Raw genomic sequence first — 53,701 nt, forward strand, 5'->3', positions numbered from 1 at the left:
CAGTTTTCCTTCGGCTGGACCACCTGGAATGACACCGGACACGTAGACCCCTTTAAAGTCGACATCGACTTTTTTATCCGCCAATTCGTAAGCCTCGACCGTCGCATTATGCTGTGCTTCTTCCATGTATAGCTTCTGACGTGTTTCATACTGTGCGTCGGACTCACCGTCGTATAGATAATCACTGACGCTCGATGTTTCTGAAAACGGCAGGAAGAGGCTTTCTACAAGAAAATAAGGGGTTGCCCGACGTTGGGCGATCGTCAGCATCATCAAATCTCCCGGCTCCTTATCGCCTCCAGATACGTCGATCAGATCTTCAGTCGACGTCGCATCGCCCGGATAAGAGATGAAATAAGGCAATGGTACGAAAAATACGATCAAGGCAGCGATGATCGCTGCTAAGGCGGGTTTCCAAGCTTTCATCATAGTTCTCCTTTCGTATATTTCTGGCGTAACGCTTCTTCGACAGAAGGCGGTACGAGATCGACGACCGAAGCCCCGTATTTGGCAGCTTCCTTGACGATGGAAGAGCTTAAGAAGGAGTACTGATTATTCGTCATCATGAACAATGTCTCGATTTGATCGTTCATCTTCTTATTGATGGATGCGACCTGCATTTCATACTCAAAGTCCGAGACTGCCCGTAGTCCGCGGACGATCGCAGTTGCACCGACTTCCGCTGCGTAATCGACGAGCAAACCGTTAAAGGAATCGACCTTGATGTGAGGTAGATGCGACGTCACATCGGCAATCAACTCCATTCGTTCCTGGACCGAAAATAAGGGTTGCTTCGAAGAATTATTCAATACGGCGACGATGATTTCATCAAAAATCGGAACAGCACGTTCGATGATGTCTAAATGTCCGTTCGTGATTGGATCAAAGCTGCCTGGGCATATGGCGATTCGTTTCATACGTGGTCTTCCTCCACTTCCGTGAATTCGTATAACGTGATTGAGATGACAGCGGAATACCGAAGTCGACGCACGACTTCAAGCCGTCCGATCCGGTCCGGTAATTCAACAGCAGAATCATGTTCACAGACGATGACACCATTGTCCGTTAGCATGTCGTGCTGTTCTATGTACGTGACATGTTCTGTCAACCGTTCTTTCGCATAGGGAGGGTCTAAATAAATCAATTTAAACGGTTCCCCAGATGCTAGTTCAGCTAAAGCGACGGCGACATCTTTTTTTAAAATACGTGCCTGTTCTGTATAGCGCGTCATCCGCAAATTCTCCTGAATCGTTTGGACGGCTTTATAGTGTTGGTCAACGAAAACCGCTTCCTCACACCCTCTTGACAGCGACTCGATGCCAAGACCGCCGCTCCCCGCGAATAAATCCAGGGCTCGTCCTCCATTGAAGTAGGGACCGATCACGTTGAATAATGATTCCTTGACCTTATCCGTCGTCGGTCGTGTCTGGTCCCCCGGTACTGCCTTTAGCCGTGTTCCTTTTCGTTCCCCTGAAATGACTCGCATTTCCTTCATTCCTTTCAACAAAGAAGCGACGAGGATGTCCTCATCGCTCCTTGGATTATGCTTCTTCTGGCAATTTCCCTTTTTTGTTCGCGAACGTTTCTGTAATGAACGGTCGTTCCGAACGCTTGATCGATTCGACGAACGGGAGAGTCGAAATGACTTCCATCACCTGTTCATGCTGATCCAAATCGACATACAGATGAACGTACCGCTCACGTTTAGACGTAAAGTAGACGTTCCCGTATCGGCGTAACTGCCGGGATGCCTTCATCGCATTGACATAGACGATGAGCCCCACTCGTTCCTTGATCACGCCAGTACCCCCTTCATCTTCGTTATCCGCTACAACTGCAGCTGCCACCGGTCGAACAGCCTCCGGCACATCCTTGATCGAAGAATGGATTCCCCGTCGGCACCTTGATTTGCGGTGACACTTCCCCGGCGAGTTTCAGACTGATTTGTCCGAGTAACGTCTCGAGTTGTTTTTCTGCTTTCTTGAACTGTGCGACTTCCTCTTGTAAATCAAGTCGCCGCTTGACTTCGTGGACCTTTTTCGTGATCGTCTGATAGTCAGGGTGATAGCGTCCGAATCGTTGTACGAGTTCGTAATCCTCCTTGACTTGATGAAAATCGCGAATGACGGCTTGTGCCTCTGCTGACTCTTGCTGTGCTTGTTTCGCACATCTATATGCTTGCCCCGTTTCACTTTGAGCGAGAGATCGAATGAGGTCTTCCGCTGCGTTGATGAGGTCAATTGTCTTATCGGTATATATCACAACGAATCTCCTCCTTAACTTTACCATCTTATCATAACATTTCTCTCCCTCCTAGCCCGTTGAATTGTGTATAATTTGTTCAGAAGGAAGGAATGAACTTTATGCAACTGCTCTCTTTTAATATGTTCCGGACGATTGGAATCAAGACGGAACACGCCAAATCGGATTATCATTTTGATTCCCTGAAAAAAATCGAACAGGCGGACGTTGTCCTGTTCCCGGAATATTGGCAAATCCACTCCATCATCTATGGAATGAAGAAGCCGATTTTCCCATCTGCTGCTACGTTTCACTTGGGTCACGATAAAATCGAGATGACGCGGATTTTCCAGACCGTCATTCCGGACAATATTCCCCGGACCGGTATTTACGGAAAGAATGAGTTCACGATCGAACGTGTCTTGCGTGAATTTTCGTTTCCGTTCGTCGCGAAGACGGTCCGGAGTTCAATGGGACAAGGTGTCCATCTGATCAAAAATGAAGCGGATTGGAAAAAGTACACGGATACACACGAGACGTTCTACATTCAAGAATACATTCCGAATGAGAAGGACTTACGTGTCGTCGTCGTCGGTGATCAAGTCCTTGCTGCGTACTGGCGCGTCGGTGGTGCTCAGTTCTTAAATAATGTCGCGCAAGGTGGTGTCCTTGATTTTGATGATGTGCCACAAGAGGCAATCAACTTCGTGCTCGCTCTTGCGAAACAGCTCGATATCGATCACGCCGGTTTTGATCTCATCATCCGTGACGGACAGTGGTACGTTCTTGAGTTCAACGTCTTCTTCGGTGGAGAAGGACTCAATCATCTTGGTATTCACGCACCGGATACGATTCTTGAATATGTCGAACGAAAATATGGAAGTTCATGAATTCTTCAAAATGACTTCACATCTTTTACGTCATCGTTTCATTCATTATGGTATGATAGTTTGGAAAGACTAGTATCTACTAGCAAACTGGGGTATAGGGGGATTCAAACATGAAGTTTGAACAATATGGTATCGAAGGCAAGGAACTGAAGTTCGGTCTTCTTGAAACAATCATGGACCATCATCGGTTCGTTCGCGAAGGACAATGGGATTATGAACGCGCGATGTATGACATGAAATACGAAAAACAATCGACAGGTGAAGTATTCTACCTGCGTGTTCCTGTCTATGCGATCCAAGGTGAGATCGAAGACCGCCATGCTGTCGTCCGGATGATGACACCACTTCTCGGGAAGCACTACTACCCACATGGTGTTGAATACGATGAGACGTTCCCACCGGAAATCGTCAAAGATTGCGAACGTCGTTTAGCGGCACTACTTGAAACACTCGAAAAATAAGCGTATGTCGTAGAGGTCCATCACGGATCTCTATTTTTTTATGACCAGTTTAACGAAAAAGCCGGCAATCTCGTTTTCTTAACGAAATCACCGGCTATCGATCCGATTGTTATCGTGCAACGAATTGCACGTACGAGACGACATCATTTCCTAGTTGAAGACCGAGTTGCTGACGGACATGATGATAGAGGGTATGAAGTGATGTCGCCGGGGCATCCACCTTTACGCTGAAGGCGATCTCCTCACGGTCCATTCGTTTGATCCGAGAGTGGTTGACACCATAATCCTCGATCGCACAAGCTAGCAACTCTTCGATGGCTTGAACGGAGATGATGACATCTCCTTGCAAGTACTCTTCATAAGTCATCTCATCTCACTCCTTTGCTAATTGTTTGACCGAAGACATGATTTCCTCTAAGTCAACCGGTTCATCCGGCGTCTTCGCCATGGAAGAAATCGCCCGTACTTTATTGTCGCGGTCCAAAATGAACATTTGTGTCCCGTGTGTGACTAGACCACTCTCTGCTTTCGAATAATAGAAGTTCAACTGACGCGTCAGACGATCGATGACGACTTGATCGCCCGTCAACACTTTCCACCCTTCCGGATTCGCTTCGAAGTTCGAAGCATACTGCTTCAAGACTTTCGGCGTGTCCACTTTCGGGTCGACTGTGACAGCGACAAGTTCTACGTCACTTCCATATAAATCTTCACTCCGGAGTTTCTTCTCTAGCTTCCGGTAATCGTTGAGCGTTAACGGACAAATATCAGGACAGTTCGAGTAGAAGAATGTCAGGACCTTCACCTTACCATCCTCAGAATCGAACGTTTTGCCGTCAACGGCATTCGTCAATTCAAATTGTGTCGGTTCTGCGATGACAGGTAACTTTTCTTTCATGAAGAAATAATAATACCCGCCGGCTGCCGCAACTAAGATGAGGACAACGGCAGCGACCGTCAAGTAACTATTCTTTTTCAAGTTGGCTCCCCCTTAATGATTCCAGATTGCCCGGAATACGTTCGTCGTCTCGCCTGGATCATAGACGACATATAACAGACAATACACGATGACACCCGTGATGGCTGTCAAAAACCAGATGATTGACGCAACCGGTCCGATTTTACGGTGACGTGCAAAGTTCTTCTTGTACGCGTGATAGAGCGCCATCAATCCGAGTACCCCACCTGACGTCGCGAGTAGGATATGGAAAATCAGAAACCCGGTATAATACGGCTTGACCGATCCCGGACCACCAAACGCTGTATTCCCGAGTAAAATCGTCCGCAAAGCGTACATGATGAAAAACAGCAAAGCAAGTGCAGCAGCAATCGTCATCACGGTCTGATGGGCCTTCATGTTGCGACGGGTTTGAGCGATCAGGAACCAGCCGATTGCTACGAAAATCGCGCTGATGACAATCAGCGACACACAAATCAACGGCAAATAACTCATGTTCTAACTTCCTCCAATTTAATCCGCTTTTGGTGTGAAGGACATACCTTCATCCACGGCAGTACTTTTCGAGCGACGTACCCATGTAAAGAAGGTCAATCCGAAGAACAGACCGTACACGAGCTCTTGACCAAGCTTCATGAGGACACCACCAAAGCGTTGATCCTCGAGAAGATCATCTGTCGTACCAAGTAATCGTTCCAAATTCAATCCGCTTAAGTCATTGTTCGGTAAACAGTAGGCAAGAACTTTTGCGAACGTCGCCGGATCCTGATACGCCTGGTACTGAAAACTTTGACTGAAAATCATGAATGCACAGGCCGGTGTCAATAACACACCGTTCGCTACGATATAGACCATCTTCTTCAAGTCAGACAAACTGTCGTCCTCGTTGACGGGTGCAATGATCGGATACCACATCGTCATGCTCAGGAAAATCAAGGTTCCGTGGAACAGACGGTGTACGGTATAGTTCGTCAAGACATAATCAAAAATGAATGGCATATGATAAAACGTAAACAAGGCATTAAAGACGACAAGTGCGATCAACGGCTTGATGAAGAAGCGCAGAATCTTTCCAAGATACGGTGTATCGAACAGACGCTTATAGAGCCACTCTGGTATCGCGATCAACAAGAGCGGTGGTGCGACCATGTAAACGAACACCATCTGCAACATATGTGCAGAGAATGTGATATGCGCTAATACATCTAACGGACTGCCGAAACCGATATAAAAAACGAAAAGTGCCGCGAGCATCGAAAATTTTTGACCAAGCGTCGTTTCCGACTCATCCGGACGACGTAGTTTTTCCGTTACGACAGCATACAGGATATAAAGTCCAATGAGTATCAACGCATAATATGGACTCCATAGGACGGTCCACTCGAATTGTGAAAGTGCTCCCCTTAAATTGCCTAACATATTTCTTCACCCCGTTCCTTTCTCTTACAAACTAAGATTACCGTTCCCCTATTTCATTGTAAAGGTTTCTCATAAAACGATTCCAAAATAAAAGACCATCCTGCTAAACGTTAGCAGAATGGTCACATTTCTTACCAGATCAATAGACGAAGTGTCGCAACGATCGTCAAGGCGACGAACACACCGAGACCCATCATGACTTTGATCCATGTGTTCCCTTTATTGTTCATATGCATGAACATATAAAGTTGAAGGTAAACTTGAACGATGGCCATGATGATCAGGAAACCACCAGCTGCCCAGTGCGGCATGAGCTCTGCCATGACAGCACCGAACGCGATGAGCGTCAAGACGATCATGAGCGCGAAACTGATGAGTTGCAGTTGTGTCTCGCGACTACGTTCCGCTTTCATCTCTAGTTCGATTTGATTACGCGTAAGTTGTGGTTCGTGTTTTTCCATCTTATTTCACCATCCCCATGAGGTAGACGACTGAGAAGATAAAGACCCAGACGACGTCAATGAAGTGCCAGTAAAGACTTGAAACATAGTACTTCGGCGCGTTCACGACCGTGATGCCACGGTTCCAGTTCCGGATGAGAAGCGTCGAGATCCAGAGAAGACCGAATAAGACGTGCGCACCGTGGAATCCAACGAGTGTATAGAAGGCAGAACCAAATGCACTCGATGTGAATGTGTGACCGATGTGGTAATAGTGGTTGAACTCATAAATCTCACCACTCAAGAAGCCAAGACCGAGAAGCAATGTGATGATGAGCCAAAGCTTCATCTTTTTCACATCGTTACGTTTCATTGCCATCATTGCAAGAACGCTTGTCAATGAACTCGTCAAGAGAAGCATCGTCATGATGAAGACGAGACCCATCTCGAAGATGTCGTAACTGCGTAACCCGTCTTTTGCACCAGAGTTATGAAGTCCGATGTATGTCCCGAAGAGGGAGGCGAACAGCGTCGTCTCTCCTCCAAGGAAGAACCAAAAGGCTACATACTTATTCTTACCCTCAAGTGTTGCTTTTTCAACATGATCCGGAATACCCGTGATCGGGTTGTTTGGTACTGAATGATGACCCATCTTACTTCGCCTCCTTTTCTGCTTCAAGGCGTAGATCTTCTTCAACGACTGATTTCGGGATGTAATATCCTTCATCGTCGATCCAAGAACGGAAGAACATCGCGATGAATGTCATCGCAAGACCGATCAAGGCAATGATCAGACCAACAGTTCCGTAGTCCAGACGAAGAATGAATCCAAGACCTGCAAGGAACAGACCGACTGACATGACGAATGGCAAGATCGAGTTGTTCGGCATGTGGATATCGCCGACTTCTTCTGAAACAGAGACTGTTTTGTTACCTGCCATTTTTTCGAGCCAGTACGTATCCAACCCTTTGACGAGTGGAATTTGTGCGAAGTTGTATTCTGGAGTCGGCACGGGAAGTGTCCACTCAAGCGTACGACCGTCGCCCCACACGTCGCGTTTTACATATTCTTTCGACATCAATGCCGCAACGATCGAGATGACAAGGATAATCGTCGACACACCCATGAAGGCTGCACCGATTGAAGACAGTAAGTTCATTGTTTCCCAGCCTTGGTTTGGCAAGTACGTGAAGACACGACGTGGCATACCTGTAAGACCGAGAATATGTTGCGGGAAGAACGTCAAGTGGAAGCCGATGAAGAACAACCAGAATTGAATTTTTCCCCAGAATTCGTTGAGTTGTTTCCCGAACATGAGTGGGAACCAGTAGTACAGACCTGCGAAGAGACCGAAGACGACCCCACCGACGATAACGTAGTGGAAGTGGGCTACGACGAAGTAACTGTCATGGTACTGATAATCGGCAGGTGCTACCGAAAGCATGACCCCTGTCATACCACCAACAAGGAATGATGGAATGAAGGCGACCGAGTAAAGCATCGCGACCGGGAACGTCAACTTCCCGCCCCATAGTGTAAAGAGCCAGTTGAAGATTTTGACCCCTGTCGGTACAGCGATTGCCATCGTCGCTACTGCGAAGATTGCGTTTGCCACTGGTCCAAGACCAACTGTGAACATGTGGTGGACCCATACCATGAATCCGAGGAAACCGATCAACATCGTCGCAAAGACCATCGTCGTGTAACCGAAGAGACGCTTACGAGCAAATGTAGGAATGATTTCAGAGAAAATACCGAATGCCGGTAAAATCAAGATATATACTTCCGGGTGACCAAAGATCCAGAAGAGGTGTTCCCAGATGACGATGTTCCCGCCCGCTGCCGGGTCAAAGAAGTGTGCTCCGAAGAGTCGTTCGAACGTCAAGAGGAACAATCCAACCGTAAGCGGTGGGAATGCGAACACGATCAAGGCAGACGCAACGAATGCTGTCCATGTGAAGAGCGGCATCCGCATCAGTTTCATACCTGGTGCGCGCATGTTCAAAATCGTAACGAGGAAGTTGATCCCCCCCATAAGTGTACCGAAACCAGAAATCTGTAACCCGAGTGAATAGAAGTCAACACCGAGTGACTCTGGTACTGTCGAGAGTGGTGCGTACGCTGTCCATCCTGCGTTTGGTGCAGCCCCGAAGAACCATGAAAGGTTCAGCAGAACACCACCGAAGAAGAATAACCAGAAACCGAGTGCATTCAAGAATGGGAACGCAACGTCACGTGCCCCGATTTGAAGTGGTACTGCGGCGTTCATGTATCCGATCAACATCGGCATCGCTGCCAAGAAGATCATCGTCGTACCGTGCATCGTGATCAATTGGTTAAAGAGTTCACCGCTGACGAAATCGTTCATCGGTTTAATCAACTGAAAACGAATCATTAAGGCTTCTACGCCACCAACCAGAAGGAAGAACAATCCAGAGATGATGTAGAGAATCCCGATTTTCTTATGGTCGACTGTCGTTAGCCAGTCCATGATGCCGCTTTTTTTCTGCGGCATACCCATAGTATGTGTCCCCACTATGATTCCCCCTTAAAAAATTATTGGAGCTTTTTGTCCAATAGATAATCTGCCAATTCGCTCAATTCTTCATCGCTGATCTGATCTTCAGAGAATCCAGGCATTTTTGTACCTTGTTTCTCTTTCTGAGGATTGCGAATCCATTTTTCGAGGTTTTCTTTATCATGATCCAGGTAACCCGCAATCCGTTGACGATCACCGAAGTTCGTCAAGCTAGGAGCGACTTTCCCGCCACCATGACAGCTGAGACAGTTCTGGGCATAGACTTGCTCACCAGTCGTCCAGTTCTTTTCGTTCTTTTTGTCGAGTTGCTTCGTTTCTGCTTCTTTAGCAGACTTCATGTCTTTCAACCACTGATCGTAGTCATCTTGTTCCATCGCAATGACTTTAAAGTCCATCAATGCGTGAGAAGGACCACACAACTCGGCACATTTACCGTAGTAAGTACCTGCTTCTTTTGCTTGTAACCACATTTCGTTATCGAGTCCTGGGTTCGTATCCGTCTTCCCTGAAAGTGCCGGTACCCAGAACGAGTGAATGACATCTTTAGACGTCAAGTTGACAGCAACGCGTTTACCGACCGGGATGACAAGTTCTTGTCCTGTCGAAACACCTTTGTCCGGGTATTCGAATTCCCACCAGTAGAGGTTTGCTGTAACGTTGATTTGTTCGTTTTTCTTCGCTTCTTTTGCATCGGCGAGTTCAACCGTTGTTTTGATCGTCGGAATTGCAAGAACGATCAAAAGAAGGATTGGAATGACTGTCCAGATGATTTCAAGCGTATGGTTCCCTTCGACTTGCTTCGGAACCGTGTTATCACCTGATTTACGACGGAATTTCATAAGTACGTAAATATAAATGACGGCTACGATCGCAAGGACGAACAACATGACCCACAAGCTGAGCTTGATGATCTCAAGTTGCATTTCAGCGCCTTCTCCGCGAGGCTGTAGCGCAGACAATTCCGGAATTCCACAACCTGATAACATAAGTGCCATCAAGCCGATTGGAAGAAGCCGGAAGAGCATTTTTACTGATTTTTTCACAACCATCCCCACTTTCTTTGTCCCCAATTTTGTCTTTCGTAATGGTGTACGTGAATTATGTCAAATCGTTTAGAGAGAAACGAGTACGACCGTCACGATCCAAGCCGTGAAATAAAACAGTGAGAAGAAGAACATCTTCGACGCCCATTTAATCTCGGCTTGTTCATCTTGGATCTTCAGACCTTTCAGTCCCATATAGAGCCAATATCCACCAAGCAACGCCATGACGATCATGTAGATGATGCCATAGTGCGCTAAGAGGAGTGATGATGGAATGAGTACTGCAATCCACCATACAATTTGTCGTTTCGTGATCGCAAAGCCGTTGACGACAGGTAACATCGGGATACCGGCTGCCCGGTACTCCTCTGTCCGGCGCATTGCGAGCGCAAGGAAATGTGGTGGTTGCCACACGAACATGATGAGGAATAAGATCCACGCATCGATGTGAAGCGTCGGAGTGACTGCCGCAAATCCAATGATTGGTGGCACAGCTCCTGATATACCACCTACGACTGTATTGATCGTGTGTGTCCGTTTCAACCACATCGTGTAGATCACGACATACACGAACGAACCGATCAATCCGAACACTGCCGCCACATGGTTAACGATTAACAACAGAACCGTCCCGACCGCAAGAATTCCGAGTCCGAGTGCGAGAATCCGCTGTCCATCCATTTTCCCAGTAACGCTTGGTCTTCCCATCGTCCGTTCCATCTTGTAATCGATGTCCCGGTCAATGTAGTTATTGAGGTAACAACTTCCGGCAATGACTAACCCACTCCCGAGAAGCGTCCACAGTAACATCCATTTGGTTTGCCATAAGTACAACAAGACATCATCCGTCATGTATGATGCCGCTACGACATAACCTGCGAAGACCGTAATCAGATTGGCACGGACGATCCCCATTTTTGCTAGGGTAATATAGTCCTTGAATGTCGGCTGATCGGTTTGCTCGATCGCCATATCCAGTGCCTCTCCAGTAACTTTCGCCATGCTGTTCCCTCCTTTTCACCATCTGCTTCCGCTCAGCACGCAGGCTTCACGTAATTTCTTCACAGAAATAACACAGACATGCCACGAAACGTCCTTTTCTCTATAAAAGATACCACATATCGAGGACCGTGACGTATGAAAATACTTTCGACATAATGAACAAAATGTGAAATCTATGTGATTTTCATCACAGTTCACCATATTTACCTAATACTAGAATAGCGTTGTTCTAAAAGATTGCAAGCGTTTCGGGACTTTTTGTGCGATACTAGTGCTATGGAAATCCATGTATTTCGTATTTTTTTAGAAAGGTGGTGTCCAAATCTTGAATCGAAAGCTTTCGATGTTTTCAGCCTTCGTCACGTTCACGATGATGATCGTTCTGCTGATGGGCGGAACAGTCACAAAAACGGATTCGGGGGATGGCTGTGGAACGGATTGGCCACTCTGTCACGGGGAACTCATTCCGACGAACCCAAGTGTCGAAACGATGATTGAATATAGTCACCGCGCAGTGACTGGAGTCGTCGGACTCTTGATCATCGCCTTATGTCTCTGGACACTCGTAGCCTTCAAGGACCGACTGGACACGAAGATTTTCGCATTTCTCGCTTTCATCTTCATGTTGATTCAATCGATCGTTGGTGCTGGAGCTGTCGTATGGCAACAATCGGATCTTGTCATGGCGCTACATTTCGGTATCTCCTTGATTTCCTTTGCCGCCCTACTGATTTTAACGATATTGATCATGGAGCGTCCCGGTCAAGAGTTCAGGGAATCGGTCCCAGCATTCTTACGGAAGCTCTTATACGGTCTGCTTGTCTACACACTGATCGTCGTTTATACAGGCGCTTATGTCCGACATGTCGGTGCTACATATGCCTGTGTCGGCTGGCCCGTTTGCTCCCAACCGACGCTGACGTTCGAAGCATGGGTGCAAATGATTCACCGGATCATGGCAGGACTCTTATTCTTGTTCACCTTGTTCGTTCATTTCACTGCCATTCGATTAAAACACCGGACGACAAAAATCGGCATGGCATTCGCGACGTTCTTCATCTCGTGTCAAGTCGCAACAGGTGCTTGGATCGTCCTTGGAGGGCATGCAACGTACGTACCGCTCCTCCACGCCTTCTTGATCACGTGTTATTTCGGCGTCTTGTCTTACCTGACGTATCACGCCTTCCGAACACGTAAAGCCAATAGCCGTCTCCAGTAAGATACAAAAAGGATGCTCCTCAGGCGAGGAACATCCTTTTTCATTTGAATCGCGCAATGGCACGCTTTCGGGCTTCATCATGTGCGACGATCGGTTCCGGATAACGATAGTCTTTCCGTTGCTCCTTTGTCGGTTCATGAATATACTGCTTCGACAAATCCTTGATTTCCGTGACATACGTTCGGATGAAATCGCCATCCTTATCGAACTTCTTCGATTGGGTCGTCGGATTGAAGACACGAAAATATGGAACGGCATCCGTTCCGACCGATGCTGCCCATTGCCAACCCCCTATATTGGACGCTGCTTCATAATCAACGAGTTTCTGCTGGAAATATCGTTCGCCTTTTTGCCAATCGATCAACAGGTCTTTCGTCAGGAACGACGCGACGATCATCCGCAGACGATTATGCATCCATCCCGTCTGATTCAATTGACGCATCGCCGCGTCGACGATCGGATAGCCGGTCTGGCCATCGCACCACGCCTTAAACCCAGACTCGTCTTCCTCCCACTTGATCTCACGGTATTGTGTATTGACCGCCTGGCGCTTTGACTCCGGGAAGTGCATTAAAATCATATAATAAAATTCACGCCAGATGAGTTCCGCAATGAATGTCTGCTTCCCTTTTGACTCGTTCGCCTCCTGAACGTCCGCATAAACGGTCCGAATTCCGATTTCACCAGTGCGTAAGTAGCGCGAGAGTAAACTCGTACCGTCAACAGCAGGAAGATCACGATTCTCTTCATAGGCCCCAAGGGACTGTTCGACGAACTTCTTCAAACGCTGTTTCGCTTGCTTTTCTCCCGGGTGGAAAGTAGCTTCGGATCGGGCTTTCTTGAAATAGTTTGTGATGAAGCTATTATCATGTTGACGTTTATGATAATGATCCCGCAGCGTTTGCCACTTCACATCATAGGGAGCGGGAATTTCCTTTTTCATGAACGCATTCTTATATGGCGTAAACACCTTATAGAATTTCCCGTCCTGCTTTTTAACGTCATGCGGGTGAAGCAAATGGCGATCCAATAAACGTTCGGTCTGACGATCTCCTCGCTTCTTGATGATTCCCTCATCCCGTGCCTTGAATGGTTCGACATACTCCGCATTGAACAGTAGAATGTCCGCATCATCAATTGCTTCTAAGAATGCCTGTTCATCACCTTCGATGAAGCGGATCGGCATGTCTTTTTCTTTACACGTATCAGAAAAGACTTCAAGTGCCTGAAAGAAATATTGTTGTCGTGCTTCGTATTCCCCGATGTAGTCGGGATTGAGCCAAAAGACGAATTCCACCGACGCCTTCGGATTTTCTTGTACTAATTCAACGGCACGTGCCAGCATGTGGTTGTCTTCTAGTCGAAAATCACTTCGAACCCAACAGATAATGTTCACTTTTCTCAACTCCTGCTTCATATTGAATGAAAAACAGGCAGCCCGCCGAGCGTGCGCCTGTTTTTCGTTGTCTTATACGAATTCAATCAGTAAGTCTTGGCTGGCGATGGCTTCGCCTTCCTTGACATGGACCGCTTTAATCTCACCATCTTCCGGTGCTTGGATCGTCGTTTCCATTTTCATCGCTTCCGTGACGAGAAGTTGTTCCCCTTTACGGACGCGCGTTCCTGTCTCGACGAGTACCTTCAGGACGCTACCCGGCATCGATGCACCGATTTGTTTCGCATTACTGCGGTCGGCTTTCGGACGACTCGACGAGCTCTCCTTGATGCTGATATCCTTCACTTCGACTTCACGCGGAACACCGTTCATCTCGTAATAAATCGTCCGCATCCCATGGTCGTCCGGCTGACCGATTTGAATCAACTTAAGATAAAGTGTTTTGCCTCGTTCGATTTCGACTTCAATCGTTTCACCAAGACGCATGCCATGGAAGAACGTATTCGTATCGAGGACAGAAACATCCCCGTATCGACCGACATATGAACTGTAATCCATGAAGACTTTCGGATAGAGCGCATAAGCCAAGGCATCGAATTCCGTGACCGGACGCTCGAGTTTTTCGAACAACTCATGTTTGATGGCATCAAAGTTCAGCGGTTCCATCATTTTACCCGGCCGTTCCGTCAGCGGCGCAACACCTTTCAAAATAGCACGCTGGATGTCTTGCGGGAAACCGCCCGGTGGTGTTCCGAGTTCCCCTTTCATCAGTTCAACGACAGAATCCGGGAAATCAAGTCCGCGTGCCCGGTGCAGGACATCTTCTTCCGTCAGATGATGTTGAACCATGAAGAGCGCCATATCGCCGACTACTTTCGATGACGGTGTGACTTTGACGATGTCACCAAATAACATGTTGACGCGCGCATACATGTCTTTGACTTCTGACCAGCGATCCGCAAGTCCAACCGCTTTAGCCTGTTGTTGCAAGTTCGAATATTGACCACCCGGCATCTCATGGTCGTAAACCGTCGGATTCGGCGCAATCATGTCAAGTTCGAATGCTTGATACAGATGACGTACGTCCTGCCAGTAATCCGAAATCTGTTCAAACTTCTGTGCTGATACGAGCGGTTGACGTGGATGACCACTTAGGGCATGAATCAAGCTACCACCCGCTGGCTGACTCGTCAGTCCCGACATACTTGATGCCGCGACGTCTACAACGTCAACTCCCGCATCAATTGCACGTGCATACGTATAGATACCGTTGCCACTTGCATCGTGCGTATGGAGATGGATCGGAAGCGATACCGCATCTTTGAGCGCTGATACAAGTGCATAGGCCGCTTCCGGTTTCAAGAGACCTGCCATATCCTTGATCGCAATGATATGGGCACCGCTTTCTTCGAGTTGTTTTGCTAAATTGACGTAATACGGCAAATGATATTTCGGACGGTTCGCATCGAACAAGTCGCCTGTATAACAGACGGCAGCTTCCGCGATTTTCCCCGTCGGTAAGACTGCATCGATTGCTAGTTGGATCGACTCTGGATTATTCAGACTGTCGAAAATCCGGAAGACGTCGACTCCTGCTTGGGCTGCTTCCTTGACGAACGAATGAATGACATTGTCCGGGTAGTTCTTATAACCAACGGCATTCGCGCCACGCAGCAACATCTGAATCAGGACGTTCGGCATCTTTTCCCGCAACTTCATCAGACGAACCCAAGGATCCTCAGACAAGAAACGGTACGCAACGTCAAACGTCGCCCCTCCCCATGCTTCGACCGAGAACAGTTCAGGTAGCAGTTTTGCTTCCGCCTCAGCGATGGCAACAAGATCCTTCGTCCGCATTCGTGTCGCAAGTAACGACTGATGAGCGTCACGGAATGTCGTATCCGTCAACAGAACGTTATTTTGTGCTGCCAACCATTTCGCGACGGCTTCCGGACCTTCCGCATCGAGAATCGCTTTTGCTCCCGGTGTATAATCTGCCGGAAGATTTTTTGGGATTCGAACGTCACGCGCAAGCGGCTTATCCAATTTTCCGATTCCCGGGAATCCATTGACGGAAACCTCTCCGATGTACGTCAACAGTTTTGTTCCCCGGTCTTGGCGTTTCGGGAAGATGAATAATTCCTGTGTATCATCAATGAATGATGTGTTGTAATCGCCGCTAACGAACGCATGGTGCTTCAAGACGTTGCTTAAGAACGGGATATTCGTCTTGATTCCGCGAATCCGGAATTCACTTAAGTTTCGGCGCATTTTCGCGACCGCTTGATCATATGTCAAACCATGTGTCGAGATTTTAACAAGTAACGAATCATAATACGGTGAAATTTCTGCTCCGACATAGGCATTCCCACCATCAAGACGTACACCAAAACCGCCTGGTGAACGATAGGCTTTAATTTTCCCTGTATCCGGCAAGAAGCCGTTCTCCGGATCTTCTGACGTAATCCGGCTTTGAATCGCAAAACCTAGCATCTTGATCTCTTCTTGCTGTGGAATGCCGACGAGATCACTATGTAACGATTCGCCTTCAGCGACACGAATTTGTGTCTGAACGATATCGACGCCCGTAATCATCTCCGTGATCGTATGCTCGACTTGGACACGCGGATTGACTTCGATGAAATAAAACGATTCATCTTGCGTGACGAGGAACTCGACCGTCCCCGCGTTCTCATATCCGACATGTTTCATCAGCGTGACGGCCGCGTCACAAATCTTTTGGCGTCCCTCATCCGAAAGTGTCACACATGGAGCGACTTCGACGACCTTCTGATGGCGGCGTTGCACGGAACAGTCCCGTTCAAACAAATGAATGATGTTTCCGTGTGCATCTCCAATGATTTGGACTTCAATATGTTTAGGACGTTCAATCAGTTTTTCGACATAAATCTCATCCGATCCGAATGCTTTCAAGGCTTCTGACTTCGCCCGTTCAATCATCTCTGGAAGTTCTTCTTCTGTTCGGACGACACGCATCCCGCGTCCACCACCACCAAGTGATGCTTTGACCATGAGTGGATAGCCTGCTTCTTTAGCAAAAGCATAGGCTTCTTCGATTGACGAGATTGGACCATCCGTACCTGGAATGACAGGAAGACCGGCTTCGATCGCTGTCGTCCGCGCCCGTACTTTATCCCCGAATTTGTACAAATGCTCTTCTTGCGGTCCGATGAAGATGATGCCTTCTTCGCGGCAACGTTTCGCCAGCTCAATGTTCTCGGACAGGAACCCATACCCCGGGTGAATCGCATCACATTCGGCTTTTTTCGCTGTTGCGATGATATCTTCAATGTCGAGATAGGCTTCGATCGGTTTTTTCCCTTCTCCGATTCGGTACGCTTCATCCGCCTTGTAGCGATGAAGGGATCCCATGTCCTCTCGTGAATAAATGGCAACGGTACGAATACCGAGTTCTGTCGCTGCACGGAAAACGCGAATCGCGATTTCCCCGCGGTTTGCTACGAGAATCTTCTGGATTTTAGTCAACTGATGCTCCCCCTTTAGTTAATGAACTCGTGGCACTCATCGAACGTGCTGTCTGCACTTCCTTATGATATGCCACCCGATATTTGTTTTGCATGGAAATGTTCGCCATTACACCAAGCATCGTACTCATGACGAGTAACGATGACCCACCGTAACTGATGAATGGCAAAGTGACACCTGTCCCGGGAAACAGACCGGACATTGCCGCAATATTGATACATGTCTGGATGAAGATGATGCCTGAAATACCGAGAGCAAGCATGCTTGAGTAAATCGACACACAGCGATTCGCGATGACTGCCCCTTGAATCATCAAGTAGAATAAAAGACCTAAGACGACTAATACACCAATGAATCCAAGTTCTTCCGAGATGATTGACATGATGTAGTCGGTTTCAGGTTCTGGTAAATAACCGTACTTCTGAAAACTATTCCCGAGTCCTACTCCGAATAATCCCCCGTGTGCAATCGATATGACGGAGTTGATGAGCTGATATCCCTTCCCTTCCGCATCAAGAAACGGATTTAAACTGGCCTGAATCCGTTGCATCTGATTATCGGAAAAATTGTTCCATGCGTACAAGAAGATGAGTGGTACGGTGACGACACATAACATGATGTAACCACTCGGTAATCCAACTGCGAATAGAATCATCGCCGTGATGAGTAAGAGAATGAACAACCCGCCGTCATCCGGTTGCATCCGAATGATGATTGCGTAAGGTGCAAGTAATACGACCATCGGAATCAAAATCCAGTCCGAGAAACTAAGTAAAATCCGTCTCCCTGGAGACGTCGCCGGAATTTGACGGTGGATGAAATGATGAACGATGCCAATCACACCGTCCATTTTCCCTTTATGCTTTTGATCAAAATAGCTGGCAAGACCGACGACAAGCACGAATTTGCATAGCTCAATCGGTTGAATCAAAAAGATTCCGAAGTTCAGCCAAGCCCGGGCTCCGTTCAAGGGAGCGGAAAAAAGCGTCGCCATCAACATCAACCAGGTAACGGCATAAAGCAATAAACGCATGACGGGTCCTCGAAACACTTCATGATTCACTTGTGAGACGAATAAAAACAAGAAGATGGCCATCGCATCGAACATCAGTTGTTTTTCGAAGAAGGACGTATTCGCGTAATCGCCGCCGTTCCAAACACTCGCACTGTAGACCATGACTGTACTGATCGCCATCAGGATGAGCATCGTAAAGAACAATCTATAGTCAAAAAACGCTCGTTTCTCTTTAAACTTCGCTAGCATATGTACACGTCCTTTTTTCATTTTCTATAAAAAAATACCCAAACGCCGCATTTCACGTTTGAGTAGAAAATCAGCACGTCTCCGCATCATGTAAATCAGATAATTGCTGTTCAAGTGATTCGAGTAATCGTTTGCCTTCTCCCGAATCAATCAGTTCCAGACGTACCGCGAAATCAATCTGACGGGACAATCCGAACATTTGTGTATCCAATACTTCCTCGTACAGAGGACATTGTGGCATCGTTAAATTCGCAAGCTGGACCTCGATCAACCGGCGGATTTTTTGTGCATCCGCTTCTAGTAGCTCAAGAGCGCGCTGGCGATGAACTGTCTCGATTTCAGTTGACAATCCAATCCCTCCTCATCAAATGACGCGTTCCTGTTATAGCTAAACTTTACCTTACTTTCGCCAACAATTCAACGTTTCGGTATAATGGATTTGTTGGACTCACACATTTAGGGGGTAAAGAAAAATGATTTTTCCGATTAACGGTAAAGTACGGCACCAGTTGACGATCGATCCGACCGTCTGGATTTTTGATGAACGAAAGGTCGCTGTCGAGAAAATCGGGCAACCGGCAGATACGAGTGAACAAGAAGCATACTACGCAAAAATGGGGGCTGCGTGGGATAAAGGGATCATGGAAGGAAGTCGAACGGATCATAATCGTCCGATGACGCGTGCTGAAAAAGAAGCCGCACTACAAGGTTCTTTTGCGATGTCGCTTGCTCCATTCATCCGAAATGCCGAACTCTTACCGGATGCAACCGCCATTCGGTTTGAAGGGGAAGAAATCGTAGAAGTGCCGCTTGAACAACTAAATGACATCTATCTACAATTCTCAAAAGACGGCAAAGTATTAACAGATGGACCGGTCTACCTGTTGCACGGACAACAGGTCATTAAATCCGTTCACACGGTCACCGTCCTATAAGGAAATGAAATCAAAAAACGTGGTGCGCCTGAATGGACGCACCACGTTTTTTGGGTTAGAGCAAATCGGCTGCAAGCCGTGCCAGATTGGACCGCTCTCCTTTGACGAGCTTGACGTGTCCCGTCATCTTCTCGTTTTTAAGTCGTTCTACCGCATAGGAAAGACCGTTAGAGTATTCATCCAGGTACGGATGGTCAATCTGTTGCGGGTCTCCGACTAACACGATTTTCGAGTTTTCGCCGACTCGGGTCAAAATCGTCTTGACTTCATGTTTCGTCAAATTCTGCGCTTCATCGATGATGATGAATTGCCCCGGCATGCTCCGGCCACGGATATACGTCAACGCTTCCAGTTGAATCGTCTTCATACCAGCAAGGATATTCCCCAGTTCATCTCCCGACCCGGTATTGAACAGGTGTTCGAGATTGTCATAGATCGGTTGCATCCACGGGCGAAGTTTTTCTTCCATCTCTCCCGGTAAATAGCCGATGTCATTTCCCATCGGTACGACCGGCCGCGCCACGACGAGTTTTTTGTAACGGTGCTCGTCTTCCACTTGTAATAGTCCTGCTGCGAGTGCGAGTAACGTTTTCCCGGTACCTGCCTTCCCGACGAGTGTGACAAGCGGTACATCGTCCCGAAGCAATAACTCAAAAGCCATCCGTTGTTGCACGTTTCGCGGAATGACACCCCAGACTTGATCAACATCAATCGAGAGTGCCCGGATGATCGGTAGTTCTTGATCGACGACGGCGATGGCGGAAGCCTTTGACATGTTACTTTTTAAGATGACGAATTCATTCGGTTGTACCTTTTCTGGCAATACGTCAACAGAAAGTCGTTTATCCTGATAAAAAGCGTCGATGTATTCCTGATCGACGGAGACTTCAATGAATCCTGTATAGAGACCCGTCAAATCCGCAATATGGTCGGTCATATAATCTTCAGCGACCAATCCATAGGCATCCGCTTTGACCCGTACTAAAATGTCTTTTGAGACAAGAATGACGTCCCGAGGTGTCGCTTCTGCCTGTTGTTCGCGATGAATCGACCAGGCGAGTTCAATGATTTTATTATCATTCGATTCATGCGTGAACGGTGAACCCTCATGGATGGAATCGCCGATATCAACACGTAGAATACCACCATTCCCAAGCGGAACGCCTGCATGGAGTTGACCCGTCTCGCGCAATTGGTCTAAAATCCGGGCTGTTTCTCGTGCGTTTCGCCCCACTTCGTCCATATTGCGTTTTTTTCCATCCAGCTCCTCCAGTACGATCGCCGGAATGACGACATCGTGTTCTTGGAACTGAAACAGAGATAGTGGATCATGTAGCATGACATTAGTATCGAGTACGTATATTTTTTTCATTCCATCGTTCGCCCCTTTAGAGTCGAGTTTGTGATGAATGTGATCCTTTTAAGATGTGATGGACGGATTGATCCAACCGATCAGCCGCTTTTTCATCGTATGTCTTTTCGATGCGCGGCTGTTGTGTGATGGCTGCTCCGTAAAACAGGATATCGCGTACTTCTTCGACACGTCCTTCATAAAAGGACAATGGAATGGGTAGTTGCTGTTGCGGTGTAAAACTTTCGACATCCGTACAGGTTAAACTGTACGTTGATTGATCTGCAAAGAAAATCAAGGTGAAGACAGGATGTTCTTTTAATGTTGTGACCAGGTGCGAATCAGCTTCAATTGCAAAGCGGATGGTGTGCGTGTCGACCGCATGGACCCAACTGATTGCATGGGTAATCGGCCAATGTTTGGATTGATCGTGCGTAATCAGAAAAACGAGTGGTAGCTGTGATAACGCGTCCACCTGTTGCGGACTGAGCTGCTGCTCAACTTTATTTGCCATGACATCACCCCCTCTATGACTTAGTGATGATATTTCGAGATATACTTCTCGATTCCCTTTTTTACATCTGAATAATCTTCTAATATGATATACTAAGAAAAAAAGGGAGGACCTGACATGCGAGTGAAATGTACGATTTGCGATAAGCGTGAAACGATTGATGATTGGTCCTTCACGGCGAAGCGGTTACGCAATAAACCAGTCCGTGTATACTTGTGCGACGAGTGTCGATTGCGCGTAGAAGAACGGACTCTTAAACGCCATGCGTCTGGGCAATTTCATCTCTACCCAACTTGGGAAACGAAACGAAAACACTGGTAAGTAAAAGGTCTGCGGGAATCTTCCCTGGCAGACCTTTTGGTGTTCATCGTTCGATTCGAATCAATCGATCATCATTTGCGGATGGGTTCCCTCTCCCATCCGTATTATTCGTAATATAGTAAATCGACGTTCCATCAATCCAAACATCACGGATTCTTCCTTCGTTTTCAACGATGGTCTTGACCTGTTTCGTTTTTAAATCAATCGCTTGTAATCGCTGACCGACGAGTGTCGCAAAGTACAATGTACCGTCTGCTTCCGCGATCCCACTCGGTGCAACGGATTGCTCCCCTACTTCATACCAGGGTGTCACGAGACCTTCCGCCTGTTCCTTCCCTTCAATCGTCGGCCATCCATAATTCTTTTGCTCGATTCGATTGATTTCATCGTGTCCACTTTGTCCATGTTCGCTCGCATACAGTTGATCATCGACGAAGACGAGTCCCTGTGGATTTCGGTGACCCATACTGTAGACATATCCTTTTTGATTGCCACTGAACGGTTTTCCTTCAGGAGTAATGCGTAATATTTTCCCTGCAAGCGAATCGATATCCTGCGCATTTTCAGGGTTTGCTGCGTCTCCTGCTGTCACGTAGAGCGCACCTTCAGGTCCCCATTCCAGGCGTCCCCCATTATGAATCGTCGCTCCCGGAATGTCATCGAGCAAGACACGCTCCTCGACCCACTCATCGCCCTCTTCCTTCACCGCAATGACACGGTTTGTCGCCTGTCCTTCTTTTGCATACGTATGATAGATGTATGCCGTCTGATTATCTTTGAATTCCGGATCAAGCACCATCCCTAGCAATCCGCCTTCTCCTTCAGCAAGAACCGCTTCCTTCAACCGTAAAGGCATGCGTTCATAGTCATCTTCTGTTCCTTTGACGATCTTCCCTTCGCGTTCCGTGATATAGAACGTCTCTTCTTCTCGAATGATGTTCCACGGTGCCTGAAGCTCTTTGAAAAGAACTTCTGATTGAACAGAAGCGTTCTGTTTCGCTTCGTCATTCGACGATTGCTCATTTTTTGTATCCGTTGGCGGTTCCTCAGAACTTTGACTGCATCCTGCCAATCCCCCCGCTAACAGCAGGGGTATGATCCATCGTTTTTTCATGTGTTTTCCCCCTTTTAGTATTCCTGTTCCCCTTACTCTTTAAATCATGCATCCGAATTGGCTAAAAAAAAAGAACGAACCTCCGAAGAGATTCGTTCTTTTGATTCATGACATGCTTCCTTCAAGAAGCTGTCCGTTCACGTTCACGCTTGACCATCCACATCCGGAAGCGATAAATACCAAGTACGACGACCATCGCGAGGAGTACTTCAGGAATCGGCCATGTCCAGAAGACAAGCGTCAATGCTGCCGAGAAGACGGCGAGCAAGAGATAGACGATTAGTGATTTCCACCATGCCAGTTCCTTAGCAAATCCTAACTTAAAGACGACAAGCGTCAAAATAACGACAGTAATCATTAAGGCGTTGAATCCCGCTCCGATGTTATTCGGATCGCTTCCGATACCGAGAAGCTTCGCGATGAACGGAATATCGTATTTCGAGAAATCAGAAGCAACGGCAGCTTGTGCAGTCATTGCCAGTCCCCCTATTCGTTCAAGACTTAATCTTTACCTAGACGACGACGTTTTTCTTGCTTTTCACGTTCGTTCTTGTTCAAGACCTGTTTACGGAGACGAACCGATTGTGGTGTGATTTCACAGTACTCATCTTCGTTCAAGAATGTCAACGACTCTTCAAGTGAGAAGACACGTGGACGTTTAAGAACGTTCGTTGAATCTTTTGCAGATGCACGCATGTTCGTTAATTGTTTTGCTTTAACGACGTTGACAGCGAGATCGACATCACGGTTACATTCGCCGATGATCATACCTTCGTATACTTCGATACCAGGCTCGATGAAGATCGTTCCGCGGTCTTCAAGAGCTGAGATCGCGTAAGCAGTTGCTTTACCTGTTTCGATCGAGACCATGACCCCACTGCGACGACCACCGATATCCGCTTGGATGAACGGACGATATTCTTCGAATGTGTGGTTCATGATTCCGTATCCGCGTGTAGCAGAAAGGAATTCGTTACGGTAACCGATCAAACCACGTGAAGGAACGATGAATTCCATTTTTGTTTGACCGTTGTCCATTGTTTGCATGTTCGTCAATTCACCTTTACGGAGACCGATCGATTCCATGACAGAACCTGTGTACTCTTCCGGTGTATCGATGACGACACGTTCGAAAGGCTCGACTTTGACGCCGTCTTCTTCTTTGATGATAACTTGCGGTTTTGATACTTGGATTTCGTATCCTTCGCGGCGCATGTTCTCGATCAAGATCCCGAGGTGAAGTTCCCCACGACCAGAAACGATCCAGCGGTCCGGTGAGTCCGTGTTTTCGATACGGAGTGAAACGTCTGTCTCGAGTTCTTTTTCAAGACGCTCTTCGATTTTACGTGAAGTAACAAGATCCCCTTCACGACCAGCGAATGGCGAGTTGTTGACGATGAATGTCATTTGAAGCGTTGGCTCATCGATACGTAATAATGGGAGTGGATCAACGTGTGAAGTCGGGCAAACCGTCTCCCCGACGTTGATGTCTTCCATACCAGCGATCGCGATCAAGTCTCCAGCTTTTGCTGTTTCAATCTCAACACGTTTTAGACCGAAGTAACCGAACAACTTCGTAACGCGGAAGTTTTTCGTTGAACCGTCAAGTTTTGACAGTGAAACGCTATCGCCGACTTTGATTTCGCCACGGAAGACACGACCGACACCGATCCGTCCGAGGTAGTTATCATAGTCAAGCATCGTCACTTGGAACTGAAGCGGCTCCGATGTATTGTCGACAGGTGCTGGTGTGTGTTCAAGAATCAAATCAAGAACGTTCGTGATCGTATCTTCTTGTTTATCCAATTCAGGTTCGAATGAACTTGAGCCGTTGACTGCCGATGCATAAACGACTGGGAATTCGAGTTGATCTTCGTCAGCTCCAAGGTCAATCAAGAGATCAACGACTTCGTCGACGACTTCAAGAGGACGGACCATCGGTTTGTCAATTTTGTTAACGACGACGATTGGTTGGAGTCCTTGCTCGAGTGCTTTTTTCAAAACAAAACGTGTTTGTGGCATACAGCCTTCACGTGCATCGACGACGAGGATGACGCCATCCACCATACGCATGATCCGCTCAACTTCTCCACCGAAATCGGCGTGTCCTGGCGTATCCACGATGTTGATGCGTGTGTTCTTGTAGTCAATGGCAGTGTTTTTCGCAAGAATCGTAATTCCACGTTCCCGCTCGATGTCATTTGAGTCCATTGCGCGTTCTTCGACTTGTTCGTTCGTACGGAACGTACCAGACTGTTTCAAAAGCTCATCGACTAAAGTTGTTTTACCATGGTCAACGTGGGCGATGATCGCAACGTTGCGTAAATCATTTCGTACTAATGTTGTCATAGGTGTGTACCTCTTTCTATTCATTTAAATAAATCTTATCATACTTTCGGTCAACTTTATGAGTATAGCACAGGTAGAGTCCAAATTGGCAATGACTAAGATTCAACATCCGTCCGAAAGCCTTTTCATTATGCTACATTCGCGCTACACTGTTAACGTACTCACGGATAGAGGGGGAAAATACATGCGTCTGCTCTTTTTATTACTCGCCATACTTGCCGTAGGGTCGATGGCGGCCATCGGCATTTTCATCGCTGAACAGAATGTGCCGTTGACGATCGCCTCTGTCGTCTTGATGATTGTTGCAATGGGCGTCGGTTTCGTTCTAAAGGCACGTTTGCGCAAACAGGCTTGACCTCAAAAGGTTCCTTTCGTCTAAAACGAAAGAAACCTTTTTTGTTAGTCCTGCTTCTGTTGAACGAATGTCAACACGTCCTCAACGAACGTTTGACTTCCTGCTAAAACGCTTGTTTGATCAAGAAAAGTCATCGGTTCGCCGGTAATTGTACCGACACGTCCTCCGACCTCTTCAATCAGTAACTGACCGGCAGCATAATCCCATGGCATGTTTCGCATCGTAATATACCCATCAACGCGTCCCGCAGCCGTCCATGCAAGTTCAAGGGATGCTGCGCCGATTGCCCGTACACCTACTGCATGTCGGACAAGCGGCGCCAGGCGTTCCGTATCAATTCGCCGGTTCGGCGTTACCCACGTCGCATTCATGCAAATGATTGCCTCTTTGACACTTCGTTCTTCCAGTTTCGGTAATCGGATTCCGTTTTGATACGCTCCCTGTCCTTTAATGACATGAAACAGTTCGTCTGCCATGACGTCATACACAAATCCATACCGCAATTCACCATCCACCATGACGGCAATCGAAATCGCAAACATCCGTTTTTGACGGATGAAGTTCATCGTTCCATCAATGGGATCAACGAACCAGATCGTCCCGGAAAGTGTATCGGGACGCGCGATTCTTCCTTCTTCTCCATAAATATGATGGACGGGATACCGTTCAAGGATTCCTTTAATCAATAAATCTTCAACCGATTGATCAATTTCCGTCACGAGATCACTTTTACCGGTCTTTTGTTCGATATGATAGGATCCATCGATGTTCTCACGTATATACTTCCCCGCTCGTTTAATCAAATCTATCGCATCCAACTCGATTTGCATCTCACTTCACTCCTCTATGATCATTTCCAGCTTCTTCTATAGTAACAAAAAAAGAAAACCAGCGAATGATTCGCTGGTCGAAGGATTCGTATTTTATTATAAGGTAGAAATGAGAACGTTGAAATCAGGCTTCAAGACGTACCATTTCTTGGCGATATTTTTCAAGACGCTCTTTACTTGCGTCAACAGCTTCTGCGTCACTTGCCACCATGGCATCATGCAATGTAGCAAGCTCATAATCGATTTCAAGACGCAGTACAGGAATGCGTTTTTCTGCATCTTTTCTTTTGTATGCTTCTATCACTTGTTTCACAGTAACCACACTCCTTCGCGGGATAAACAGAGGTTTAATTTGTCAGACAATTGCGACTTATTAGTGGATTGAATCTATAATAGTACGATTCAACTTAGATGTAAAGCATCTAATTTTAAAAAATACAGTTTCACATAGTTGTAAGGACAACGTCTTGTATGTACTATATAGCCGCTTCCTTTCCACTTTAAACAATTGTTGATCATTTTCCGCACATTTCCAGTTCCATTCTATAGAAAAGACTCCCTATTCAAGATAGGAAGTCTACTCCATTAATGGCGGGATTATTTCTTCATTCGAACAATCGGACTGTCCTGCTGCTTCGCTTGTTTCATCGTGCGATAACTGGAGCATCCTGTTTCTTCAAAGTAAAACTGATCCCATTGCTTCTCCTCGGACTTCGAGGTGACGATGTGTTTAAACGTTCGATACGCATCGAGCAGTCGCTGCCGATCAACACCTGTCTCATACGCCTGTTCGACTAGATTAAAGAAGTCGATGACTTTTACGATTTCTTCGGTCGACCAATCGGAATTGAGCGGATAATTCAATGCCATCATTTCCACTTCCTTTCTGCACTTTTCTATTTTACACGGAAAAGAAGCATAAAACAGTTGCAACCGCCTGAAAACTTGTTATAGTTAGCTTGTTTGATTGTATTTTTATTCGGTTCTAAGGGGGGAAATCTGGTGCAAACAAAAAGCTTAACACAGCTCGATACACCTTTATTCGATGCGCTACTTGCGCATGCGAAACGTCAACCAATTCAATTTCATATTCCCGGTCATAAAAATGGTCAAGGAATGGATCCAGCCTTTCGATCGTTCATCGGTCAAAATGCGCTCGATATCGATTTAATCAATATCGCTCCTCTTGATGATCTCCATCATCCAAAAGCCATCATTAAAGAAGCTCACCAACTGGCAGCTCAAGCCTTCCATGCGGATGATACATTCTTCTCTGTTCAAGGAACCTCAACGGCAATCATGGCGATGATCATGAGTGTCGTCGGTCCGGATGATAAGATTCTCGTTCCTCGGAACGTGCATAAATCGGTGATGTCAGCTATCGTTCTTTCTGGTGCGCACCCGATTTTCATCCATCCTGAGTTTGATGAGACATTCGGTATTGCACATGGCATCACACCAAGCGCCGTAGAACGGGCTCTCTCACTTCACCCCGATACAAAAGCGGTCCTTGTCATCAACCCGACCTATTTCGGCGTCGCTGGCGACTTGGAGAGCATCGTCAAGCTCGCCCATGGTAAAGGTATTCCGGTTCTCGTCGATGAGGCACACGGTGTCCATATCGCATTTCACGAGGACATGCCATTGTCCGCAATGCAAGCAGGTGCCGACCTCGCCGCGACAAGTGTCCATAAACTTGGTGGATCACTCACAGGTAGTTCAGTTCTGAACGTTCGCCGTGGACTCGTTTCGCCGGATAAGGTCCAAGCGGTGCTCTCGATGTTGACGACGACATCGACATCCTATCTATTGCTTGCTTCTCTTGACTGTGCACGACGTCATCTTGCGATCAATGGGGAAGCGATGAATCGTCGGGCGCTCGAACTTGCGACACGGATGCGTTTCGGATTAGCGAAGCTGCCTTATCTTGCGGTCTTCGGTGAATCGGATTTGCATTCGAGTGCCACGTTCGCCTTCGATCCGACGAAAGTGCTCGTTTCCGTCAAAGGGCTTGGCGTCTCCGGTCATCTTGTAGAGGAGTTCTTACGCGATGAGCACCGCATTGAAGTCGAACTATCCGATTTGAATAACATCCTCGTCATCATTACGTCTGGTGATTCGGAAGAGACGATTGATGCATTCCTCCATGCGATGTCGTTACTGGTAGCACGTTATCAACATAACGGTGCTGAAGCGACGGATCACTCGATTGTTCTTCCGGACATCCCAGCGCTTGCGCTTAGCCCACGTGATGCGTTCTATGAAGAGACAGAGACGATTCCGTTAGTCGATGCGGTCGGTCGGATTTCAGCTGAATTCATGATGGTATATCCGCCAGGTATTCCGATCTTCATTCCAGGTGAAATGATTACAGCCGACAACCTTGCCTATATTAAAGAAAACATCGAAGCCGGTCTTCCGGTCCAAGGTCTTGAAGATCATTCGCTTGAGACGATCAAAGTCATCCAGCAATCGAATGCAATTCGCTAAAGACTAGAAAAAGCAGCAATCCTTACGAAATGAGGATTGCTGCTTTTTCTCATTCTCCATATTCATCATTTGGGGAACATGGAATGAATGCCGCCAATGCTTCACCAACCGCTTCGACATCATCCCGTTCAATCGCAAATGTCCGGCTTAACACTTCCTCGTTCAACACATCCTGTTGATCGAGTAACGCCGACTGACCACCGGTTAAACTGATGACGAGTACTTTCCCGAAGAACTGTCCTGTACAGACGACAGCAAAATCATAGCGGGCATGTGCAGTCGTCCAGCCGATGAAACGGACCTTATCCATTTCTGAAACGTAATAGAGCTCCTCCAAGGCAGTCACGGATGCCATGTGCGTCCACCCTCTCCGTTTTTTTATCCTTTTCCTTTTTTGAATCAAGACCAAACAAAAAAACACCTCATACACGGTCGGCTCCCCGTGCATGAGGTGTTTCATAATTATTTAATGATGTGGATCGGGCTACCGATCGCCACTTCAGCAGTTTCCATTGCGATTTCACCGAGTGATGGGTGCGCGTGGATTGTGAGTGCGATATCTTCAGCAGTCATACCAGACTCGATAGCGAGTCCCATTTCAGCGATCATATCAGAAGCGCCTGTACCAGCGATTTGCGCGCCGATCAAGAGACCATCTGATTTACGAGTGATCATTTTCAAGAAGCCGTCTGGCTCGTTGAGTGCAAGTGCACGACCATTCGCAGCGTAAGGGAATTTAGACGCGATGTAATCGAGTCCTTCTTCTTTCGCTTGCGCTTCCGTGTAACCGACTGTCGCGAGTTCTGGGTCTGTGAAGACGACCGCTGGAATCGCGCTGTAGTCGAGGTATGCAGGGTGTCCTGCAGCTGCTTCAGCAGCAATTTTAGCTTCGAATGAAGCTTTGTGTGCAAGTGGTGGTCCTGGAACGATATCACCGATTGCGTAGATGTTTTCGTTCGAAGTACGGCACTGATCGTCGATTTCAACAAGACCGCGGTCGCTGACTTTGACTTCTGCCATTTCAAGACCGAGATCGCTTGTGTTCGGACGGCGACCGACAGTGACGAGGACATAGTCCGCTTCAACTGTTTGTGCTTCACCGTTGACTTCGAATGTTACTTTTACGCCGTCTTCCGACTCTTCCACACTTTGAGCAAGTGCTTCGTTGTGGATCGTGATGTTCCCTTTTTGTTTGAGCTTTTTCTTAACGACTTGCGTCATAGCAGGCTCAAAACCAGAAAGGATATCTTTTGTTCCTTCAAGAATGACGACTTCTGTATCGAAGTTCGCATACGCTGTACCAAGCTCCATCCCGATGTATCCACCACCGATGACGATGAGTTTTTTCGGGATTTCAGGAAGGTTCAATGCGCCTGTTGAAGAAAGAACGCGTTTCGACCATTTGAAAGCTGGAAGTTCGATTGGAGTCGAACCTGTCGCGATGATACATTTCTTGAATTTGTAAGGAGTCGAAGAATCTTCGTTGATGATACGGACTGTATCTTCTGATTGGAAGTACGCTTCCCCAACGACAGTCTCGACTTTGTTCCCTTTAAGAAGACCACTAACGCCGCCAGTCAATTTGTTGACGACAGATTGTTTCCAAGATTGAACTTTCGAGAAATCGACAGTTGCATTCTCAGAAGTGATTCCCATGTCGCTTGAACCTTTAGCATGCTGGAAGTTGTGTCCTGCAGTGATCAAGGCTTTTGACGGGATACATCCAACGTTTAAGCAGACACCGCCGACGTTTTCACGTTCAACGATTGTGACTTTCATACCGAGTTGCGCGCCGCGGATTGCAGCAACGTAACCACCAGGGCCAGCCCCGATTACGAGTAAATCTGTTTCTTGTGCGAATTCACCTACTACCATTGCTTATCCCTCCATGATGAGAAGTTGTGGGTCGTTCAATAGACGTTTAACTAAGTTAAGCGCATTTTGTGCAGTTGCACCATCGATGAGACGGTGGTCGAAGCTGAATGAAAGTGCAAGAACTGGTGCAGCAACGATTTCGCCGTTTTTAACGACTGCTTTTTCAGCGATACGGCCGATACCGAGGATTGCCACTTCTGGGTGGTTGATGACTGGTGTGAACCACTGACCGCCAGCAGAACCGATGTTAGTGATCGTGATTGATCCGCCTTTCATCTCGTCGCCAGAAAGTTTACCTTCGCGTGCTTTACCAGCAAGATCGTTGATGTCGTCAGCGAGTGAGAAGATCGATTTACGATCTGCATCTTTAACGACTGGTACGACAAGACCGTTGTCCGTATCTGCAGCGATACCGATGTTGAAGTAGTTTTTGTAGACGATTTCTTCGTTGACATCGTCGATTGATGCGTTGATAGCTGGGTATTTTTTAGCAGCAGCAGTCAATGCTTTGACGACGAACGGAAGGTAAGTCAATTTCGTACCTTGAGCAGCCGCAACTTCTTTGAAGTTTTTACGGAGTGCTACGAGGTTCGTAACATCGACTTCGTCCATGAGTGTTACGTGTGGAGCTGTATGTTTCGAGTTAACCATTGCTTTCGAAATCGCTTTACGGATTCCTTTGATTTTCTCGCGTGTTTCGAGTTCAGGTTGAGCAGCAACATATGGCTTAACTTCTGTTTTTGGTGCAGAAGCAGCTGCAGCTGGTGCTTTTTCTTCTGTTGCTGGTGCTTCAGAAGTTTGACCACCGTTTGCGAATGCATCGATGTCTTCTTTGACGACACGACCGTTGTCTCCAGAACCTTGGACTTCACGGATGTCGACACCTTTTTCACGTGCATATTTACGGACAGAAGGCATTGCGATAACGCGTTCTGATTTATGGATTTGAACCTCGTTCGGTTTATCTTCCACTTTTTGATCCGTATCTTGAACGTCTTTCGCGTTGTCTTCAGCTTTTGGTTGCTCTGCTTCTTCAGAAGGAGCAGACCCTTCGCCTTCGACTTCGAATGAGATGAGGACGTCGCCTACGACAGCTACGACACCTTCGTCCACTTTTACATCTTTGACCGTACCATCAACTGGTGATGGGATTTCAACGACTGCTTTATCGTTTTGTACTTCAAGAAGAACGTCGTCTTCCTTGACAGTGTCGCCCGCTTTTACGAACCACTTTACGATTTCACCTTCATGAATACCCTCACCGATATCCGGCAATTTGAATTCAAATAAACCCATTTGAATATGCCTCCTTTTAGTTCACTCTTCTAGTCGATTGTTATCTGTAAAAACGGAAGCAAGGAGAGAATGGACCCCTCTCCTCTTTTCCGGATTGCTCTTAGAAATTGTAGACAGTTTTGACTTTCTCGACGATATCTTTATGATCTGGGATCCAAACGTCTTCCCCTTGTGCGAACGGGAAGATTGTATCTGGTGCAGCAACACGAAGAATCGGTGCTTCGAGGTCAAGGATGGCACGTTCTTGGATTTCAGTAGCGACCATCGCAGCGACACCCGCTTGTTTTTGTGCTTCTTGAACGACGACGACACGGTTTGTCTTTTTAACAGACTCAAGAATCGTATCGATATCGATTGGGCTGATTGTCATCAAGTCGATGATTTCGACGCTGATGTTTTCTTTTTCGAGCTCTTCCGCTGCTTTAAGTGAAGCGTGTACCATCGCACCGTAAGTGACGATCGTCACGTCTGTACCTTCACGTTTTACATCTGCTTTTCCGAGTTCGATTGTGTAGTCGCCCTCTGGCACTTCACCGCGGAATGAACGGTAGAGTTTCATGTGCTCAAGGAAAACGACTGGGTCGTTGTCACGGATTGACGCGATCAAGAGACCTTTTGCATCGTAAGGTGTTGAAGGAATGACAACTTTAAGTCCTGGTGACTGAGCCATGAGTCCTTCGAGGTTATCTGCGTGAAGTTCCGGTGTCTTAACACCGCCACCGAATGGTGAACGGATTGTAACAGGTGCACTGTATGTGCCGCCTGAACGGTAACGGAGACGCGCAAGTTGTGCTGCGACTGAATCGAAGACTTCGAATACGAATCCGAAGAATTGGATTTCCATGATTGGACGGAATCCTGTCAGACTGAATCCGACAGCAAGACCACCAATACCTGATTCCGCAAGTGGTGTATCGAAGACGCGGTCTTCGCCGAGCTCATCTTGAAGACCTTCTGTCGCACGGAATACCCCACCGTTTTTACCGACGTCTTCACCGAACAAGAGAACTTGTTCGTCGCGTTTCATCTCGACGCGCATTGCGTCAGTGATCGCTTGGATCATCGTCATTTGTGCCATGGGTTATTTCGACTCCTTTGCTGTATACTCATCAAGCTGCTCTTGCAGGTTTTGTGGAAGCTTTTCAGCCATCACGTTGATGAAATCTGTAACTTTTTGTTTTGGTTCTTTGTCAGCTTGTGCAAGTGCTTCCTTCACGTCAGCTTTTGCTTGCTCGATGACTTCGTTCTCTTTCTCTTCGTTCCAAAGACCTTTTGCTTCCATGAACGCACGGAAACGGATGAGTGGATCTTGTGCTTGGTACTCATCATCCATGTCTTTTGTACGGTAACGTGTTGGATCATCACCAGCGAGTGTGTGTGGTCCGTAACGGTAAGTCAATGTTTCAATCAATGTCGGAACACCGTTGAGTGCTTCAACACGCGCTTGTTTCGTAGCTGCGTAGACAGCGAGAACGTCCATACCGTCGACTTGGATACCATTGATCCCAGCAGCGACAGCTTTTTGAGCGATTGTTTTCGCCATTGATTGCTTTTCGACTGGTGTCGAGATAGCGAAACGGTTGTTTTGAACGACGAAGATAGCAGGTGCTTTGAAAGCTCCAGCGAAGTTCATCCCTTCATAGAAGTCCCCTTGTGAAGAACCACCATCACCTGTGTAAGTGATCGCAACTTGTTCTTTACCACTTTTCTTAAGACCAAGAGCAACACCAGCCGCTTGAACGATCTGCGCACCGATGATGATTTGCGGCATTAAGACGTTAACATCTTCAGGAATCTTACCACCTGTAACGTGACCACGTGAGAACAAGAATGCTTTGTAAAGTGGGAAACCATGGAAGACCATTTGTGGAATATCACGGTATCCAGGAAGAATCCAGTCCTCTTTGTCCAAAGCGAATTGCGTACCGATCATTGACGCTTCTTGTCCAGCTACTGGAGCATAGAAACCAAGACGTCCTTGACGGTTAAGTGAGATTGCACGTTGGTCCCAGATACGTGTGTATACGAGACGGCGCATTAATTCCGTAAGCTCTTCGTCCGAGAGATCTGGCATAGCGTCTTTGTTGACGACTTCACCTTTCTCGTCAAGAATGCGGAACGTTTCAAAGTTTTCTTCCACGTTTTTAAACATGTTTACGTTCATCTTTTCACCTCATCCTTTCACTGCGTTCAGCGAAATATTCCTCTGACTGATTTGCCCACATGACAATAGTGTCCAAAAAACGAAGTCCCGTGTGACTATCCTTTGAACATGTGTCTGTGTACCTATTCAGTTGAGTAAACTGTATTATCATGAATCGACACGGTATAGTGTCTTGTTCATTACGTTACAAGTATAAATCTGTAACACCTTAAAATCAAAGGAAATGTTTTATTTTTTTCGCTCTTCATATTGTGAATTCAATCACAAAACTAGAATATTCCATCTTCTGTATCATTCGATAATTTCCTGCTGTGTTAGTTGTCATCATTCCCCACTTTCCTATGCTATACTTTTTGTAGACGAAAGGAGTGTTGTTCATGATTACCATGAATGAAATCGTACGCGAAGACGTTCCGGCTCTTCACGAACGGTCAGTCGAAGTGACCTTCCCTCTCAGCGATGAGGATAAGGAAACGATGCGACTCATGCGCGAGTTCCTCGCCAACAGTCAAGATGATGAAATTGCGAAGAAATACGATTTAAGAAGTGGCATCGGACTTGCAGCGCCACAAATCGGTGTCAACAAGCGCATGTTCGCGATCCGCTTACCGGATGGTGATGATGTATTGGAATTCGGTATCTATAACCCAAAAATCATCAGCCATTCTGTCGAGCAGACCTATTTAACGGGCGGCGAAGGATGTTTGTCCGTCGATCGTGAAGTCGAAGGACATGTACCGCGCTATATGCGTATTACCCTAACTGGCATCGATCATAACGGAAATCCTGTAAAATTACGGTTAAAAGGGATGAAAGCCATCGTCTGCCAACACGAATACGACCATCTAGATGGTGTCATGTTCTATGATCGGATTGATAAAAAAGAACCGTTTAAGGAATACGGTCCTGCCACGTAATACAAAAATCCTCGTTTCCGTTTTCGGAGACGAGGATTTTTTTGAATCAGACTTCCATGATGATCGGCATGACCATCGGATGACGTTGTGTTTTTTCTGTTAAATACGGTGTGAGCGTATCATTGATGACTTGTTTGATGTCCGTCCATTTCGTATTACGGTTCGCAAGCGATTGATCAAGTGAACGCTTGAGTAGACGTTCCGCATCTTTGATCAGATTGCCTGATTCACGCATGTAGACGAAACCACGCGAGATGATATCCGGTCCTGAGACGAGACGGTTCGTCTTCGAGTCAAGTGTGACGACGACGACGACAAGTCCTTCTTCAGACAGGATCCGGCGGTCGCGCAGGACGATATTTCCGATATCACCGATTCCTTTTCCGTCGACATAGACGGCATTTGCTTGAATCTTACCAGTGATAGCAGCAGCATTTGCATCAAGTGCGAGGACTTCACCGTTATCCATGACGAAACAGTTCTCTTCCGGTACACCAGCATCCATCGCAAGCGACATATGCTTCTTCAGCATCCGGTATTCCCCGTGAATCGGCATGAAATACTTTGGATTCAGTAGACGTAACATGAGCAATTGCTCTTGTTGACTACCGTGACCCGATGTATGGATATCGTTTAACTTACCGTACATGACATCGGCTCCAGCTTTATACAGCTGGTTGATCGTCTTCCCGACGGAAACGACGTTTCCTGGGATTGGTGACGAAGAGAAGATGACGAGATCATCCGGAATGATTGAGATTTGACGGTGCGTTCCGTTTGCGATCCGGCTAAGAGCCGCCATCGGTTCCCCTTGTGAACCCGTACAAAGAATCGTTAATTCATTCGATTTATAACGTTTCATCTCATTCGGCTCAATGATGGTTCCTTTTGGCGCCTTAATGAAATCGAGTTCTTGACCGATCATCATGACCTTGTCCATGCTTCGTCCGAAGACCACGATTTTACGTCCTGCTTCAACAGAAGCGTTGACAACCTGTTGTAGACGATAGATGTTTGACGCAAACGTCGCGAAGATGATTCGTCCTTCCGCTTTGCGGAAGATGTCTGAGATCGTCTCTCCGACGACACGTTCACTCATCGTAAACCCTTCCACTTCCGCATTCGTTGAATCCGACAAGAGACAAAGAACGCCTTCTTTACCAAGCTCGGCCATTTTTGCTAAATCAGCAGGTTCTCCGACTGGTGTGAAATCGAACTTGAAATCGCCCGTATGAACGATGTTCCCTTGTGGTGTTTTAACGACGACACCGAACGAATTCGGAATCGAGTGGGTCGTCCGGAAGAATGAGATGCTTGTCTTGCGGAACTTGATGATTGAATCTTCATCGATTTCATGCAATTCTGCATTTCGAAGCAAACCGTGCTCTTCGAGTTTCACTTTGATGAGTCCCATCGCAATCTTTCCTGCGTAAATCGGTAAGTTGACTTGTTTAAGCAAGAAAGGCAGTCCGCCAATGTGGTCTTCGTGACCGTGGGTGATGAAGACCCCTTTGACCTTGTCCTTGTTCTTGATCAAGTACGTGTAATCTGGAATGACATAGTCGATTCCGAGTAATTCGTCTTCTGGGAACATGACACCGGCATCAATGACGATGATCTCATCTTGGAATTGAACGACATACGTGTTCTTTCCGATTTCCCCAAGTCCACCGAGTGCGAAGACGGCGGCTTGATGGTTTTTGACGAACTTCATTCGAACGTCGCAACCTTAAAGTCAGGATGTTGTTGTTCGTATGTCAAAAATTCTCCACTGACTTCGCGGATGAACTCGATGTTGATATCTTTAAGGTGGTCAATCGTTGATCGCACGTCACGAATGCTTTCCCCTTCTACATACATCGTTTCTGTCCGTTCGCGAACAGGTGCTTCCGAACGAAGCGGTTGGTAAAATACTTTAAAAATCATGCCTAGCAACTCCTTATCAGTACATTGTTTTTTGTCCTTAGTACAGTATACACGATACACGGACTATTTTTCATCCTTATTCCGCATGTTCCCTTCCGGCAACACGCTTTTGGTTATGCTATACTTTCACATGAACAGGTCGATAAGACCAATTAAAAAGAGAAGGTGAAACCATGGCAAATCAGAAAGTCGTCTTTTTCGATATCGACGGAACCTTATTGCATGATGGTCATTTTGTTCCGGAATCAACAAAACAGGCAATTCGTAAGCTTCAGGAAAACGGTGTGTATGTAGCGCTTGCAACCGGACGCGGACCTGCTATGTTATCCGGCATCCGCGAACTGCTCAATATCGATACAATCATCGGTTACAACGGGCAAATCGTCGTTCATCAAAATGAGATTATCTACAAACGTCCCCAACCAAAGACAGATTTGACACACTTGACGCAACAAGCGAAGGAAAATGGACATACACTCGTCTACCTTGGTGAAACAACAGGCTTCACGACGAAAGCAAATGATTTTCATGTCGTCGATTCGCTAGGTGATCTCGACATGCCGTTACCGGTTCACGATGAAGAGGCCTTTTTATCACATGATGTGTTTCAAACGCTTGTCTACTGTACGGCGGAAGAAGAAGCCGAGTACGTCAAGCGGTATGATGCGTTTGATTTCATTCGCTGGCATCCCCATGCGATGGATGTCATCAATGTCGGTTCTTCGAAAGCGGAAGGCATCAAACAGTTCCTGAAGCTGACGAACATTCGCCGGGAGGATACCTTTGCTTTTGGGGACGCCCTCAACGATTTAGAGATGCTCCGCTACGTCGGTACTGGTATCGCGATGGGCAACGGCCTTCCGGAAACGAAAGCCGCTGCTGACTATGTCACGAAATCGATTCTAGACGACGGCATCGCACATGGTCTTAAGGAATTCCAACTCATTTGATCGATATATACAAAAGCTGAGGCGTGCCTCAGCTTTTTTTAGTTCTTTACTTTATGGATAGCCCGTTCTAATCGATCAAGGTCTTCATTTTCACCAATGACGACAAGATAATCCCCTTTTTCAATCATCTCGTCCGCCTGAAGAGAAATCATGACCGTTTCGCCACGTTTAATCGCAACGACGTTCGCCCCATACTTACTTCGGAGATCGAGATCAATCAACGTTTTATTCGCCATCTTGTCACTGACTTTGATTTCGACGATCGAAAACTCTTGTGATAAATCCAGATAGTCGAGAATATTTGAACTCATCAAACCGTTTGCAATTCGGACACCCATGTCTCGCTCCGGATGAACGATGAAATCCGCACCGATTTTCCGCAATACCTTTTCATGGTAATCATTCGTCGCTTTAACGGTAATCGATTGTACGCCTAATTCCTTTAAAATCAATGTCGTTAAGATAGACGCTTGAATGTTCTCACCGATAGCGACGATGACATGATCAAAGTTTCGAATCCCGAGACTTTTCAAGACATTTTCATCTGTCGTATCTGCAATGACCGAGTGCGTCGCAATTCCCATGAATTCATTGACTCGCTCTTCGTCTGAATCAATCGCTAAGACATCGTAACCATTTTTTGATAGTTCTCGGACGATAGAGCCACCAAAACGCCCTAGTCCAATTACTGCAAACTCTCCATTCATTTTCACAACTCTCCTTCACAATCGCTCTTCCTTAGTAGTGTACCCGATTCATTTTAAAATTACTATAAACGCCCCTGCGATTCGCAGAGGCGTTTATTCATCCATTATTTTGAGGATCTCCCACGTACATAATCGTTATCGAACAAGAAGAGTCGTAAAATCAAGTACAACGCCGGAATCAAGAGTAAGAGCCCGAAGATGAAGACGACGACGAGTGCGGAAGCCATCGTTTCGTTAACGACCGCTTTGTTGATATCGATATATGGATACAAGATATACGGTAAGTGCGTATAACCGTAACCGAACCATGCCACTCCATACTGTAGCATGACCGCAACGAAGGCAATCCCATAATTCTTCTTCATGTAGACAAGTGTCACAGCGATGAGGAAGAAAATGAAACTTGCAGCAAACCACCACCAGTTTCCGTTCAGGATGTTTTCATAATGCCATGCGGCTTGATTTTTCAAACCGAAGAAGACAAGTGCACAGACAAGAATCGTCGGTCCGCTCCAGAAAAGGGCCCATTTACGAATCAAAGGAGTTGCACCTTCATCCTTCGCTTTATCTGCATAAAACAGTAAAAACATGGCACTGATGTACAAAACGGATACGATTGCGAGCGCTACGACTGTCCACGAATAGAAATTCGAAAACAGTTTTGTACCTAGAAATTCGACCGTTTCATTCGTTTTCCGGATGAAACCACCTTGACTGATCGTCAACGTCGTCGACATCGCTGCCGGAATCAAAAGACCCGTTGCACCGTATAGGAATGTATAGAACATACTGTTATTAGAGCCATAATTGGCAAAGGCATAAAAACTACCACGAATCGCAATCAATACGAGTACGATGGAGGCCGGTACGAGTAAAGCCGTACCAAAATAATAAGCCGTATCCGGGAAGAACCCGACAAGTCCGACGAAGAAGAAGACGAAGAAGACGTTCGTTACCTCCCAGACAGGAGAGAGGTAACGAAGAATCAAGCGATTCGTTAAATGGTCTCGCTTCGTGTATTTCGAATAGAAAGCATAAAATCCAGCACCGAAGTCAATTGAGGCAACGATGAGATATCCGTACAGGAAAGTCCAAAGGACCGTAATCCCTAGTGTTTGAACGTCCAAATCGTTCCCTCCTTACTTGTTATCATCGACGAACATTGCTTCACCACGCGCGTGGTGGTTCTCAGCAAGTTCTTGAAGTTCTTTACCGACAGGGTTTTTCTTGAACATCCGTAACAAGACAACCGTACAAATCGTTCCGAGCACCAGATACAGCGCACTGAATAGAATCAGCATCGGACCAACGGCTGTTGACGTCGTCGCCGCATCCGCTGTTCGCATGATGCCATAAAGCGTCCAAGGTTGACGACCGATTTCAGCATACATCCATCCGGCTTCGATCGAAATCATCGCTAGCGGACCACCGATGAATACCCCTCGTAAAATCCACTTGTTATAGGGATTCAGTTTTTTCAAGCGGAACGCTAGGATGAACAAGGCGGAGATAGCTGCCAGATACATCCCGATCGATACCATGATATCGAAGAAGTAGTGGACGATCAATGGTGCCTGATCTTCTTTTGCAAACTCGTTTAGACCAATGACTTCCGTGTTCGGTGCTCCCCCTGCAAGAATCGAGAGTGCATATGGAATTTTGACGGCACCCTTGATTTCATAACTACCGTCTTCTTGTTGATCCAGAATACCACCGAAAATCAGTTCGGCTTCACTGGTCGTATCAAAATGCCATTCCGCAGCTGCTAGTTTTTCCGGCTGGTATTTCGCTAAATATTTCCCTGAGAAGTCACCGACAAGTGCTGTCGAGAACGCGAAAATCAGACCAGCCATGACAGTTAGACGAAGTGCCTTTTTGTGATACGCCGTTTCTGCTGCTGAAATCGTTTTTTTCCGAAGCAGATGGAACGCTGCAATCGCCGCTAAGATAAAGGCAACTGTCAAGTATGCCGAGACGATGACGTGTGTCGCTTTCGTCGGTGTAGCAGTGTTGAACATTGCTTTTAACGGTTCGATTTGCGTCAATGTACCATTGACGATCTTAAATCCTTCAGGTGAGTTCATGAATGAGTTGACCGTCGTGATGAAGAACGCTGATGCTGTCGCACCAATGACGACCGGAATTCCGATCAACCAGTGCAACCATGGGTTTTTGAAACGGTCCCATGTGTACAGGTAGATCCCAAGGAAAATCGCTTCAAAGAAGAATGCAAATGTCTCCATGAATAGCGGTAAGGCAATCGTTTGGCCAGCTACCTGCATGAGTGACGGCCAAAGTAATGATAGTTGCAGCCCGATTGCTGTCCCTGTTACGACACCGACTGCTACGGTGACGACATATCCACGCGTCCACCGTCTTGCTAATAAAATATAATCCGGATCTTTTCGTTTCAGACCGATGAATTCAGCTGCCAGTACCATGAGCGGTACCCCGACGCCAATCGTCGCGAATATAATGTGAAACGCTAGTGTGAGCCCTGTCAACAATCGACTGAGCACTACGGGATCATTGAACATGTATATAGCCCCCTCTTCCTAAAACATACTTCTCTATATGGTCTATAACCGTATCATAGAGAACATAACCCTTTGTGTCTGTTTATAATGTTTGATGTAACAAATTGTTCACATATGCACGTGATTTTCTTCACAAAATGTTCGAAAACTCTTATTCCTACATATATAAAAAGCTTTCCCGTTCTTGAATTCGAAAGGGAAAGCTGTAATTCCTTTATTATTCTATAAAACTTTTTAAACATATTCCCGGAAGTAGTGGTCGAGTAAATCGATGACGAATGGGATCGCTGCTTCATCTGGGTTCAACGTTGGTTGATGCAGACCTGATGTCGGATTATCGACACCGAGCCAAAACATCATGCCGGGAATTTCTTTAAGCATGAAACCGAAATCTTCACCGGTCATCGCTGCATCACATTCGATGTAGTTCGCATTCATTTTAACGAACGATGAAAATTTATCGACGATATGCTGGTCGTTGACGACCTCGTAGTATCGATTTCCGAATTGAAGATCAATCTTGACCCCGAACGATGCTTCGATTCCCCGAATGATTTCACGGACACGACGCTCTAATTTCTCCATATCTTCTCCATTTAGTGCACGCATCGTACCGTCAAGGACTGCTTTTCCGGCAATGACGTTCTCACGAATACCTGCATCCACTCTACCGATCGTAATGACACTGCAGTTCATCGGATTGATCGAACGGCTGACAATCGTCTGTAATTGCATGATGAGAGCGGCTTGCGCGACGACCGTATCAATCGTCAAGTGAGGAAATGCTGCATGACCGCTTTGTCCATAAATCGTGATATGGACTTCCCGAGCACTTGCAAACAGGACACCCGGGCGACTCGCAATCGTACCGACTGGATATTCTGGTGCCACGTGTAGACCATACATCTCACTTGGACGATATTTTTCGAACAACGGACTTTTGATCATCGGCTCCGCCCCGCCCGGACCTTCTTCCGCTGGTTGGAATAAAAAGACGACATCATCCATGACCGGGAGTTCGACGATCCGTTGCATCAAGCCTAGCGCAATCGACGTATGCATATCGTGACCACAGGCGTGCATGAAGCCTGGATGTTCCGAGCAAAACGGCAGTCCTGTTGCTTCTTCGATCGGCAATCCATCAATGTCCGCTCGGTAACCGATCGTCCGGTTTCCCGTCAATCCTTTCACCCGGACAAAGACACCTGTTTCGAATGTATCATACGTGACACGGTCTGGTGGATAGGCACGAATTTGTTCCAATATAAAAGCTTGCGTCTTAAATTCCTTGAACCCCGGTTCTGGTATTTTATGAAGCGCGCGCCGCATTTCAATGGCGTATTCCATCTGACTGACTTCCTCCTTCTTCTTTTACGATGTCCCAAAACGCTTGGACTTGTTTTAATTCAAGCATCGATTCCGTAGATAAGATCCACGTATCTCGCTTCAGCACTTTTCCGGATGAGGTTTTCAACGGAAGTTGCATGACTTCATTCGAATGTTGGATCGTCGATTCGGGCAGGATAGCAAAACCGATTCCATGTAACGCCATCTGTTTGCATGTCTCGATTTGATCGACGACAAGTGTCCGGGATGGTGGACTTGCAAACCGATCTTGCCACCATTCTAAAATTTCTTGGTAATAGGTCGAATCACTCTTGAACTGGATGAACGGTCGATCCGTCACCCGCAACTGCTCGATTGACGTCAGCTCACTATCGACAAGATAGAGCGGATCGGAGAACAGGCGCTCTTTGACACCTTTCCAATCCGGATTCCCGCGAATGATACCGATATGAAAATGCTCTTCCAACATATGACGCATCATTTCACTCGACCATCCTGTCACGAGCTGAACGCGAACATGCGGGTAACGTTCGACGAATCGTTTCAAGACACGCGGCAGCCAGTACTGACCCATGATGGAGGCAACGGCAATCCGAAGCGTTCCGTAGACAGCACCTTCTTCTGCCGTCAATTCACTTTTTAGTTCAAGTTCTTTTCGATTCATCTCTTTTGCGAGACCGATCACTTTTTCTCCTTGCGGGGTGATGCTTAAGCCGCGCGATGAACGGATGAACAGTTTTGTTCCCCAACGTCTCTCAATCGCAACGAGACGTTGACTAAGCGCAGGTTGTGAGACGAATAGTCGTTCCGCTGCTCTTCTCATGTTCAATTCTTCCGATAGGGTGATCAACATTTCCATTTCTGACACTTGCAATGTGAGATTCGACTCCTCATGATATAAGATGGCATTAGTTTAACATGTTAGAAAGGACGATACATATGACACGCTATCATTTTATGTTCATCATCTCAACGATTGCAACGCTTGGCAGTCTCTATTTCAGTGAAATTCGCGGGTTCATTCCTTGTCCGCTCTGTTGGTGGCAACGGCTCTTCATGTACACGACAGCCTTTTATTTGCTTATTTCCTTATTCCGGTCGAAAACGATTGATCCTCTATTCGTTCGTCTGTATGTGCTGGCCGGTTTTGGTGTTGCCCTATACCATGTCATCCTTGAGCGCTTACCGGATGGCGAAGCTTTATGTACGAGCGGATGCCTCATCAAATGGGTCAACTACTTTGGTTTCTTGACGATTCCGATGATGAGCCTGATCGCCTTTACGTTACTCTTGATTCTAGCATGCTACCCAAAACGTTCGAACGACGAAGCATAAGGTGTAAACTCTTTAAAGGACTAAAAAATAAGGAGAAGCCGATTACGCGCTTCTCCTTATTTCTATCATGTGAATCATTTCCATCGATTAAAGACGTTCACGGCGCTTGAGAACGCTAACTCTGAGAGTTGCCCCGTCCCTTCACACCAGTCTCCGACAAATGCAACGTCCGCATGTTCAGGAAGTTGTGTCGAAAGTGGTGCCTGTCCCATTTTCCATTTGATTTCTTGAACGATCGCCCGTTTAATCGTCCGTTCCGCAACGACCCGTTGTCGCCAATCTGAAAAGTGTAAGTCTAACATCTGTTCGATTCCGCTTCGCACGTGATCGATGTATTCGGGATCCTCTAGCCGCCTGTGATCAAGATAGGCGATCGCTTGAAGGACTTGACCATCTTTCGGCGCAAGACTTGCGTCATAATGGGATAAATCCGTGATGAACGCACGATGCGACCGATCATAGATATAGGAATAAGGGGTTTGGATATAAGGCTGTAATCCAAGATCGTAGACGAATACTTCGACCGGTTCATGACTGGCGTATGGCGTGACGAATTGTTGAATGGCAGATGGCGTCGCCATTTTAACGATTTCACGCGGCGGTATGGCAAAAATCAGCCGGTCGACCATCCACTCCTGTTTTTTTCGATCCCGAATCAGAAATCCTGTCGTCGTGGATTCAGCTGCTGTGATTTTCGCTTTTTTCAGAATCATCCCTCGGTTTTCTAAAATGATCCGCTCTAACTCCTGCACTAGTCCCTGCCATCCTCCCTCGATATAAGAGACCGGCTTACGTGTCCGAAACAGTTTTTGATAGTACTCGAAATAAACGTTCGACGGAATCTTCTCCGGCTCCGCTGTAAAAAAGTTCGTCGATGCCAAATCAAGCATCAATTGTGCGACTGGTTCATCGACCCGTTCCGTTATTAACCATTGTCCGATCGATTGTTGCGGATCGCCGCGCTCGACTCGTAAAATCGTTTTGATGATTTCCCACGTAAACCGTACTTTATCCGTTCCTTCGATGACTTCCGTTTTAAGCAATCCCCAAGCATTTGCAGGTACTGCCGTTAAATGGCCGGAAAACTCATATTTTGCACGACTTGCTGAAAAATCGAGCCACGTCACTTCAATACCGAGTTGTTTCGTTAATTTCCGAAGAATCGATTGATCTCGTCCATATATGGCATGTGCCCCGTAATTAAACGTATATCCTTTCACGGTTTGAGAGGTGGCACGTCCTCCGAGTAACCCGGCATCCCAAAGCGTGACCTTTTCCCCTTGTTTTGCGAATAGTGCCGCCGCTGTCAATCCAGATAACCCTCCACCTATGATACCAATCGTCATCTCTTCGCCTCCTCCACCATCATTTCTAGTCTTTTCCCCTAACCGTCGAAGAGAAATCGAAGAACACCAAAAAAGACGTGATTTCGCTCACGAAATCACGTCTTTTTATTCACGATTAGGCTTTCCACCAGTCATCGAGTGGTGAAACCGGCATATGATGCTTATGCCCAACACGTTTGTATTGCGTCTCTAACTTGTCTTGGCTTGAGGCAGAAACCGTCTTGCCTTCCAAGTAATCATCGATTTCTTCATACGTCATACCGAGTGCAACTTCGTCCGGTAATGCTGGACGATTTTCCTCAAGATCTGCCGTCGGAATTTTTTCAATCAAGACCTCCGGTGCGTTCAAATGACGTAACAGCTGTTTACCTTGACGTTTGTTTAATCCAGTCAATGGTGTCAGGTCGCAGGCACCGTCACCGTGTTTCGTATAAAATCCAGTGACGAACTCGGCTGCGTGATCCGTTCCGACGACAAGACAACCGTAATGGGCAGCCAAATCATACTGGCTTTTCATACGTTCCCGCGCTTTCGTATTTCCTTTACTGAAATCAGAGAGCGTTGCTCCTGTTGCCTCTTCGAATGCTCGCATCGATGCTTCGACCGCCGGTTTGATATTTACACGGAGTGAATGATCCGGTTGAATGAACGTCAATGCCGTTTGGGCATCTGCTTCATCCTGCTGTTCTCCGTAAGGTAAGCGGACTGCGTAAAATGCGACATCTTTCCCTTCTTCTTTTCGTAGCTCTTCAACCGCTAGTTGGCATAGACGTCCCGCAAGCGATGAATCTTGTCCGCCAGAGATACCCAAGACAAATCCTTTAGCCCCTGTATGTTTTAAGTATGCCTTTAAGAAGGATACACGTTCGCTTACTTCCTGTGCTGGATCAATGACAGGTTTTACACCTGTCACCTGGATGATTTCTTGTTGCATGAATCTCTTCACTCCTTCACATTTTTTTATTTGTCACTTTGAATCAAGCGCTTGTCGATCCGTCGTTTGTTTCTCATTTGCTCCCTTGAACTGTCGAACCGTCGAAACTCGCACTTCCGTACTATCGTTTGCAAGTGAAGCCGGTACTTCAACCGTGTATCGTTTACTTTCTCGCTTCGCGAACGTATCCTTTTCAATCGCTTGTGTGAATACTTGTTCTTTCTCAAAATCATACGTTACACGTTGTTTCGCATCAATTAATTGTGCTTGAAAACGTTGTGAGGAGGGATACGTCACGGTTACACTGTGATCATTCGGATTCGTTAACGAAATGTCTAATTGCATCATGTCGTCCTGCTTTGTCGTTTTGACCGTGATCTGAATCGGTTCGTTCATCGTTTTTGTTGCCTGTTGTTTCTTTTCCTGGCAACCTGCTAAACAAACAGTAAGAAGAAGTAGAACGAAAAAGAGACGTTTCATCTCATCCCTCCTTATCTCCATTCATTTTATCACAAAAAAAAGCGAGAGAGGTTCCTCCTCTCTCGCTGCTTGCCCGTTCTTACGCTACCGGTAAAGTCGATGCTTTCATTTTGAATGAAAACAATTGTTCAAGCCCTGTTGCAAATAATTCGTCACAGATATCTTCTGCTGCATTTACTGGTGCAACTAATGTAATCGTCCGACTATCAATTGTTTCAATCGTGACATACACGCCCGATTCCGTCCGTTCCTTGTATCCTACTGCTAAATCTGTTTCAGCGAAAAGTAACATATCCCCGATTCTCCCCTTTTCTCATTCATATGCCCAGCCAAGAGATGACCTACATGTTTCGAATTCGTTATTGTAGGTTTACTGTACCAAAGAGCTGAAACAAGAAGAGGATTGTCATTCGACATTTCATTTCAAAACTATATTTCAGAACGCCGAGGAATTATTTGGAATCTACTATATAGTTGTTACATACAAACGATTTAACGAGCATTTCCAACACGTTTCATTTCGATTTCAAAAAGATGACAAGAAGAATTTGATTATTTTACCATCATTTTTAGATAACAGGTAAAATATACCTAGACATTTCGTGACCCATTTTGTCGAATGATTCTTTGCCCTTTGTTTTTTTCAGGTTCTTATGAACTTTCGTCAATCATTCGGTTCATTTGTTGCCATACCGTTCCTAGGGCTTCTTCCCCACTCTCGATTCGCGTCAAGGCCAGTTCAGCCTGTAAGGCCACTTCATATTCACGATCACGGCTTGCTTCTCGTAACCTTGGAATCGATTGTTCCGTTCCGACATCGAAGAGGAAGCGTGCCGCTCGCCAACGTACGAGTTTATTTTTATCTGCTAGTGCCTCCATCATCATCGGTTCCGCTTCAGGCATCGCCCAGTCCGAAATCGTATCACCTGCTGTTCGGCGAACGATTCCAGAAGGATCGTGAAGTGCACTTGTCAAATATTCGAGCAATTCTGCCCGATGCTCTTCGAACATCCCGAGTTTTACGATTGCTTGGCGGCGAATCTGCATTTTTTCATCTTGTAATAATCGAGCGTACGCCGGAACCCACTCCATCTCAACAGGCAGCTCATCAAGTGCCGCAAATCGCTCTTTCCAGTCAGTCGACTGAATCGCTTGTCCGCTGAACGCAATTTCCTCACCTGCAGCAAGAGCTTTCAGACGTTCTAGACGTTCGATCGGATAAGCAATCTCAATTTCATTCGCCACTTCGCGTAAACTTTCGTCGAGGTCACCATATCTTGGCGCTTGTTCAACCCAACGACGGTCACTGATCACATTTTGAACAAAAGGTTGTACGAAGAGTGCCGCTTCCCGGAACCGTTCCGATAAACCTTCCCGTTTTTCTTCTAGTCCTTTGACACCTTTAATTTGCATCGGTACACCTAGAATGAACTGTACGAATAGATGGACCGGCTCAAACGCAGCATCTGTCTCATGTTGTTCGACATCGTTCAACGTTTCCCCGAAGGCCCGTCGAATATCGATCACTAACGAACGCCAATCATATTTCGGATAACGTTCAATCGATAAGAAATCACTGACTTGGTAAACAAATTTAACACCTGGAATCTCTAGTAGCCGCTGAATGTGCTCCGGTGCGCCAAAAGCATGTTCAAACGTCTGTCCTTTTTCTGAAAAAACTTCATCCACGATGACTTTCATATTATTCGGACTCGGTGTTGGTTCAATCGCTACGATTTTCATTTCTATCCCCTCCATTCTTATCATTTCAGAAATTCAATCCGAAATGCAAAGCAAAAGCCCTACAGTCATTCCGCAGGGCTTCTCTCTTACACGAACGCTTCTTCGATGATCTCAACAAATGCTTCCGGCGTCTCAAGCATCCCCATATGTCCGCTATCAGTGGACCGATGTAAGATGTGGTCATTCGATGGAGCAAATGCACTTTCTTCCGAAATCAAAGGATCTTTCGTACCATGAATGATGACGCCTTTGACATCTGTTTTCGAGAGTACCTTCGTCATATCCCGTCGGTCACGCATCGCGGAAAGCGATCGGATTGCCCCCTCTACGGTCATCATGTAGCCAATTTCCAAAGCTTCAGCCACTGCAAATTCATCTGCGCCCTCTGCGAATAGCGATGGTACTAGACCATTGACGAACTCTCTTACACCAACGTCCTCGACACGTGAAATATTTTGATTCCGTTTTTGTTTGGTTGGTTCATCGTCGGCTTTAGCCGTCGAATAGACAAGACCAAAACCATTGATTTGATCAGCATATGCTTCGACGATTGCTGCCGTGATATAGCCACCGAACGAGTGACCGACGATAATCGGCTTTTCGACACCGCGCCGCTCTAGATCATGCATGACCCATTCGGCGAATCCTTCTATAGTATCCGGTCCGACATCAAGTCCTTCGTGCCCCGGTAAACTTAAAGGCAATACATCAAAGGAATGCCGAAGATTTGCTTCTACACGATTGAAATAATCCGTTCCTCCTGTAAATCCGTGTAACAATACGAGTGTTTGTTTTTCCATGACTACCTCATCCCTTCCATTCGGATGCCAGCATACGATACATCGTCAAATCCATGAAACGACCATGACTGTACGCATAATCTGCCAGCACGCCTTCAGCTTGAAATCCTAATTTTTGTACTAATGCATTCGAAGCGAGATTTTCAGGCGCAACCAGTGCACTGATGCGATGAAGTGCAAAATCATTAAAACCGTATGTTAATACAGCCCGTGCCGCTTCCGATGCCACACCACGTTGCCAGTACTCTTGACTGACTTCGAATCCGATTTCAGCCCGATGATACTGAGACAGCCAATTATGAAAACCGATCGTACCAATCAATTGGTTTGTCTCGGCATCCGCAATCGCCCAGCGAATCGCTTTACCTTGTGTGAACTGTTCCTTAAAGTAACTGATGACATTTTTAGCCTCATAGACCGTCACCAGTGGATCCGATCCGTAATAGTACATCACTTCATCATCTGATAAGATTTTAAACAGTTCACGTGCGTCACGGTTTTCGAGTTCACGTAATATGAAGCGCTCGGTCCGCAATTCCGGGAACGGCTTTCGCAAGCCCCACATGCTCCATCACCCCTCTTTATGCTTCTCTATGTAGTATGCCCGTTTTCAGGAGTAAATATCCTTTCAGGCAATTCGAAGTTTTGCTACTATTAAATCATGAAGTAGTTAGTCAGGGAAAGGAAGCGAAGTGGTATGTCGAGTGCGTTACTTTACTTATATGAGGACGAAGAGAATCAACGGTTGACGATGTCGGGGGTAAACTTCTCGGATTTCGCTGCTGCCGCCGATTTGAAGCGTCCTTTACTTGTTTCAGGAAGTACGTTTAAACAGACGAAACAGTCCTTTCGAACAATGCTTCATTACATCGAAGCACATGAAATCGAACAATTTTCGCAATCGACAGAGGTCCAGCGACATCCGCTGATTGCCATTGATATTCGCTCATCTCATTCACTGGATGTGCTGACGGACGTCGAAATTGCAGAATTATTGTTCTTGATGCATATGAAACGGGGAACTCCGCTGCCATTCTTGAACTCCATTGAAAATGAGACCGTATACTTTAGTGAAAATGATGGTTTACACGCATCGGTCTATTTAAAGGACTGGACGCGGGTTGAGCAAATCATTTCCGACCTCGTACAAAAAAAATTCAGACAACATGCGCGATCGGTTGCCACAATTGCTTTGACGGCAGAAATCATGATTCACATTCGCCGATTACTCGGGGAAGGTATCTTGATTGATTTCGAAAGTGCAAAACGATCCGTTTTTTCAAGAAATATCACGATTCCTGTTTATGTCGCAGGTCGGTATGAGGATATGACAGTCTTACATGAAGACTTCGAAGCCGAAAAAGAATCCATCCTTCGAAAAGGAACGCTGGTCTGTCGTAAGAAAAAATGGAGTTTTGAGTTAGATTGACCTTTAGCATCTTTTTCTTTCGGAAAAGGATGCTTTTGTTCTATTTGAATTGTGACGGATACTTCCTTCTTGTTACGTCTTTCATTCCAGATGACAATATTGTTAAAAAGTTTTTCGAATTTTCACACAAAATAAGACTAGCATCTTCCGAAGACTTCGCTATAATGAGGATAACCTTTTAAAGATAGAAGTTAGACCCGCTTTTTTTGTAGGGATAGTACTGGAATCAGTAGAAGGAGGAATTTAATATGGATCAGTTAAAAGTGAACGGAATTGGCTCATTCACGAAATTCGCGACAAATGGAAACATCCTTAAATTAAAGGATGCGACGCTCGGAGAAGTAAAACTGTCGCTGAATGAAGCAAGTTCAATGACCATTTCGCCTGTTGATGAGGAAAATGGACTGTTCATCATCAAAGGGCATCAACAGGAATCACTCGTTGAATTGACGTTACCACGTCAGTCCTGTGAGGTCGTTCACGCTTGGCTCCTCCATAAATTAAAACGTCAGAAAAAGACGCGTTCCATCGCGACTAGCTGATTTGTTTGCTCTTTCTTTAGAGAGGCACTCTAAAGAAAGAGCATTTTGTTTTTTTTAATTATTTATCGATGAATTTTCAGAAAATATTGTTTTATTCATTTCTTCATGGTACTCTTAGAAAAATTCAAACAGGAGGTTTTCACACATGACTTACGCATCGTTTATCCAAGTACGACTGATTGTGATTAGGAGCAGGGACTGATGATTCATTTCTCATTCGAGAAGATGAAGATCCAGGCCCTTTTCGTCATTTCGACAAGGCGTCTGATCACATGACGCCTATCCACGACCATCGTGGGTGAGGCTTTTTTTATGAACTTTTTGATGAATGGAGGACAACACATGTTTAAGACAAAAGACACGTTTGCTTTAGGATTTATGATCTTCGCTTTATTTTTCGGTGCTGGTAACCTGATTTTTCCGCCGGAACTCGGCGCACTTGCAGGTAAACAGTTCCTTCCTGCCATCCTCGGATTCATCGTAACGGGTGTTGGTCTTCCTTTACTCGGTCTGCTTGCTGTCGCGTCAGTCGGTGGTGGAATCAAAACTTTATCTGCACCTCTTCCTCGATTCGTCGGTGCTGCCTTGACGTTTGCACTTTACGTAGCGATTGGTCCATTTTTTGGGATCCCGCGCACATCAGTCGTCACATATGAATTGGGTGTCGTTCCATTTTTAGGTGAACCTTCACAAATGACATTGATCATTTCATCTAGTCTATTTTTCCTAGCAACCCTTTATCTCGTATTACGCCCGGGGAAATTACTTGAGATCATCGGCCGCTTTATCACACCGTTGTTATTAACTGCTCTTGCTGCTTTAAGTATCAGCAGCATCATCTCACCACTCTCAGACGTAGCGTCTCCAAACGAATCGTATGCGACGACAGGACAAGCTTTCATTCAAGGATTCCTTCAAGGCTATTTGACACTCGACGCTCTCGGTGCTTTAGTGTTTGGTGTCGTAGTTCTTCATACATTAAAAAGTCGTGGTGTGCATGACCGAACAGCTCAGTTCAAAGTGGTCACACGTGCAGGAACGATTGCAGCAATCGCTTTGACACTCGTTTATGTTGGACTTGGAATGATTGGTCGTAATACGTTTACAGCGATTGGTAAGGTTGACGGTCCGACGTTGCTTCAACATTATGCGAATACGACATTCGGATCAATCGGACTCGCTGTACTCGGACTTGCCATTCTACTTGCCTGTTTGACAACATCCGTCGGTCTCGTTACAGCCTTTTCCGAATACATGATGACTCTTTCGACACGCATCTCTTTGGTAGGAGCAAGCACCTTTACGACAGTCCTCGGTCTTACTGTCTCTATCGTAGGATTGCAGACTTTGTTATCGATTGCCGTTCCAGTTTTGATGTTCCTCTATCCGATTGTCATCGTCTTGATTGCGTTAACGTTCATGCGTCACCTGTTCCGTCGTAAGACGGTTGTTTATCAGACAACACTTGGAGTCACGATTTTCTTCTCCTTCTGTAGTGCATTGAATCAGCTCGCACTTTTCCCAGGAAATGTGTCAGCCTTGTATAAATCATTGCCACTCGTCAACCAGAGTCTTGAATGGTTAATCCCTACTTTAATCGCTTTTGGGATCAGTTCATGGTTTGGACACGTTTCGACCGCGTCTGTCTCACAAAAACGCGCTAGCTAGTGATTCCGCTTTCACAGCTATGGTATGATGGTCAAAATGGTTATATTAATGGAGGCGTCATATACATGGATAAGATTGCTTGGATTACCGATAGCATGGCTTTTTTCGAGCCAGGAGAGGCTGAAAAAATCGGAGTCCATGTGATACCGACACTGCTCATATTAAACGGGAAGTCATACCGGGAGTATGTCGATATCTCAATTGAACAACTGAACCAAAAAATGAAAGAAGATGCTCACGTATCTCCTACGACTTCACAACCGTCATTCGGCGAATTCGTCACGTTGTATGAACAATTACTTGAGGACGGTTACGACTACGGGTATGCCATCCACATTACAAGCGGTCTAAGTGGTACCTACTCCAGTTCGGTCGCTGCGGCGGAAGCTGTCGGTTTCAAGCTATACGCAATAGATTCGTATACAGGTGCTGCCAATCAACAGGAACTTTTACGGATCTCCCAACGATTAGTTGCTGCTGGCAAAGGTCCGACTGAAGTCATGGAAACACTAGAAACGTTCAAGCACAGATCACACTTTTACCTGATCATCGGAAACATGGAGACGATGCGACGAAGTGGTCGTGTTTCCGGTAGTCAGTTTTTACTGGCAAATATGCTGAACATCAAACCGATCGCACAGTTTAATGAAGAAGGACGACTTGTTCCCTTTAAGAAGGTCCGTTCCATCAAAAAGGCATTCAAGGAGATGGTGACCGAGATCACTGCCAAAGTAAGCGCAGAAGGCGTATATGACCGAACGCTTTATATCGGTCATACGCTCGCTCATGCCGCTGCTGAAGAACTCAAACGTTTGATCGTAACAGAACACCCTGGACTCGACGTTCATATCACACAGTTCGGACCCTCCATCTTGGCACATGCCGGAGCGGAAACGGTTGGTGTTTACTGGTTCGATGAAATCCCGCTACCTGCGACTTTAAATTCCCGTAATACATGAAAAAAACCGGTTGATGGCAAACAAATGCTTTGGGCTAACCTAAAATTTTGAGACAATATAAAACACCTTCGGAGTGGTACACTTTTAAAAAGTACTAACATCGGAGG

Annotated in this window: 59 protein-coding genes (1 of these 59 cut by a window edge); 14 read left to right on the forward strand and 45 right to left on the reverse strand. The window is 46.3% G+C overall.

Annotation, left to right across the window (positions count from 1 at the left end; genetic code table 11):
• The 5 genes in view from ACRPK8_RS04355 to ACRPK8_RS04375 are tightly spaced (at most 46 nt apart) and all read right to left on the reverse strand, a layout consistent with a single transcriptional unit that may run on beyond the window.
• On the reverse strand, positions 1-426 hold the 5' portion of the coding sequence (locus ACRPK8_RS04355; protein ID WP_432237080.1) for a SepM family pheromone-processing serine protease. The gene continues 573 nt to the left of window position 1, outside the view; 426 of the gene's 999 nt are visible here — the first part of the coding sequence; the start codon lies at positions 424-426; the stop codon falls past the left edge of the window.
• Positions 426-917 carry a pantetheine-phosphate adenylyltransferase gene (gene coaD / locus ACRPK8_RS04360; protein ID WP_432237081.1) on the reverse strand — a complete coding sequence of 164 codons (492 nt, stop codon included), beginning with the start codon at positions 915-917 and terminating at the stop codon, positions 426-428. The genes ACRPK8_RS04355 and coaD overlap by 1 nt, the downstream gene beginning before the upstream one ends.
• Positions 914-1,495: a 16S rRNA (guanine(966)-N(2))-methyltransferase RsmD gene (rsmD, locus tag ACRPK8_RS04365; protein WP_432237082.1), complete on the reverse strand. Its 582-nt coding sequence runs from the start codon at positions 1,493-1,495 to the stop codon at positions 914-916. The genes coaD and rsmD overlap by 4 nt, the downstream gene beginning before the upstream one ends.
• 46 nt (positions 1,496-1,541) lie before the next feature.
• The gene (locus ACRPK8_RS04370) at positions 1,542-1,847 is read right to left on the reverse strand and encodes a YlbG family protein (RefSeq protein ID WP_432237083.1); all 306 of its coding nucleotides are present in this window, start codon (positions 1,845-1,847) and stop codon (positions 1,542-1,544) included.
• Entirely contained in the window at positions 1,822-2,262 is a 441-nt protein-coding gene (locus ACRPK8_RS04375) for a YlbF family regulator (RefSeq protein WP_195864725.1), read from the reverse strand. Before ACRPK8_RS04375 ends, ACRPK8_RS04370 begins: the two co-directional genes overlap by 26 nt.
• 101 nt (positions 2,263-2,363) lie before the next feature.
• Between ACRPK8_RS04375 and ACRPK8_RS04380 the strand changes: the two genes are divergently transcribed.
• Both ACRPK8_RS04380 and ACRPK8_RS04385 read left to right on the forward strand, forming a co-directional pair.
• The gene (locus ACRPK8_RS04380; RefSeq protein WP_432237084.1) at positions 2,364-3,131 is read left to right on the forward strand and encodes an ATP-grasp domain-containing protein; all 768 of its coding nucleotides are present in this window, start codon (positions 2,364-2,366) and stop codon (positions 3,129-3,131) included.
• Between the two features lie 110 nt (positions 3,132-3,241).
• Complete coding sequence (locus tag ACRPK8_RS04385) at positions 3,242-3,592, forward strand: YugN family protein (RefSeq protein ID WP_035406760.1); 351 nt, start codon at positions 3,242-3,244, stop codon at positions 3,590-3,592.
• A gap of 109 nt (positions 3,593-3,701) precedes the next feature.
• Here the strand turns inward: ACRPK8_RS04385 and ACRPK8_RS04390 are convergent, their stop codons facing one another.
• The 9 genes from ACRPK8_RS04390 to cyoE all read right to left on the reverse strand — a co-directional run bounded on the left by ACRPK8_RS04390 (position 3,702) and on the right by cyoE (position 10,994).
• Positions 3,702-3,959 (reverse strand): hypothetical protein, encoded by a 258-nt coding sequence (locus ACRPK8_RS04390; protein WP_432237085.1) that lies wholly within the window; start codon positions 3,957-3,959, stop codon positions 3,702-3,704.
• 6 nt (positions 3,960-3,965) lie between these two features.
• Entirely contained in the window at positions 3,966-4,571 is a 606-nt protein-coding gene (locus tag ACRPK8_RS04395) for an SCO family protein (protein WP_432237086.1), read from the reverse strand.
• A 12-nt stretch (positions 4,572-4,583) separates the two neighbouring features.
• Complete coding sequence (locus ACRPK8_RS04400; protein ID WP_432237087.1) at positions 4,584-5,045, reverse strand: DUF420 domain-containing protein; 462 nt, start codon at positions 5,043-5,045, stop codon at positions 4,584-4,586.
• 18 nt (positions 5,046-5,063) lie between these two features.
• The gene (gene ctaG, locus ACRPK8_RS04405; RefSeq protein WP_432237088.1) at positions 5,064-5,969 is read right to left on the reverse strand and encodes a cytochrome c oxidase assembly factor CtaG; all 906 of its coding nucleotides are present in this window, start codon (positions 5,967-5,969) and stop codon (positions 5,064-5,066) included.
• 131 nt (positions 5,970-6,100) lie between these two features.
• Positions 6,101-6,430 (reverse strand): cytochrome C oxidase subunit IV family protein, encoded by a 330-nt coding sequence (locus tag ACRPK8_RS04410; RefSeq protein ID WP_064299605.1) that lies wholly within the window; start codon positions 6,428-6,430, stop codon positions 6,101-6,103.
• Between the two features lies 1 nt (position 6,431).
• Positions 6,432-7,061, reverse strand: coding sequence for a cytochrome c oxidase subunit 3 (locus ACRPK8_RS04415; RefSeq protein WP_432237089.1), 630 nt, complete (start codon positions 7,059-7,061; stop codon positions 6,432-6,434).
• 1 nt (position 7,062) lies between these two features.
• Positions 7,063-8,931 (reverse strand): cytochrome c oxidase subunit I, encoded by a 1,869-nt coding sequence (ctaD, locus tag ACRPK8_RS04420; RefSeq protein WP_432237144.1) that lies wholly within the window; start codon positions 8,929-8,931, stop codon positions 7,063-7,065.
• A 35-nt stretch (positions 8,932-8,966) separates the two neighbouring features.
• On the reverse strand, positions 8,967-9,998 hold the full coding sequence (coxB, locus tag ACRPK8_RS04425; RefSeq protein WP_432237090.1) for a cytochrome c oxidase subunit II: 1,032 nt from the start codon (positions 9,996-9,998) through the stop codon (positions 8,967-8,969).
• 63 nt (positions 9,999-10,061) lie between these two features.
• Positions 10,062-10,994: a heme o synthase gene (gene cyoE / locus ACRPK8_RS04430; RefSeq protein ID WP_432237091.1), complete on the reverse strand. Its 933-nt coding sequence runs from the start codon at positions 10,992-10,994 to the stop codon at positions 10,062-10,064.
• Positions 10,995-11,337: 343 nt separating this feature from the next.
• Here cyoE and ACRPK8_RS04435 point away from each other — a divergent pair, with 343 nt between their 5' ends.
• Positions 11,338-12,213: a COX15/CtaA family protein gene (locus ACRPK8_RS04435; RefSeq protein ID WP_432237092.1), complete on the forward strand. Its 876-nt coding sequence runs from the start codon at positions 11,338-11,340 to the stop codon at positions 12,211-12,213.
• Positions 12,214-12,253: 40 nt separating this feature from the next.
• On the opposite strand, the gene ACRPK8_RS04440 is transcribed toward ACRPK8_RS04435, so the two are convergent.
• The 4 genes from ACRPK8_RS04440 to ACRPK8_RS04455 form a co-directional block, all read right to left on the reverse strand.
• Entirely contained in the window at positions 12,254-13,609 is a 1,356-nt protein-coding gene (locus tag ACRPK8_RS04440) for a cryptochrome/photolyase family protein (RefSeq protein ID WP_432237093.1), read from the reverse strand.
• Positions 13,610-13,681: 72 nt separating this feature from the next.
• On the reverse strand, positions 13,682-17,116 hold the full coding sequence (locus ACRPK8_RS04445; RefSeq protein ID WP_432237094.1) for a pyruvate carboxylase: 3,435 nt from the start codon (positions 17,114-17,116) through the stop codon (positions 13,682-13,684).
• The gene (locus ACRPK8_RS04450; RefSeq protein ID WP_432237095.1) at positions 17,109-18,380 is read right to left on the reverse strand and encodes an FtsW/RodA/SpoVE family cell cycle protein; all 1,272 of its coding nucleotides are present in this window, start codon (positions 18,378-18,380) and stop codon (positions 17,109-17,111) included. The genes ACRPK8_RS04445 and ACRPK8_RS04450 overlap by 8 nt, the downstream gene beginning before the upstream one ends.
• Positions 18,381-18,450: 70 nt before the next feature.
• Positions 18,451-18,729 carry a YlaN family protein gene (locus tag ACRPK8_RS04455; RefSeq protein ID WP_432237096.1) on the reverse strand — a complete coding sequence of 93 codons (279 nt, stop codon included), beginning with the start codon at positions 18,727-18,729 and terminating at the stop codon, positions 18,451-18,453.
• Positions 18,730-18,853: 124 nt separating this feature from the next.
• Here ACRPK8_RS04455 and ACRPK8_RS04460 point away from each other — a divergent pair, with 124 nt between their 5' ends.
• On the forward strand, positions 18,854-19,315 hold the full coding sequence (locus tag ACRPK8_RS04460; protein WP_432237097.1) for a hypothetical protein: 462 nt from the start codon (positions 18,854-18,856) through the stop codon (positions 19,313-19,315).
• A 55-nt stretch (positions 19,316-19,370) separates the two neighbouring features.
• Here the strand turns inward: ACRPK8_RS04460 and ACRPK8_RS04465 are convergent, their stop codons facing one another.
• Positions 19,371-20,687 carry a PhoH family protein gene (locus tag ACRPK8_RS04465; protein WP_432237098.1) on the reverse strand — a complete coding sequence of 439 codons (1,317 nt, stop codon included), beginning with the start codon at positions 20,685-20,687 and terminating at the stop codon, positions 19,371-19,373.
• A 16-nt stretch (positions 20,688-20,703) separates the two neighbouring features.
• Positions 20,704-21,180 carry a hypothetical protein gene (locus ACRPK8_RS04470; protein WP_432237099.1) on the reverse strand — a complete coding sequence of 159 codons (477 nt, stop codon included), beginning with the start codon at positions 21,178-21,180 and terminating at the stop codon, positions 20,704-20,706.
• Positions 21,181-21,297: 117 nt separating this feature from the next.
• Between ACRPK8_RS04470 and ACRPK8_RS04475 the strand changes: the two genes are divergently transcribed.
• Positions 21,298-21,501, forward strand: a complete 204-nt coding sequence (locus ACRPK8_RS04475) for a YlaI family protein (protein WP_432237100.1) — start codon at positions 21,298-21,300, stop codon at positions 21,499-21,501.
• A gap of 43 nt (positions 21,502-21,544) precedes the next feature.
• On the opposite strand, the gene ACRPK8_RS04480 is transcribed toward ACRPK8_RS04475, so the two are convergent.
• From ACRPK8_RS04480 to typA, 3 genes are all read right to left on the reverse strand, one after another.
• Positions 21,545-22,615 carry a PQQ-dependent sugar dehydrogenase gene (locus tag ACRPK8_RS04480; RefSeq protein ID WP_432237101.1) on the reverse strand — a complete coding sequence of 357 codons (1,071 nt, stop codon included), beginning with the start codon at positions 22,613-22,615 and terminating at the stop codon, positions 21,545-21,547.
• A 121-nt stretch (positions 22,616-22,736) separates the two neighbouring features.
• Positions 22,737-23,090, reverse strand: coding sequence for a YlaH-like family protein (locus ACRPK8_RS04485; RefSeq protein ID WP_432237102.1), 354 nt, complete (start codon positions 23,088-23,090; stop codon positions 22,737-22,739).
• Positions 23,091-23,116: 26 nt separating this feature from the next.
• Positions 23,117-24,964 carry a translational GTPase TypA gene (typA, locus tag ACRPK8_RS04490; protein ID WP_432237103.1) on the reverse strand — a complete coding sequence of 616 codons (1,848 nt, stop codon included), beginning with the start codon at positions 24,962-24,964 and terminating at the stop codon, positions 23,117-23,119.
• A gap of 184 nt (positions 24,965-25,148) precedes the next feature.
• Between typA and ACRPK8_RS04495 the strand changes: the two genes are divergently transcribed.
• Positions 25,149-25,319 carry a DUF5325 family protein gene (locus tag ACRPK8_RS04495; protein ID WP_432237104.1) on the forward strand — a complete coding sequence of 57 codons (171 nt, stop codon included), beginning with the start codon at positions 25,149-25,151 and terminating at the stop codon, positions 25,317-25,319.
• A 44-nt stretch (positions 25,320-25,363) separates the two neighbouring features.
• Here the strand turns inward: ACRPK8_RS04495 and ACRPK8_RS04500 are convergent, their stop codons facing one another.
• The 3 genes from ACRPK8_RS04500 to ACRPK8_RS04510 all read right to left on the reverse strand — a co-directional run bounded on the left by ACRPK8_RS04500 (position 25,364) and on the right by ACRPK8_RS04510 (position 27,019).
• A complete protein-coding gene (locus ACRPK8_RS04500) occupies positions 25,364-26,149 on the reverse strand; it encodes an inositol monophosphatase family protein (protein ID WP_432237105.1) in 786 nt (261 codons plus the stop codon).
• Positions 26,150-26,273: 124 nt separating this feature from the next.
• Positions 26,274-26,462: a hypothetical protein gene (locus tag ACRPK8_RS04505; protein ID WP_432237106.1), complete on the reverse strand. Its 189-nt coding sequence runs from the start codon at positions 26,460-26,462 to the stop codon at positions 26,274-26,276.
• 284 nt (positions 26,463-26,746) lie between these two features.
• The gene (locus tag ACRPK8_RS04510; protein WP_432237107.1) at positions 26,747-27,019 is read right to left on the reverse strand and encodes a UPF0223 family protein; all 273 of its coding nucleotides are present in this window, start codon (positions 27,017-27,019) and stop codon (positions 26,747-26,749) included.
• A gap of 132 nt (positions 27,020-27,151) precedes the next feature.
• On the opposite strand from ACRPK8_RS04510, the gene ACRPK8_RS04515 reads away from it, so the two are divergent.
• The gene (locus ACRPK8_RS04515; RefSeq protein ID WP_432237108.1) at positions 27,152-28,639 is read left to right on the forward strand and encodes an aminotransferase class I/II-fold pyridoxal phosphate-dependent enzyme; all 1,488 of its coding nucleotides are present in this window, start codon (positions 27,152-27,154) and stop codon (positions 28,637-28,639) included.
• A gap of 49 nt (positions 28,640-28,688) precedes the next feature.
• On the opposite strand, the gene ACRPK8_RS04520 is transcribed toward ACRPK8_RS04515, so the two are convergent.
• From ACRPK8_RS04520 to pdhA, 5 genes are all read right to left on the reverse strand, one after another.
• A complete protein-coding gene (locus ACRPK8_RS04520) occupies positions 28,689-28,994 on the reverse strand; it encodes an SAV0927 family protein (protein WP_432237109.1) in 306 nt (101 codons plus the stop codon).
• Between the two features lie 107 nt (positions 28,995-29,101).
• Entirely contained in the window at positions 29,102-30,514 is a 1,413-nt protein-coding gene (lpdA, locus tag ACRPK8_RS04525) for a dihydrolipoyl dehydrogenase (protein ID WP_432237110.1), read from the reverse strand.
• Positions 30,515-30,517: 3 nt separating this feature from the next.
• The gene (locus ACRPK8_RS04530) at positions 30,518-31,810 is read right to left on the reverse strand and encodes a dihydrolipoamide acetyltransferase family protein (RefSeq protein ID WP_432237111.1); all 1,293 of its coding nucleotides are present in this window, start codon (positions 31,808-31,810) and stop codon (positions 30,518-30,520) included.
• 100 nt (positions 31,811-31,910) lie between these two features.
• On the reverse strand, positions 31,911-32,888 hold the full coding sequence (locus ACRPK8_RS04535; RefSeq protein WP_432237112.1) for an alpha-ketoacid dehydrogenase subunit beta: 978 nt from the start codon (positions 32,886-32,888) through the stop codon (positions 31,911-31,913).
• A 3-nt stretch (positions 32,889-32,891) separates the two neighbouring features.
• Entirely contained in the window at positions 32,892-33,974 is a 1,083-nt protein-coding gene (pdhA, locus tag ACRPK8_RS04540; protein WP_432237113.1) for a pyruvate dehydrogenase (acetyl-transferring) E1 component subunit alpha, read from the reverse strand.
• 377 nt (positions 33,975-34,351) lie between these two features.
• On the opposite strand from pdhA, the gene def reads away from it, so the two are divergent.
• Positions 34,352-34,891, forward strand: a complete 540-nt coding sequence (gene def / locus ACRPK8_RS04545; RefSeq protein ID WP_432237114.1) for a peptide deformylase — start codon at positions 34,352-34,354, stop codon at positions 34,889-34,891.
• 46 nt (positions 34,892-34,937) lie between these two features.
• Here def and rnjA read toward each other — a convergent pair whose 3' ends face one another.
• Complete coding sequence (gene rnjA / locus ACRPK8_RS04550; RefSeq protein ID WP_035406688.1) at positions 34,938-36,605, reverse strand: ribonuclease J1; 1,668 nt, start codon at positions 36,603-36,605, stop codon at positions 34,938-34,940.
• Positions 36,602-36,817 carry a DNA-dependent RNA polymerase subunit epsilon gene (locus tag ACRPK8_RS04555; RefSeq protein WP_023468855.1) on the reverse strand — a complete coding sequence of 72 codons (216 nt, stop codon included), beginning with the start codon at positions 36,815-36,817 and terminating at the stop codon, positions 36,602-36,604. Before ACRPK8_RS04555 ends, rnjA begins: the two co-directional genes overlap by 4 nt.
• Positions 36,818-36,990: 173 nt before the next feature.
• On the opposite strand from ACRPK8_RS04555, the gene ACRPK8_RS04560 reads away from it, so the two are divergent.
• Positions 36,991-37,767, forward strand: coding sequence for a Cof-type HAD-IIB family hydrolase (locus ACRPK8_RS04560; protein ID WP_432237115.1), 777 nt, complete (start codon positions 36,991-36,993; stop codon positions 37,765-37,767).
• 38 nt (positions 37,768-37,805) lie between these two features.
• On the opposite strand, the gene ACRPK8_RS04565 is transcribed toward ACRPK8_RS04560, so the two are convergent.
• The 5 genes from ACRPK8_RS04565 to ACRPK8_RS04585 form a co-directional block, all read right to left on the reverse strand.
• Complete coding sequence (locus tag ACRPK8_RS04565) at positions 37,806-38,474, reverse strand: potassium channel family protein (RefSeq protein ID WP_432237116.1); 669 nt, start codon at positions 38,472-38,474, stop codon at positions 37,806-37,808.
• 104 nt (positions 38,475-38,578) lie between these two features.
• Positions 38,579-39,601: a cytochrome d ubiquinol oxidase subunit II gene (locus ACRPK8_RS04570; protein WP_432237117.1), complete on the reverse strand. Its 1,023-nt coding sequence runs from the start codon at positions 39,599-39,601 to the stop codon at positions 38,579-38,581.
• A 12-nt stretch (positions 39,602-39,613) separates the two neighbouring features.
• On the reverse strand, positions 39,614-41,011 hold the full coding sequence (locus tag ACRPK8_RS04575) for a cytochrome ubiquinol oxidase subunit I (RefSeq protein ID WP_432237118.1): 1,398 nt from the start codon (positions 41,009-41,011) through the stop codon (positions 39,614-39,616).
• 234 nt (positions 41,012-41,245) lie between these two features.
• Positions 41,246-42,358: an N-acetyldiaminopimelate deacetylase gene (locus tag ACRPK8_RS04580; RefSeq protein ID WP_432237119.1), complete on the reverse strand. Its 1,113-nt coding sequence runs from the start codon at positions 42,356-42,358 to the stop codon at positions 41,246-41,248.
• Positions 42,342-43,232: a LysR family transcriptional regulator gene (locus ACRPK8_RS04585; protein WP_053453890.1), complete on the reverse strand. Its 891-nt coding sequence runs from the start codon at positions 43,230-43,232 to the stop codon at positions 42,342-42,344. The genes ACRPK8_RS04580 and ACRPK8_RS04585 overlap by 17 nt, the downstream gene beginning before the upstream one ends.
• A 65-nt stretch (positions 43,233-43,297) precedes the next feature.
• Here ACRPK8_RS04585 and ACRPK8_RS04590 point away from each other — a divergent pair, with 65 nt between their 5' ends.
• A complete protein-coding gene (locus tag ACRPK8_RS04590) occupies positions 43,298-43,693 on the forward strand; it encodes a disulfide bond formation protein B (RefSeq protein ID WP_432237120.1) in 396 nt (131 codons plus the stop codon).
• 74 nt (positions 43,694-43,767) lie between these two features.
• Here the strand turns inward: ACRPK8_RS04590 and ACRPK8_RS04595 are convergent, their stop codons facing one another.
• From ACRPK8_RS04595 to ACRPK8_RS04625, 7 genes are all read right to left on the reverse strand, one after another.
• Entirely contained in the window at positions 43,768-45,039 is a 1,272-nt protein-coding gene (locus ACRPK8_RS04595; RefSeq protein ID WP_432237121.1) for an FAD-dependent oxidoreductase, read from the reverse strand.
• A gap of 115 nt (positions 45,040-45,154) precedes the next feature.
• Positions 45,155-45,973, reverse strand: coding sequence for an ammonia-dependent NAD(+) synthetase (nadE, locus tag ACRPK8_RS04600; protein ID WP_432237122.1), 819 nt, complete (start codon positions 45,971-45,973; stop codon positions 45,155-45,157).
• Positions 45,974-46,006: 33 nt separating this feature from the next.
• On the reverse strand, positions 46,007-46,453 hold the full coding sequence (locus tag ACRPK8_RS04605; RefSeq protein WP_432237123.1) for a BsuPI-related putative proteinase inhibitor: 447 nt from the start codon (positions 46,451-46,453) through the stop codon (positions 46,007-46,009).
• Between the two features lie 79 nt (positions 46,454-46,532).
• Positions 46,533-46,745, reverse strand: a complete 213-nt coding sequence (locus ACRPK8_RS04610) for a hypothetical protein (protein ID WP_432237124.1) — start codon at positions 46,743-46,745, stop codon at positions 46,533-46,535.
• A gap of 359 nt (positions 46,746-47,104) precedes the next feature.
• Complete coding sequence (locus ACRPK8_RS04615; RefSeq protein ID WP_432237125.1) at positions 47,105-48,196, reverse strand: conserved virulence factor C family protein; 1,092 nt, start codon at positions 48,194-48,196, stop codon at positions 47,105-47,107.
• An 86-nt stretch (positions 48,197-48,282) separates the two neighbouring features.
• Positions 48,283-48,996: an alpha/beta fold hydrolase gene (locus tag ACRPK8_RS04620; protein ID WP_432237126.1), complete on the reverse strand. Its 714-nt coding sequence runs from the start codon at positions 48,994-48,996 to the stop codon at positions 48,283-48,285.
• A gap of 7 nt (positions 48,997-49,003) precedes the next feature.
• Positions 49,004-49,561 (reverse strand): GNAT family N-acetyltransferase, encoded by a 558-nt coding sequence (locus ACRPK8_RS04625; protein WP_432237127.1) that lies wholly within the window; start codon positions 49,559-49,561, stop codon positions 49,004-49,006.
• A 132-nt stretch (positions 49,562-49,693) separates the two neighbouring features.
• Between ACRPK8_RS04625 and ACRPK8_RS04630 the strand changes: the two genes are divergently transcribed.
• The 4 genes from ACRPK8_RS04630 (at position 49,694) to ACRPK8_RS04645 (ending at position 53,594) form a co-directional block, all read left to right on the forward strand.
• Positions 49,694-50,425, forward strand: coding sequence for a hypothetical protein (locus tag ACRPK8_RS04630; RefSeq protein WP_432237128.1), 732 nt, complete (start codon positions 49,694-49,696; stop codon positions 50,423-50,425).
• A 248-nt stretch (positions 50,426-50,673) separates the two neighbouring features.
• Positions 50,674-50,967, forward strand: a complete 294-nt coding sequence (locus tag ACRPK8_RS04635) for a hypothetical protein (protein WP_432237129.1) — start codon at positions 50,674-50,676, stop codon at positions 50,965-50,967.
• 342 nt (positions 50,968-51,309) lie between these two features.
• Positions 51,310-52,635 carry a branched-chain amino acid transport system II carrier protein gene (gene brnQ / locus ACRPK8_RS04640; RefSeq protein WP_432237130.1) on the forward strand — a complete coding sequence of 442 codons (1,326 nt, stop codon included), beginning with the start codon at positions 51,310-51,312 and terminating at the stop codon, positions 52,633-52,635.
• Positions 52,636-52,700: 65 nt separating this feature from the next.
• Positions 52,701-53,594, forward strand: coding sequence for a DegV family protein (locus ACRPK8_RS04645; RefSeq protein WP_432237131.1), 894 nt, complete (start codon positions 52,701-52,703; stop codon positions 53,592-53,594).
• The last annotated feature ends 107 nt before the right edge of the window (positions 53,595-53,701 follow it).

It is taken from the genome of Exiguobacterium sp. TDN 0502, assembly GCF_050846835.1.
In the GTDB taxonomy this organism is placed as follows: domain Bacteria; phylum Bacillota; class Bacilli; order Exiguobacteriales; family Exiguobacteriaceae; genus Exiguobacterium_A.

Bases quoted from the DNA above. Each gene is read 5' to 3' on its own strand.
- coaD (WP_432237081.1), bottom strand. From the start codon at position 917: ATGAAACGAATCGCCATATGCCCAGGCAGCTTTGATCCAATCACGAAC.
- rsmD (WP_432237082.1), bottom strand. From the start codon at position 1,495: ATGAAGGAAATGCGAGTCATTTCAGGGGAACGAAAAGGAACACGGCTA.
- ACRPK8_RS04380 (WP_432237084.1), top strand. From the start codon at position 2,364: ATGCAACTGCTCTCTTTTAATATGTTCCGGACGATTGGAATCAAGACG.
- ACRPK8_RS04385 (WP_035406760.1), top strand. From the start codon at position 3,242: ATGAAGTTTGAACAATATGGTATCGAAGGCAAGGAACTGAAGTTCGGT.
- ACRPK8_RS04390 (WP_432237085.1), bottom strand. From the start codon at position 3,959: ATGACTTATGAAGAGTACTTGCAAGGAGATGTCATCATCTCCGTTCAA.
- ACRPK8_RS04400 (WP_432237087.1), bottom strand. From the start codon at position 5,045: ATGAGTTATTTGCCGTTGATTTGTGTGTCGCTGATTGTCATCAGCGCG.
- ctaG (WP_432237088.1), bottom strand. From the start codon at position 5,969: ATGTTAGGCAATTTAAGGGGAGCACTTTCACAATTCGAGTGGACCGTC.
- ACRPK8_RS04410 (WP_064299605.1), bottom strand. From the start codon at position 6,430: ATGGAAAAACACGAACCACAACTTACGCGTAATCAAATCGAACTAGAG.
- ACRPK8_RS04415 (WP_432237089.1), bottom strand. From the start codon at position 7,061: ATGGGTCATCATTCAGTACCAAACAACCCGATCACGGGTATTCCGGAT.
- ctaD (WP_432237144.1), bottom strand. From the start codon at position 8,931: ATGGGTATGCCGCAGAAAAAAAGCGGCATCATGGACTGGCTAACGACA.
- coxB (WP_432237090.1), bottom strand. From the start codon at position 9,998: ATGGTTGTGAAAAAATCAGTAAAAATGCTCTTCCGGCTTCTTCCAATC.
- cyoE (WP_432237091.1), bottom strand. From the start codon at position 10,994: ATGGCGAAAGTTACTGGAGAGGCACTGGATATGGCGATCGAGCAAACC.
- ACRPK8_RS04435 (WP_432237092.1), top strand. From the start codon at position 11,338: ATGTTTTCAGCCTTCGTCACGTTCACGATGATGATCGTTCTGCTGATG.
- ACRPK8_RS04450 (WP_432237095.1), bottom strand. From the start codon at position 18,380: ATGCTAGCGAAGTTTAAAGAGAAACGAGCGTTTTTTGACTATAGATTG.
- ACRPK8_RS04460 (WP_432237097.1), top strand. From the start codon at position 18,854: ATGATTTTTCCGATTAACGGTAAAGTACGGCACCAGTTGACGATCGAT.
- ACRPK8_RS04465 (WP_432237098.1), bottom strand. From the start codon at position 20,687: ATGAAAAAAATATACGTACTCGATACTAATGTCATGCTACATGATCCA.
- ACRPK8_RS04470 (WP_432237099.1), bottom strand. From the start codon at position 21,180: ATGGCAAATAAAGTTGAGCAGCAGCTCAGTCCGCAACAGGTGGACGCG.
- ACRPK8_RS04475 (WP_432237100.1), top strand. From the start codon at position 21,298: ATGCGAGTGAAATGTACGATTTGCGATAAGCGTGAAACGATTGATGAT.
- ACRPK8_RS04480 (WP_432237101.1), bottom strand. From the start codon at position 22,615: ATGAAAAAACGATGGATCATACCCCTGCTGTTAGCGGGGGGATTGGCA.
- ACRPK8_RS04485 (WP_432237102.1), bottom strand. From the start codon at position 23,090: ATGACTGCACAAGCTGCCGTTGCTTCTGATTTCTCGAAATACGATATT.
- typA (WP_432237103.1), bottom strand. From the start codon at position 24,964: ATGACAACATTAGTACGAAATGATTTACGCAACGTTGCGATCATCGCC.
- ACRPK8_RS04495 (WP_432237104.1), top strand. From the start codon at position 25,149: ATGCGTCTGCTCTTTTTATTACTCGCCATACTTGCCGTAGGGTCGATG.
- ACRPK8_RS04500 (WP_432237105.1), bottom strand. From the start codon at position 26,149: ATGCAAATCGAGTTGGATGCGATAGATTTGATTAAACGAGCGGGGAAG.
- ACRPK8_RS04510 (WP_432237107.1), bottom strand. From the start codon at position 27,019: ATGGCATTGAATTATCCGCTCAATTCCGATTGGTCGACCGAAGAAATC.
- ACRPK8_RS04520 (WP_432237109.1), bottom strand. From the start codon at position 28,994: ATGGCATCCGTGACTGCCTTGGAGGAGCTCTATTACGTTTCAGAAATG.
- lpdA (WP_432237110.1), bottom strand. From the start codon at position 30,514: ATGGTAGTAGGTGAATTCGCACAAGAAACAGATTTACTCGTAATCGGG.
- ACRPK8_RS04530 (WP_432237111.1), bottom strand. From the start codon at position 31,810: ATGGGTTTATTTGAATTCAAATTGCCGGATATCGGTGAGGGTATTCAT.
- ACRPK8_RS04535 (WP_432237112.1), bottom strand. From the start codon at position 32,888: ATGGCACAAATGACGATGATCCAAGCGATCACTGACGCAATGCGCGTC.
- pdhA (WP_432237113.1), bottom strand. From the start codon at position 33,974: ATGAACGTAAACATGTTTAAAAACGTGGAAGAAAACTTTGAAACGTTC.
- def (WP_432237114.1), top strand. From the start codon at position 34,352: ATGATTACCATGAATGAAATCGTACGCGAAGACGTTCCGGCTCTTCAC.
- rnjA (WP_035406688.1), bottom strand. From the start codon at position 36,605: ATGAAGTTCGTCAAAAACCATCAAGCCGCCGTCTTCGCACTCGGTGGA.
- ACRPK8_RS04555 (WP_023468855.1), bottom strand. From the start codon at position 36,817: ATGATTTTTAAAGTATTTTACCAACCGCTTCGTTCGGAAGCACCTGTT.
- ACRPK8_RS04560 (WP_432237115.1), top strand. From the start codon at position 36,991: ATGGCAAATCAGAAAGTCGTCTTTTTCGATATCGACGGAACCTTATTG.
- ACRPK8_RS04565 (WP_432237116.1), bottom strand. From the start codon at position 38,474: ATGAATGGAGAGTTTGCAGTAATTGGACTAGGGCGTTTTGGTGGCTCT.
- ACRPK8_RS04575 (WP_432237118.1), bottom strand. From the start codon at position 41,011: ATGTTCAATGATCCCGTAGTGCTCAGTCGATTGTTGACAGGGCTCACA.
- ACRPK8_RS04580 (WP_432237119.1), bottom strand. From the start codon at position 42,358: ATGGAATACGCCATTGAAATGCGGCGCGCGCTTCATAAAATACCAGAA.
- ACRPK8_RS04590 (WP_432237120.1), top strand. From the start codon at position 43,298: ATGACACGCTATCATTTTATGTTCATCATCTCAACGATTGCAACGCTT.
- ACRPK8_RS04595 (WP_432237121.1), bottom strand. From the start codon at position 45,039: ATGACGATTGGTATCATAGGTGGAGGGTTATCTGGATTGACAGCGGCG.
- nadE (WP_432237122.1), bottom strand. From the start codon at position 45,973: ATGCAACAAGAAATCATCCAGGTGACAGGTGTAAAACCTGTCATTGAT.
- ACRPK8_RS04605 (WP_432237123.1), bottom strand. From the start codon at position 46,453: ATGAAACGTCTCTTTTTCGTTCTACTTCTTCTTACTGTTTGTTTAGCA.
- ACRPK8_RS04610 (WP_432237124.1), bottom strand. From the start codon at position 46,745: ATGTTACTTTTCGCTGAAACAGATTTAGCAGTAGGATACAAGGAACGG.
- ACRPK8_RS04615 (WP_432237125.1), bottom strand. From the start codon at position 48,196: ATGAAAATCGTAGCGATTGAACCAACACCGAGTCCGAATAATATGAAA.
- ACRPK8_RS04620 (WP_432237126.1), bottom strand. From the start codon at position 48,996: ATGGAAAAACAAACACTCGTATTGTTACACGGATTTACAGGAGGAACG.
- ACRPK8_RS04625 (WP_432237127.1), bottom strand. From the start codon at position 49,561: ATGTGGGGCTTGCGAAAGCCGTTCCCGGAATTGCGGACCGAGCGCTTC.
- ACRPK8_RS04630 (WP_432237128.1), top strand. From the start codon at position 49,694: ATGTCGAGTGCGTTACTTTACTTATATGAGGACGAAGAGAATCAACGG.
- ACRPK8_RS04635 (WP_432237129.1), top strand. From the start codon at position 50,674: ATGGATCAGTTAAAAGTGAACGGAATTGGCTCATTCACGAAATTCGCG.
- brnQ (WP_432237130.1), top strand. From the start codon at position 51,310: ATGTTTAAGACAAAAGACACGTTTGCTTTAGGATTTATGATCTTCGCT.
- ACRPK8_RS04645 (WP_432237131.1), top strand. From the start codon at position 52,701: ATGGATAAGATTGCTTGGATTACCGATAGCATGGCTTTTTTCGAGCCA.